The organism is Mesorhizobium sp. 131-2-1, assembly GCF_016756535.1.
In the GTDB taxonomy this organism is placed as follows: domain Bacteria; phylum Pseudomonadota; class Alphaproteobacteria; order Rhizobiales; family Rhizobiaceae; genus Mesorhizobium.
In genome coordinates, this window is the sequence record NZ_AP023247.1 from 6,244,466 (window position 1) to 6,301,882 (window position 57,417).

Sequence of the window (57,417 nt, forward strand, 5' to 3'; positions counted from 1 at the left end):
CCGTGGTGGGGCGCAAACACGACCGTCGTCTTCGTGAGCTCAATATCGTCGAAGATCTCCTCCATGAACTTGGTGTGGAGATCTCCGATCCACATGAATGTGGCGCCATCTTCGATTGAATAACGGGCGACCAGCGACATATTGTTGAAGGCCAGCCCGTCCGCCGCGTCCTTCAGGGCAGCCTTGTAAGCTTCATTAGAAACATTCGGCCACAGGATACTGATCCCAGCCGCGCCGCGCTCATCACTGCTCTGGTTCATCCATTTGCGCTTGCACCCTTTATAGACATGGTAGGCCGAGCTTGAGTCTCTCAGCTTGCAGTAGTGCTCAAAAGACGTGGTAGGACTGTCCTTGGTAGCGCTGTTGGCCACGCAATAGAAGTTGACGATACCGAGCTTCTCATCCAGGTACTCCAGGCCGAGGATGTGGTCCTGATCGGGGTGGGTCGAAATGAATCGCGTGATGCCTTTTTCGGCAGACGCTTCCTTGAGTTCTTCGACGATCGCCTCCTTCTGGTCGTCATTCAGGCAGCAATCGATAATCGTGAAATTATCGCTGTTGTGGCGGATGTAGAATGTGTCTCCGTTGCCGACAGACAACGATTTGACCAACGGCATGGCTCAGCCTTTATGATGCTCGACGCGCTTGGTGATGAAAAAATTTTGTTTGAGATAGGACACCAGGAATAGCGCGACCAATGCCAAGAGCCCGCCATTGACGGCCGTTCCGGCTGATACTGCGGTGCCAAAGGACTGCAGGTTATAGGCCGCAAAGACCACCACCAAGAGCGCAAAGATGGTGCGGTACATATTGCTGGTTTCGAGCAGCACTAGAATTTTCTCGTCTTTGGCGCTGGCGTCGATGAAAGCCGGGTAATCCCGCTTCGGAAGCAGGCGGACAAACCGCAATATCGGGTCAACGAGGATTGACACCACCCGGCTGACAATCATGCCCAGGAAATAGTAGACCACAAGGTCGGCGACCACAGACAGGCTTTCAAAGTGGTAGATGCCGAGGATTGAGAGAAGGGCGCTCAGAATGGCGCCTGGCACTAAGTTGTTGAAAAGATTGTAGGACGAGATCTTGGCTAAGATATCGGTCATGCGCCCCCGCGTAGCGAATATAATGAGTCTCTGTATAAACTGCAACACACCTTTTTCTATCTTTTGCTGTATTCCTTTTGGCGCTAGGTTGTAGTAATGTGTTACACAAATACTTGCTGGCGGCCAACGCGTGACAATCACTGCTCCAAATAGACTCCGTAAGCGGAAAGCAAAAAGCAAAGTCGCATAAGTTTAACTCTGAAACTTATGTTTATCCTATCTTATCCGAGACTTAGATTCTCATAATATCCATTATGTTAAATAGTAAGGGCTCATCTGGTTACGGGAGGATGCCGGTAATTGTCACGCAAGGAGTCTGCATGAGCTCTGCAGAGGCCATGCAAATTCGCCGGCCGGGGTCAGCGACGCGATGGTCCCAGCGCTAATGAACGGAAAAGGGCTGTTCAATCAGATGCGGAGCCAACCCAGGTTCAGGCACGTAGGTCGGAGACGGAGTGCCCAAATTGGCGGCGTTAACACGCCATTCGTCGCGTCTGGGGATCTTGGTGAGCCCAACAGGGAATACGGTGACTTTGTCGTCCTGGATTCGCAGTCTGAGGAAGTGCCTGTGGCTGTCACGCCGCATCGAACTGAACGCGTCATTGTGGTTCATGTTCAGCCAGCGGGAGGTCACATACAGATAAACGCCAAATAGGGTGCCGGCGATCAAACCGCCAACCACGGTCATCTCGGCGCCATAAAGCCAGAACGACAAGCGTGGCCATGCTCCCAGATCGGCAAAGCGGCCGTTAAACCAGGATACGATGTCTGCAGTCAGTAGTACGCCAAGGCAATGCGCCAGCGCATTGACAGCTGAAACCAGCCAAATCTTCACCCCGCCACCTTCCTGCTTTCTCGTGTAGCCCCAGAACCCGGCAAAAAACAAAGCCGGCGCGATGTAGTAGATGTCTACGGGGAGGAAAGATCCGGCCAAGGCCACCAGCCAGTAAAGGCTTCCGAGCACCATGGCGAACGCAGGATTGTAAGCCGCAAAGCCGAAATTGCCAGCCAACATGGAAAGGCTTTCGGCTTTCGACGGGTAGACGGCTTCCCTACCCTGCCCGTCGGACCCTAGGGCCAGTTTCTTGATCTGGTTGTTCAGCCAAGTGTAGCCATCTGCCTTTCGATCCAGATCGACAGATGCTTCTACCTGATGGGTGGGATGCAGAAAGGCCCCTCCTCCACCGGAGGTGACAAATTGGGTGTTTCCGTCATCAGCAACATATCGGCTGTAGTGGTGCGTATCTCCGGACAGGACCAGGGAAACCGTAAGGCCCTTTTTTTGATTTAACGCTATCCATCCGATATAGCTCATGACGCTCAGGGCCCTATTTCCGGCCTGTCCGGTGTAGAGCCAGCCAGGCTCCGGCCCGCAGAGAATGATCTTGGCGTTGGGCGGCATCGCCTTAGCGATCTCTATAAAGTACTCCTTCTGCGGTTGGTCGACATCGTCGTCCAGCTGGGCGTCGATCGCCCACAGCCACCAATTATCCGTAAGCTGAACGGCGAAATAGCTCCGCCGCTGGTGCGTGCGCCATCCACCAAGGTGCATGTGGTCTTTTCGACAGAAAAGCGAAAGAAAGATGACGAGGCCATCGTACCAATCATGATTACCAGGCAGAGCAAAAACCGGCGGTCCTTTGATAAGACGCTGGTTAGGATCCGGGAACGCCCACTCATACGGGTCGCGTAGTTGCTTTTGGTACGTTTCGGGCGCTGCGCGGGGGTATACCTCGTCTCCCCCCATGAAAAGCATCTGTCCGCGCTTCAGCGAGTGGCCGTCAACCGAAAGCGTTTCCTGCGCGAGAAGCGAGGCAATCGCGTAGGTGGCGTCGAATCCGTCGCCCAGGTCGGCCACAAAATCGATCCAGACAGCGCCTTGGTCATCCGGATCCAAGGTCCACAGTTGCTCGTTATCCTTTCCCGGGAGGAACTGTTGGGCACGAGCTACCAGGTCTTCAGGCGGCACTGTGTCAAGGGCGGCGACGATCAACCGCCGATCAGCATACTGACCAAAAAGGTCTGAGAGTATGACCCGCCACATCAGGCGTAACAGCAGGGCTGGGTGGAACCAGCCAGTCATCTTGGGGTACTTAGAGAGGCCTCTAAGATCGGGTGGGACCGTCGGCATGCTCAGGCTCCGTGGAATCGTAGATAATCGACAGGTTCTAGGACATGCGCAGATAGCGGAAGCCTGGATTTATTAGGCCGCTCACTTGACGCCTGGATCCAACTCCAGAGTGTTGGCTCCATTAGGATCACCAGCTGCGGAAGCGTGAGGCCTCCGAGGGAAGGGCTTGTGAAAATCGTGTGGCGCGTAGGTTGCCGTAACGGTGTTCCCAGTGGTGCTTTTAAGCTCGCCGTTGGCAGGGAGGGACGATGGACCAAGGCCGACAGCCACCCCAATAACCACCATGCCAATCAATGCATTGCCCAGCGATTTGCGCATATTCCCCCCAAAGAAAACCCCGCATTATTGTGACGCCATTTTACAGGCTTCTACAAGACCATTCAGGCACTTGTCCCAGAAAGAAACGAATGGACTCTCATATTCGCACTGACGCACGAAACGGCCTCGCCAATTTGGGCATTTGCAGTATCCGATCCGCCGAGACCAGCAATGCACCGCGTCTCTAGCTTGGCGCGGATGACTTGCCTGGCATAAGGACCACGATGGCGGCCTCCTCTTCTTGCCAGAATTTGGGGCTCGCTACCCTGATATAGACTGCTGTTCAGGGGGCCTGCCAGGCAAAGGTCGTCACTCGGAACGACAGTTTCGAGCTGCCGCCCGAAAGCTTCAAAAGGTGTCGGACCTCCGACGCACGTATGCATTTTCACCCATGGGCCGAGGCGTCCTGATATCTAGAAGACCGTTGTAGGGGTCGATCTAACGGCCACAGCGTTCGACCATCTCATCTGCGATCGCCAGGAGACTATAGGCTTCGACCTTGCGGCTGACGGGTATAAGAAAGCTCGGCCGGCTTGGTCAGGTTCTCGGCCTCGACGGTACACCGCACTGCGCCGCTGACGTCCCCATCGTCGGGAAACAGCACGTCGACCTCGAAGAACTTCTCGCCGCGCTGATGACGGAACAGATCGCATGTCAGAGCGCCACGCTTGGTCGGTTTCCTTTTCGGCCACCGATCGTAGTAAAACCCCTCAGGATCATGCTTCTCTGGCATCGGCGGCATTCGGATAGTAGGCATATCGATGTATGTTCGCGTAGCAAGACCCGTGGGTTGAATAAGCGACCTACGCAGGCTGTCATGCTGCTTTGCCATTCTCATGATGTCCGACATAGGCCCAATGCCACGTGCGAGATCTGCGAGCGCGCCTTTGCCGTGGAGATTGTCGAACGTGGACTGCACGCTGCGCATTGCCGCCAATTGGGGACCAAGACCGCCCATCAGTCCGCGCGACGCCTTATCCAGTTCGGAGATCCTCAGACCGCCGCCGGGCACTCTCAGTGTAGCGATATCAACGCCTTTCGAAGCAGCAGGCGGCCGCTTCACGATTCGTCGAACCGTTGGCGCAACAGGCGGCGCGGGCAGCTTAGGAATCGGGGGGAGCGCGGATTGCCCGTTGACGTCATTCTGATTCTCGTCATCGTCCGAATCATGTGCGTCACGACTCAAATCGATGTTGCCGATAGCCTCAAACGACACGCGCACCTTTGACGCCGGCCGAGTGCCGCCGTTAGCAACGCCAAATGTTAGCGATATCTCGGCCTCGGGCTCTGTGCGGTTCTTGTGCAGCGACTCAAAGGTTGAGCTGCGCATTCCGCCAACTCAGGACAGCGATTCCGCTAAATACGGGACAGGCGTTCCGGTAATGTCGGGACAGCCTGGGGTCGCTGGTTCTCGATAGCCTCGTTGAGTTCAGGATTGATTGATTTCGGTGTTTTCGGCGCCGGTCAAGAGGGGTGGAGTGCACCCCCAGACTGAGACAAGGAAAATAGCGGACAGTTTCCCCGCAAGGAGAGGAAACTGGGGCATGGCCGGACGGCAAAGAGTTATTGATGATGACCAAAAGCTGGAGCTTCTCCGGCGCATGGAAGCGGGCGAAACCGTCAGCAAGTTGGCAGATGAGGTTGGTATCAGTCGCCAACGACTTTACGAGTGGCGTGATCATCTCAGGCTTCATGGTAATCTGAAGTCACGTCGGCGCGGCCGGCCGGCCAGATCGACAGCAGGAGTTGACGGGACCGCACAGCTGCAGAGTGCAGTGGATGTGCCGGCACCTCAGGAAAAGGCACTGACCAAGGCCAGGCGCCGGATCAGGGAACTGGAGCAGAAGGTCGGGCAGCAGCAGCTCGATCTCGATTTTTTTCGCGAAGCCTTGCGGCACTTCGAGGAAGATCAGCGTCGGAGCAGCGCTCCTGGCGAAACGGCATCTTCAAAGTCATTGAAAAGATGATGACCGGCCTGTCGCAAGGCGAATTCAACATCGACAGAATGTGCTGGCTCGCTGGTGTCAGCCGCGCGAGCTATTACCGTCACTGGCTGGATTCAGCCCCTCGTCGAGCCGAGACGGGTTTGCGCGATCTCATTCAGAAGCTGGCTCTCGGCAACACACACTACGGGTACCGCCGGATTGGAGCCCTGCTTCGGCGTGAGGGGTGGCAAGTTAATCACAAATGCGTTCTGCGGATCATGCGTGAAGACAATCTGTTGTGCCTGCGCGCTAGCCCCTTTGTTCCTGTGACGACCAACTCCAGGCATGGTTGGCAAGTCGTGCAGAACCTCGCGAGGGGAATGATCCTCAATGGCGTAAACCAGCTATGGGTTGCCGATATCACCTTCCTGCATCTGGCTGAGGAGTTTGCCTTCCTTGCCGTTGTCCTTGACGCGTTCAGCCGCAAGGTTGTCGGATGGGCGCTGGATACGCATCTTAGAGCAAGCCTTGCCATCGAAGCTCTCGAGATGGCCATCGCTGATCGCCAGCCCGTACCCGGGAGCCTCATTCATCATTCCGACCGCGGAGTTCAATACGCGTGCGGGGCCTACTCCGAACTTCTGCATCTACACGGTATCCAGGCGAGCATGAGTCGTGTCGGCAATCCTTACGACAATGCGAAGGCGGAGAGCTTCATGAAAACCCTGAAACAGGAAGAGGTGCAAGGTCTCGCCTATAAGGATGCAGATGATGCCCGCAAGCACATCGGCGCTTTCATAGAGACCGTTTACAATACGGAGCGCCTGCATTCGGCGCTCGACTACCTCAGTCCGGAGGAATACGAACAGAAGCATTCACGCGGGCGACAGATGGAAAAGGCTGCATAGCTTAACACGGGAAACTGTCCGCTATTTTCCTTGTCTCAGTCTGGGGGTGCACTCCATTGCTGTCCCCGACATTACTGGAATGCCTGTCCGGGAATTACCGGAACGCGCAGCATCAGCTTCAAATGCTGGATGAAACCAGGGGAGTGAGCGATTGCCGATCCGTCCAACTTGGCGTCGATGGTTCAGCGACTTCCAGCAGAGCGTCGAGGCCCTGGCTCTGCAGGACGTCGATTTGCTCGATGACGACAAAGCTGAACTGAAGTCCACGGCTTTGGCACTTTTCGGCCGTCTTCAGTCAGAGCTCGATTCCGCCCTGGTGCTTATCGATGCCAGGCGAGAACTGGCCTTCAGGAACGCCTGCCGGTCAGTCATCGATTGTGCCCTACACCTGTATGCCGCCGAAACTGACGCCCAATATCTCACCCGATTGAAAGAGGACGACGAGCAGAGCAGGCGTTCTCGCGCCAAACGGCATCTGGCTGTCAATGAAGGCCGACTGCCCAAGGAGCAGGCCAGTATTCTCAATGGATTCATCAAGCGAATGCACGGCCCCAAGCAGCGCTTGCTAGTGTCTGAGATCGACTCACCGGTGCCAAGACTCAGCCACGTCTACCGCGAAATATCAGCCGATGCATTGCATGTGAGCTGGACGTCGCTGCACCGCCACGTTTTTAAGAATAAGGACGGTGACGTCCAGCTGGCGCTGGAGCCCAAGGTGAGCAGGGACGAGCTTGAAGAGGCAGCGTCCGCGCTCGCACTTTCGGTGCTTTTCGCAATGCGCTCGCTCTTGATCATCTTGCCAGAGATCGCAGTTACGTATAATCTTCATGGCATGTTCGCGAAGTACAAGAAAATAGACAAACGCGGATTGAAAATAGTCGCATAATATGTATTATGGAACTTTCTTTCACTATAGATATCAAATTCTTAATTTCTTATAATATCCATTATGTTAAATCGAAGCGCGTAAGAGATTACATGTACACGCTACCGCGCTAGACGACCAACACCACGAATACGGCCGTACCCAATGTTCGACGGGTACAGCCCCACCCGTCGGACCAGGTCACCTTTAGCATCCGTGAACACCTCTCGTTCGAGGGGTCAGAACAAGAACTGCTCGAAATCATACGCTAAGGTCGAACAGCTCTTGTTCTGGCCCCTTCAAGGCCTGATCGCGTCCTGCGCACAGGATAACGGTTCCTTAGGCCATTCTCCCGAATCTTGAGCTCTCATCCGCCGTGATGCGCCCTTCACTGCGCGATCCGACGGCATCGCGCCGATGGTTTGAAAGGAGGCGCGCCAGCGCGGGATAGGACGGACTGGAACGAGAACGCATGGGGCTTCGGTGTGTCGCTACCACGCACGCACACCATGAACTCCTCGTCGTGTCGGGTCCGCGACAGTGGCCTATTTAGCAAATCTCTTGTTCAGCATGGGTTAAATAGCTGAAATTAATCGCGAATTTCCTTACTCGGCTCGGTCGACTAAATTGGCACGAGTTTTGAGGGTCTTTCATCAGGCACTGCGGAAAGCTGCCTGCCGGCATTCATATCGCGAGTAAACTGAGCAAACTATTTCTGCAGTGAAGGCCTAACTGCTGACCCCTAGAGGAGCGTCGACAATGCCAGACAACTTCATCTATGCTGACGATTGGGCTTCGGTTTATGGACAAATTACTAACATCCGGGGCAAGATAGCTGAGGCAGAAGAGACGGCCGCCTTTCTTGAGCGACATTGCAGTGGAGGAAGTGCGCTCGAACTCGGCATCGGCGACGGCCGCGTGGCAGTTCCATTGAGCGCGCAGGGGGTCAGGGTTGAAGGCATCGACAATTCCGACAGCATGCTGAAGCTGCTTGCCAGCCGCACAGATGTTGTCAAGGCTTGGCGAGGGGACATTGCCAACTTCACATCAACTGACCGCTACGATACGGTGTATTGTATATACAACACGTTCATACTGCTCTTCACGCGCGAAGCGCAAATAGCTTGCCTCCGATCTGCTGCATCGGCCTTAAAGGAAGGTGGGTCTTTGATCATCGAGAATGATGTACCGGCCTTGGATGGTTTCGTTAACGGGCAGAAAACAACGACGTTGCTCGTCGATCACGAGAACACAATTCTCCGTACAGATGTCCATGATGCTTTGAAACAGAACTTAGTGTCATCGTTCCTCTGGTTTTCTGGAACATCGGCACGGCGTTTACCACATCGGGTTCGATACGTGCACCATCAGGAACTCGATACGATGGCCGACTGCGTGGGGTTAAAGCTGGTAGAGCGTCTGGCAGATTGGACAGGAGGTGCCTTCACCCAAGCGTCCACACGTAGTATCTCCGTCTATCGCCGAGCCGGCTTTTAGTGCAGCGACCAACTTTCAATTACTCATGGGTTCGTTCGGCTCGGTAGTCGCGTCGAGTTTGATGTCGATGAGGCGCGATGGGCGCAAAGATGTTGCCCGGCGGCGAAATGCTTGTCCACGCCTCGATGATCAAAGCTTCAACTCCGCGATTCGAAGCCTCTCAGCGCTGCAGAGCACAGACGATAATCGCCTAGGTGATTCAAAGGGCGAGGATTTATTTCAACAGCCCCCGCATGTTGCCGTCCCCTTGGCGGGCGGAATAAACCATGTGGATGGGGCACCGTTCTCGATGGCGGCGAGCGGGTAAGACCTGTTACCTTTCGCAATGACCACGTTGCATCCCGCGCCCATCGCTATCCTTGCTGCCATCAACTTTGTCACCATGCCGCCCGAACCATGGCGCGCGGGGGAAAAGCTGGCCATGGCTTCTATCTCCGGGGTAACGCGCCCCACCTGTGGGACCATACGAGCCAACGGGTTGTCGTGTGGATCTTCCGTAAAGAGGCCATCAACGTCGGAAAGCAGAATGAGAACATCGGCGTCAGCAATTTGCGCGACCCGTGCGGCCAACCGATCATTGTCGCCCAAACAGGTCTCCGGCGTAGCGGTCGCGTCGTTCTCGTTGATAACGGGCACGGCGCCAACTTTGAGGAGTTGTTGAAAGGCTGACCGCGCATTGCGGCGACAGTGCTGGTCGTCTACATCTGCGCTTGTCAATAGCACCTGCCCCAGGCCAAACCCATGGCGTTTCAAACTCTGTTCATAAGCGAGCATCAGTCGAATCTGACCAATCGAGGCCGCCGCTTGCCTCTCCTCAATTCGCAAGGATCTGCCCAACTGCTTGAGGTGACGTGATCCAACCGCAACAGCACCGGAGGTGACGATGATCACCTGCTGGCCGCGTTTTAAAAACCGGACGACATCCTCTATCAACGTTTCAAGCCAAGGAACGCGTACCTCGCAGGTCTCTAAATCGGCAACCACTGCGGAGCCAATCTTCACTATCAGCCGGCGAGCCGAAAGCAATTGGACCGCCCTCGTCGCAAGACATTTCTCTCTAATCTCTTCTTGCATTCAACAGCATTCGGTTCCGCGAGCGGTCAGCAACAAAGTTCGACATTTCGTCAACTTGCGTCTCTCTCGCTCTGAATTGCATCAATCTTCGGACGCTGATCACCTACCAATCTAGCGCCCGCCCTGCCTTTGGTGCGGAAAGTTGAGGACCGCTGATGATTTCTTATTCGCTATGGGTCGGAAATGGTGCGATCGACCAATCGATTAAATCGACGGCCCGCTCGAGTATCGCTTCGGTTAGAGCACGGCTTGGTGAGGCTGCGATAACATGTCCGATCCAGTCCCGGTGATCGCCTTTCCTGACGATCGGCGTATTGGGTCCAACATAGAATTCCACCTCGGCGACGCCTGGTACAACAGTCGCTTGATGGTCGCCGTTGATCCAGTCAAGGTTGCCATCGCGATCGGGGACCAGGATTCGCGCAGCTGCGACCTGCGAATGCCTCCTGCGCAAATCCCATTTGTCGCCGATGACAAGTCTGATGTGCTCGGTGATGAGATCGAGCCCGTAAGTTAGCTGAACCAGTTGAGGACCGGGGGCGCCACCAAGACGCGGGTTCACTTCAATGACGACTGGGCCACGCTTCGTCCACCGGAATTCTATGCAGGTTGGCCCCCAACCAAGGCCGAGCGCGCGCAAACAGCTGAGCGAAATATCGACGATACGCTCTTGCTCTTCATCAGTCAGTGGGGCCGGTAGGGTGAATTCACGGAACACGAAATACGGTTCGGGGCCGAACTCACCGGCGTAAATCGCGACGACTTCATCTCCCATTATCTCGGCGCAATAGTATGGACCTTGTGCGAATTCTTCGACTAGTATCCGCGGCGAAGATTGCCAAATGTGCTTCCCGCCCAAAAGATAGGTCGTGTGTTCGGCCAACTCATCGACCTTACGGCACAATCGGACGCCGCTGCTACCCACGCCTACGGCTGGCTTAAGAATCACCGGCAGCCCAATTTCAGCTGCAGAGCTTTCTATGTCCGCCGCATTCGTTGCCAAGCGATAAGACGGTACTGGAATGCCCGCCTCCGCGAGAATCTGACGTTGAGTGAATTTCTCGCAACATCGTTCAATCGCCGTAGGGTTTGGTCCCGGTAGATCGAAATACCGGCACAGCTTGCCAACTGTTGCATAGACCGACTCCTTGGCACACGTAACTCCAGCAATGTCGTTGGTCGCACGCAGCCGGGAACATTCGCCGATCAAAGCATCGAGGTCGCCTGTATCGACACGGATGGCCTCAGACTCTTCCGCCGCCACATAGTCGTACTGAGCTGGATCAGCCGACAGGGTAATCGGATGTAGGCCAAGACGCTTGGCCGCCTGGATGTACAACAGGCCAGTTCTCGATCCTTCAACCAGGACAAGCACTCTTTTTGCCATTGACTGGTGATCCTGGGTTGCCTCAGTCCGAAGCGTAAATCCATGTCAGCCATTCTGACGCGCCTTATCTCCAGAGCTTGCCGTGAACATATCATCGCCGGGGACTTGCGGCCGTTAAGAGTGCGTGAATTTATTGTAAAGGGCGGTTAATATGGCGAGCTGGAATATGGGTGAAGCGTTGGCCATGAAGGCTAAGATAATCCTTGGGGCCACTCTTTGCCGACATGGCTTGCGCAGGAACTCTTTCTAGATCGCCTCGGTCTCGCGCCGGGCCAGAGACAGCACCTTGCAATCGATCTCCTCGCACAGCCCCGAGACATGGGCTCTGGGAGATGCCGCCTATCCCCATGCCCTTGACCCAGGTCAACCAAACGTATCATCCCTACACTTAGGCTTCCCTGGCTGACGGGTCAGCGCCTTCTCTATGCGGCGCGGTTCGAGGAAGCCCTGGGAAGTTGCCTTCATCCCTGAGTCTCAGGGATGCGCACCTCGACCGTGCGGTCCACGTCTCCCAGTCTTTTGCGAGCCCGAATCAAAAGTAGTTACTCCCGGCGCTCGGCAATTTGAAACTCACGCTGTTGACTGGCCAGCGAGATCGGAGTCTTGCGCACGCCATCGCGGAGGTTCTTGTAGGCAAGAATGTCATTCCGGCACCAATGCGCTCCAGGGGACTCCACCGTAAGAATCTCTTCTGCGATAGGGGCAAAGTCGGCCCGGAAGTGAACTGCGCTTTTGACTGCCACGACCGACTGTTCCCTCGGCTCTACGCCAACCACCCTCAGCAGGTCTTGATCGAGACACTGGTAGCGGACACTTGCCACGACGACCTGTACGCTGGACCCAGGGTCAAGGATGAGCAAGCGTGCCATGCGCCCGAGATCTACCTGCGCACCGCCGAGGCACGGGCCTTTTGCCGTGAACACTCCGTCGGAAAGTGCTTCGACACGAACTTTAGCGAAGTATGGTTCCGAATCGTAACCGTAGCGTCCACCAAGTCGCACGTGGATTTCAGCACCCAGACCCGCGGTGTGGGCTGCTTCAGCCGTCTGTGGATCCCAAAGCAAGCCAAGCACACTATTTCGAAGGCCGCCCTCTACCATGCCCTTTAAAAGCCCGATGGTATCCGACGTTCCTCCACAGCCGGGGTTGTCCTGCACATCGGCAAGGACAATCAGTGAACCTTTGCGCCCGTTGCGAGCAGCATGTTCGACAGCTTCCTTTACATCCAAAAGCGACATCTGGAGTCGTCCTTCAGCCTCCAGTATGTCGTTCAGTTGCATATCTGCCGCCGCAGCGACCGCTGCCTCGTCGGTCCCATAGGCGACAACTGCGGGTCCGCATTCGCGAATATCAGCCAACGGAAAGCCCAGCGCGACGTCCACGTTCAGAACTGATCCTTTGACTCGTTCTGGCAGCCGATCATAGAGAGACATGCATGGCTCTAGATCAGTACACTGGGCAGGCAGCGGGATCAGGAATGGAGTCTTCCGAAACGCTTTGATGAACGGGCTTCCGTGGCGAATGCGCTGCTCCAGTAAGCTGAAAGCGCGTCTCCCAGTGTCAGCCATGTCTATGTGCGGGTAAGTGCGGAAAATAGTAATACCGTCGGATAACTCGACCATGGCCTCGGTGACATTGGCATGAAAGTCCAAGCTTATCACGATTGGCATATCTTGGCCGACGATTTCTCGCACGCGCCTCAGCAACTCCCCTTCCCCGTCCTGGTAAGCTTCGACGACCATCGCGCCATGTAGGTCAAGATAGATGGCGTCGAGAGCACCTGCGCTAGCGATCCCATCACAAATCATCTCTGCAATCCGTTCAAATGCGTCATCTGAGACGAAGCTGGTCGGTTCCGCAGCGGCCCAGACCAGAGGTATTAACTCATATGCATCCTTCGCAGAGCTGATGAACCCCCCGATGGGAATTTCAATCGGAGGAAAGACATCGAGAATGGCCGCACCGAACGTCATCGCGGGCCAGCCGTCGGCCCGAACGAAGTCGTCAAAGGAGGCGCCGAACGGAGCAAACGTGTTGGTTTCGTGTTGAAAACCAGCGATAGCCACACGTGGGCGGCCCGATTTAGAGCTGGCGAAGGCTGTCGGCGTTGAATGTACCATATCTTGACCTCTGAACTTCATTTGAAGGGTTCCAAAATTACTCACATAAGCCAAGGGGCCGACGACGAAACGTCTTCCAATGACGGCCGTTCGCCCGTGATCATCTGCGCAAGAAGCTCGCCGCAGCCAATGGACATTGTCCATCCGAGCTGCCCGTGCCCCGCGTTAACACAAAGATTGTCGAATCTCCGGACGCGGCCCAGATAAGGAGGACCTGCCGCTGTGGTGGGGCGTAGACCAGCCCAGAATTCTGGCGTTTCCAAATCCACCGCATTCCCGAAAAACCGTCGCACATAATCGGCTAGCCGTGAGGAGCGTGCTTTGGGAATAGAACGATCGTGTGCCGCAAATTCTGCGATCGCTGTCACACGTAGCTTTCCGCCATAGGCGGCTACGGCCAACAATTCGGTCTCATCAACGAAGGGCAGTGTGGGAACTCCAGTCGCATCGGTGATCCTCCATGTGCCGGAATAGCCCTTCACTGGGTAAATATTGGGACGAAAGCCGAGAGGACGGGTTATGTCCGGCGTTTCGACACCTGTAGCTAGGACCACTGCCGCACACGGTATCTCCCCATTGTTGGTTATGAGGGCCTCCACGGTGCCTTTTGTACAGCGGAAGCCTGTCACACGCGTGTTGAAACAAAAGCTTACCTTGTGCGCCTGGCTCAAGTAGGCAGCAGTGCGCTGGGTAAACAGCTGGCAATCACCCACTGAGTCCATTGCACTGAATAGCCCTCCGACTAGCCGGTCGGACATGCCTGACAATCCGGGTTCGCGCGAGATCAGCGTATGACGATCAAGGACCTCGGCTGAGCCTCCGGCGCTTTGCCCGATCGATGCCACATAAGCTTCGAATTGCGACTTGTCCTGAAATAGATAGAGGCCGCCTTGGTGCCGGGTCTCTTTGGGAAGACCCATCTCGGCCTCGGCTGCGGCGACGAGATTACGGCTAAAGCGGCTCAAACGTTGCAGCTTGTCCGTGTTCCTGTGATGAGCGGACGGGAGACAGTTGAGCAGGAATTCGACTCCCCAGCGCCAGAGCGCTGGATCCATTAGGCAGGTTACCTGGACCGCTGAGTCACGCCCTATGATCGCCCTTAGTATTGAGCCAATTGCTTCCGGTCCTGCCCAAGCCTTCGCATGACCGACAGCGATGATACCGGCGTTCGCTCTGCTGCACATTTCGGCCGAACCGGATAACGCATCAATGACCGCCACATTTTTGCCGCGCCTTGCTAAGGCATATGCGGTCATTATCCCGGCGACACCTGCCCCGACCACGACGATGGGCCGGCAGTCACCGCGAATTGCATTACTCATGAAACGACCTTCGAGGACATCGATGTTAAAGTCATTCGCGCAGCCGCCCAAGCCCACAAACTCCGGGCACCCCGACTAAGAAGCACTGACTCGTCGAGTGCCTTCTGTCGGGAGCCGGTATCTCGATTTGCCAGAACCGCTTTGCCAAAATCGAATTGTGCCTTTGCGGCCCCCGAAGGGCACAATCAATTGTCGCGGATGGACATATCCTGAACTAGAACCCCATGAACGCGGGTGGCGATCCACAATATCAATGCATCATCCTCGCTTACGGACACTAGTGCATGGCCCATCGCAGAATCATAATAACTGCTGTCTCCGGGTAGAAGACGAACAGGTGCGTAGTGTTCTGTGTACAGCATTACCTCACCTGACATCACATAGAAGAATTCCTCACCAAAATGCCCTTTGATTTCAGCGAAGTCATCGATACTACGCGCCCTTATATATGTCAGAAGTGGCGTGAACTCTTTCGTCGCGAGACCAGCGCATAGCATCTCGTATTCATAATGTGGTGTAGACTGAACGATCCCCTCACCCGCTCGTGTAATCACCATGCGGCTCGTTGCGCTGGTCTTGGGCGTGCTACCAAAAAGCTCAGTTACATCTACATCGAGCCCGACCGCCAAGCGCAGGATTGTCTCGTATGTTGGCGAAACCTGACCATTTTCTATTTTTGATACTGCAGATGGGGACAGTCCTGATTTCTGCCCCAGATCATTCAGGGTTAGCCTGAACTTCTTGCGCAGCTTATGGACAGTGACGCCTATCTTTGGGTATTTAGCGTGGTTTGCATGCTCTAGTAGCGCCATCTCTATTTCGCTTCCATTGCGTCTTTCGTCAGCCTTTCAAGAACAGCCGAGGAAATGGATATATGAGTTTTGCTGCGAATGCGCCATCGACGCATTCCTGGGTAGCTTTCCATTCCGGCGTCTCGGAGCATTTCGACGAACCGACCACTTCGATCGGGAAATGCGCCTGGCGCGGACGAAGAGGTCGGGTCGATTCCTATGATGATCTGTCCAGTATGAGGCGTCTGGGCGCCGGGATGAGCGGACCAGTCCACCTCCGAGGAGAATTTGCCCCCCGTCAATCCGGCGACCATCAATTCGACCATGAGAGAAATCGCCGAACCTTTGTGTCCACCGAAAGGCACAAGCGCTCCACCATTAAGAATCTTGTTTGGGTCGGTCGTCGGCTCGCCGTAGCTGTCCACTCCCACGCCAGGCGGCAACGAACGACCTTCGCGAGCCGAAAGCTGAACGTCACCATTGGCAACCGAGGTCGTAGCAAAGTCAAAGACCAACGGAGCTGATCCTCTGACGGGCGCGGCAAAAGCGATGGGGTTAGTCCCGAGAAGTGGTTTCTTCGCGCCCGCCGGGATTGAACAACCGAAGCTATTCACCATGGAGATCGCTATCAGCCCCTCCTGCGCGAAGGGCGTTACATCAGGCCAGAGCGCGGCGAGGTGATGCGATCCGTGTATGGAGAGCAGAGCGATGCCGTTTTCGCGGATTCGCTGAACGAAAATGTCCCGCGCCGCATGCAAGGCGGCCTGCGCGAAACCATTCTTCGCATCGACGAAAATATGACTGGCTGCTTTTGAGCGAATCTCGGGCATTGCCGCTCCATCAACCCAACCCGAACGCAGAGATGAAATGTAACCGTCCACCCGGAATAGGCCATGGCTAAGCGAACCAGCCGCCTCCGCGCCGGCGCAATTAGCTGCAAGAATGGCGGCGGTGCTGGAAGAGCAACCGTTGATTTCAAATATCCGCGTCAGAAGGCCTTCTAACACCTCCAAAGAAACATCAACGGGGCCAGGGTGAACGTTCAATTTTTTGTCTCTTATTCCAGATTTTCGGGATCACCGGGCAATATAAGAAGGATGGTCGCGCATCGCTTGGCGTGCGGTAGTGTCAACGTTCAGATTGGGCACTCCAATCCCTGGAGCGACCGTCAGTGTCGAGTTGAGAAGAAGCTTTGTATAGGGATGTCGTGGCTCTTTGAAGATACGCTCGGACATATCCATTTCGACGATTCGGCCAAGGTACATGACCGCAACGCGTGTCGTCATATGTTGTATCACGCCCATATTATGGCTGATGACAATATACGTCAGATTGAACTCTTCCCGCAGCTCCAGGAGTAGATTGAGCACCTGGGCCTGAACCGATACGTCGAGCGCCGAGGTCGGCTCGTCGCATATGAGCAGCTTGGGACGTGTTATCAGGGCCCGGGCAATGGCAACGCGCTGCCGCTGGCCCCCTGACATTTGGCTAGGATAGGCATCGAGGAAGCGCAACGGCAATCCGACAATGTCGAGGATCTTTCGCGCGCTTTCCTGCCGCTGCGCCGACGTGCCTTCGCCACGTAAATAGAGCGGATAGGCCACGATCTTGCCCACCGTCTGGCGCGGGTTCAAGGAGGAATAGGGATCCTGGAAAATAAAGCCGACACGCTCTGCAATCTGCTGCCGTGTCAGGCTTGCGGCCGGCCGGCCATCCAGCAGAACTTCCCCTTCTGTAGGGGTGAGCAGACGCAGCATTATTTTCGCGAGCGTGCTTTTTCCTGATCCGGACTCTCCGACAATCCCGAGAACGTCGCCTTTCTCCACGCGGATCGATACCTTGTCTACGGCACGTATCGGCTCGCTTTGGCCGAAGATACCTCTCCGCCCGCTGTATTCTTGCGAGACGTTGCGCAACTCAAGAACGGGGTGGTCACTCATGCTACAACCTTGAGCCGGATTTTGCTTTCACCGACCTTTATGCACCTGGCCTCGTGGTGCTCACCGATCTTCTCCAGCCGAATTGGTTTTCTGCAAGCGTCTGAGGCCAGGGGACACCGATCAAAGAAATGACAGCCCTCCATCCGATTCAGAAGCGACGGTACCGTGCCGGGTATCGAAGGCAACGGCTTCATTCGCGGATGCCTAGGATCGGGGACGGAACCGAGGAGCGCACGGGTATAGGGGTGGGACGGATTGCTGAACAGCTTCTCGGCGGGCGCCGCTTCGACCACCTGGCCCGCATACATGACGATCACTCGGTCGGCAATGCGCGAGACAAGCCCCAAGTCGTGAGTGACCATGATCATCCCCATCCCAAACGACTTTTGCAGATCGATGAGCAGCCGCAACAATTCAGCTTGAATCGTTACATCCAGCGCCGTGGTCGGTTCATCCGCCACAATCAGCTCGGGTCCGCACATAAGCGCCATGGCGATAACGACACGCTGGCGCATGCCGCCCGAAAGCTCGTGCGGGTAATTGTTCAACCGCTGCACGGCGTTGGCAATTCCGACCCGTTCGAGCAGATAGATCGCCCGCTCCTCGGCCTCTCTGCGGGACGCCTTGCGATGGGCACGATAGACGTCCGACAACTGGCGTCTGATCGTGTGCAGCGGATTCAGCGCCGTCATCGGCTCCTGAAAAATCATCGACAGACGGTTGCCTCGGAGGACACGAAGTTCGGACTTTGAGATCCTTTGCAGGTCGACCCCGTCGAAGGTCATCTCTCGCGCTGTCCGCTTCGCCACCTTCGGCAAAAGCCCTAGAAGAGACAGCGCTGTGATCGACTTTCCACAGCCCGATTCACCGACGATGCATAGAGTTTCGCCCTTGGACACGCAGAAACTCACATCCTGCACGGCGGCAAGGGTTCCGTTCACCGTAGCAATGTCAATGTTTAGATTTTCAACGTTGAGCAGCATTGGCCTTCCTCAATTCCGTCCTTCTGGCGACAGTACATCGCGCAGCCCGTCGCCTAGAAGGTTCGTGCCAAGGACCAAGACGAACAGAAATACCCCGGGAATGGTAATGAGCCAGGGTTCAAAGAGGATTTGAGCTTTGCCTTCGGAAATCATCAGCCCCCACGACGGAAGGGGCGCGGGCACGCCGAGACCCAAGAACGAGAGCGCGGCCTCGAGGATCATCGCCTGTGCCATCTCGAGCGTAGCCACAATAACCAGATTGTTGAGGAGGTTCGGAAGGATCTCGTGACCGATAATCTGCAGCATGGAAGCGCCCTGCAATTCCGCCGCGGTTACGAATTCGGAAGACCGCAACTGGATCGTCGTAGCCCTGGTTACCAGCGCGAACCGGTCCCAAAGTAGGAGGCCGAGCGTCAGCATAACCACTGTCAACGAGGAACCGACGAGCGCCACGACAGCCAATGACACCAGAATAACTGGCATCGCCAGGCGTGCAGTGATGATGAACATCGCGACACTATCAACCTTACCGCCGAAATAGCCGGCGCAAACACCGATAGCGGTTCCGATGAAACCGGAAACGACAGCGGTACCAACCCCAATCACAAGCGAGATTTGAGCCCCATAGATGATACGCGATAGATAGTCGCGGCCCAGCTGATCCGTGCCAAGTGGATGCTCCCAGCCGCCTCTTGGGAGCCACATCGGGGGTGTAAACCGGGTTGTAAGCGACTGCAGATAGGGGTCGTAAGGCGCCAGCAGCGGCGCAAACACAGCCATGACGATGACGACAAATAAAACCAAGAGCCCAAGCATCAGGCCGCCGTGCCTGAGCCAGCGCACCAGGCTGCTCCTTTTTGCAATCGATTCCGCGCTTCCCCCGGAATATGCTGATGCTGCGGTCATTTGCGGCGCATCCTTGGATCAAGCATGGCATTAAGCATATCGGCGAGTAGGGTCATCACGACATAGAAGAGCGAAAAACAGAGAACGAGCGCCTGGACAGTCGGCAGGTCGGCTCGTGATATGCTTTCCCAGGCGAGGGAACCGGCTCCGTGAATGGCGAATACGTTTTCGACGACGACAGAGCCCGCGAGCATGAAACCGAACTGCGCTGACGCCAGACTAATAACGGGCAACGCCGCATTGCGCAGGGCGTAGTCGAAAAGAACTCGCGTTTCGGAGAGGCCCATGGCACGCGCAGTACGGATATAGTCTGCTTCCAGAGCCGATATCATGCCTGAACGGGTCAAGCGCATGATCGCCGGCGTGGCGAAATAACCAAGGACAACGGTCGGCATGATGAAGCTCTGCCACGACGCGGTTCCCGACGCAGGCAGGACACCCAGCTTAACCGAAAACAGGATGATCAGAAGCAGGGCAAACCAGAAGCTGGGCATAGCCTGGCCAACAACGGCAAAGAGCAAAGCCAGCCGGTCCACGAGACTGTTTGGCCAACGGCCCGCGACCACGCCCAGAGGTACAGCGATGAGCAGGGCTAGGATCAGCGCGAAACACCCCAGCCGCGCTGTCATGGCGAAACGATCGAGGAGAAGTGTCGCGACCGGCTGACCAAAATAGAGGCTTGTCCCGAAATCTCCACGAAGAACGCCGGAGAGCCAGTGCAGATACTGAACAACTATTGGTCGATCGAAACCATAGAGGTGCCGAAGGCGATCGGCGTCGGCCGCGGTCGAAGCCTGGCCGGCCAAAGCGGCTGCCGGATCACCTGCCGCGAAGATCAGGGAATAGGCAATAAAAGATACGAACAGCGTGAGCAGACAGGCCATGACTATCCGGCGAATTGCGAAGTGCAACATCGAGCGCTCCTGGCAAAAAATCACGCCGTCCAGCCGCTCAGGGCGGCTGGACGGCAGGAGATCAGTTCCATTTCGCGTCGTAGAATGGAATGAACTCGTCGGGATTGATGTGAAGATCAAGATCTTTCGACATCGCGGTGTTCATACTCCATACCCAGAGCGGAACCCAGTAGGCCCGATCCGCGATCAGATTCAGCGCCTTCGAATAGAGCCCTTTCCGGCGATCCCTGTCCATGATCTTGGAGGCTTCAACGATTGGCGCGACGATCTCCGGATCATTCACAACATCGTCGCCAGTGCCTCCGAAGAAGGCACCGACGCTCAAGGCGACGTCGCCCACGCCATAAGAGCCCCAGTCGCTGTAATACATGTCCTGCTTGTGGCTGCGCCACTGCTCTACGCCCGCAGCATATTGAAGGTTGTTGAGCGCCAGGTTGATTCCCACCGCAGCTAGATTGGCCTTGACCGCTTCTGCCACAGCCACGCCTTCGGAAGATATGACCATGCTCAGGTTGAGGCCCTTTTCCAATCCGGCTTCCTTGAGCAGCTGCTTTGCCTTTTCCGGATTGTACTCATAGGTGGTGACGTCGGTCTCGCAGCCGAACTGTACCGGATTGCACGCCGAGTTGATGATTGGAGAACTTTCTCCCTTAAACGCGTCGCGTATCTCCTTGCGGTTGATAGCGTAGTTGACCGCCTTGCGGACACGAACATCGGCGAGCGGAGAGTTGGGCACGTGCGGGTCCATGCTGATTTCGTCGAAACGCATGATTGGCGAACTTTCCACTTGCAGGCCTGGTTGGCTTGCTAGACGCTGGATGTCATCTTTCGGTACACGCCAAATCCAGTCGATGTTACCACCCAGCAATTCTGCATATTGTGTATTACTTTCTGGCAGGACGCGGAAGTTGATCCTCCCGATCTTCGGATCTTCCTTTTGTCCGCCCTTGTAATAGTCCGCGAAACGCTCAAGTTTGACGCCAACGCCAGGCGTCAGTTCAATCAGTTTGTACGGTCCGGTTCCGATTGGCTTGACCGCCATGCCCGCCGCACCGACCTTCTCGTAGTAAGCCTTCGAGTAGATCGGTACGTTGCCTGCGAGCATCTCCAGCGCCAACGGATAAGGCGCCTTCATTGTGAGGCGAACGGTGTCATTGTCCAGCTTTTCAGCCTTGTCGATCCAATTTACAGCGATGGCATATTTGGCGCCAAAGTCAGGGCGGGAAACCAGGTTGAGGGTGAAGACGACGTCGTCAGCAGTTAGGGCATCCCCGTTGTGGAATTTGACGCCCTTTCGAATCTTGAAGTCGATCTGCGAGTCGGAATTGAACTTGTACGACTCAGCCAGTTCCGGAACAAACTTACCGCTCTTGAAGTCCTTGGAGACGAGGCCATCGTAAAGAATGCGGCCGACAGAGAGTGCTTCACGGCTGGTCGCGGTATAGTAGTCCAGCGTCTCAATCTCGTTGGTAAAGGCGACGTTTAGCGTGTCGTCCGCCTTGCCCGCGAAAACCGGCTGGCTGAGCGTCATGAGGGCAAGGAGGCCCATGGCGGCTTTGTATTTCATCGCAATGATTTCCATAGCATTTCCCCTGTTACTGACTAGTAATTGATGGCTTCTACATCCGGCCTTTACTCTATGTTGTTATGCCTCGGTCTTTCATTCTCCCCAGATAGTTTCGTAAATCCTCAGCAGATTCTCGCCGTAAATGTTTCGAATCCCTTCGGTGGTAAAGCCACGCCGCAGCAGAGCTTCTGTCAGCGTCAGCATGGTTTCAGGTGTCTCGATGCCTGCCGGATAGAAATGCGGCGGTTCGGGATAGGCTTCGGGACTCCAGATATTGTCGGCGAGACATTTCCGGTATTCTTTCAATGAAGTGGCATCATCCATATACGGGAACTGGCCGCTGTAATAATCGATGCCGAGCGTGACGTGCTGCGTGCCGACAAGGTCGCACATGTGAACAATGTGATCGATGAACTGATCGATAGTCGGACGCTTGTCGCTAGAAACGAACCCAGGGAAGCCCACCACTCCAACGGTGCCGCCGTTCTCAGCGATCGCCTTGATTAGCTCGTCAGAAATGTTGCGGGGCGAGGGATGGACCGATTTGGCATTGGCATGCGAAATAATCACTGGCGCCGAGGAATGTTCGATTGCGTCCATCGTCGTTCGAACGCCGGTATGCGAGCAATCGACGATTATGCGCGCTTGATTCATTCGCTCGACTACTTGGAGGCCAAAGCGACTCAGGCCACCGTCCGTATGCTCTTCGCAGCCATCGCCGATCCGGTTTTTGACGTTGTACGCCAGTTGCATCACGCCGACGCCCAAAGCCTTAAAGGCATCGATGAGATCGAGGTTGTCCTCAATCGGCTCAGGCCCCTGGAAGTGCAGGATAATGCCCGCCTTGCCCAGCACCTTCGCCTTGCGGATATCGGCAGCAGTCCGGACCAGCATCAGGTCGTCGCGCTCTCGAAGTAGCTTATGCCACGATCCGACCGTCCGCAGCGTCGCGCCAGCGCCGTTCCAATACCCGACGGTGGGTGCGATCGCGGTCAGACCGCCCGCCCTGTAGGCAGAAATCGTGCTCGTATCGTCCAACAGTGGGCATACTGCATCGATGATGATTGCAGCCTCATGCAATTGTTTCGTGGTGAAATCCATCCAGTTCCTCCCTCTTCTATGTGGCCGTCTGATCGAAGGCCGATAGTGCCGAAAACGGGACCAACCGGCGCCGATGCCCTGCCCGCGCTTTCCCCAGCGTAATTTTCCTGTAAGAAATTTTTATCACTTTGGCAACAAAAATGTCATATTGTTGATATCTTTGAGGTTGGATGCAAAAAAAACCGCCAACCTTGCGGGAGGACGGTTACAAGTGAACCTGCCACGCGCGTGGAGTCGTCGCGACGGCTGGTGATAGGTTCGATTTCCAATCAGTGTAAGCGTGCCGCCCTCGATGACGGTGAGCGCGCTATCCGCGCTGATCTGCGAAGGCATCCCTGGCGCAGGTGAGCACAACGCGATCTGCCTCTACCCGCGCGATGCGAATGGTCGCGGAATTGGTCGAGAAAACGAAGTAGGTGAAGCTGTAGCGCGACCGGCCGTTAACTGATGTATCGCTTAGGGATTTTCGATTGAAGGCTTCCTGTGGCGTTTGCGGACCGGATCGCTATCAGGATTTCCCCGCCTATCTAACAGCTTGTTCGGGGATCACTCGTAAGCCACGCATGATCGACCCACAGTGCCACTTTGTTGAGGACACGCGCGGTATTGCCCACGGGCGGCCCGGAACGGCAGCGTGGGGTGGTTCTTGGAGAAAAGGAAGGACGTACCCGATCGGTTGAACCCGCCGCTCGACATCTGCCACCCGCTGGTCTTCTTCGACGGGCCTGCAGGCTCAGATTGTAGGCCTGCGTAAATCGGTGCACGGCACGATCACAGCGGTAGAAGGGCACCCCCATCATGCACGACGCTTAGAAGAAATGCCACGCTCGCCGGATACGCCGATACGTTCCGCACGTCTCGCGTATCCCCTACCGTCTGTCAATTGCCCCCTAGCTTGGCTTTTCCTCCAACGACGACGCAGCCATGCGACAATGAAAGGTCAAGGACTCCCCCGCTCGCTGATGCCTGCAAAGCCCTCAAGTCCGTCCTACCCAGGATCCTCGCCCAATATGGGTGGAGCTTGCAATGCATCGAAACGCAAACTTGGTCCTCATCGATGGCGATTCTCGGCGAAAAGAACCTTGATACGAAATCAAATTCCTTGAGTGCTCCGTCACGATCAGCTAGAGCCGTTAGAGCAACACCGCGGCAATCAATCTGAGCTATGCTGCGAAAATTCGGCACATAATTAACAACGACATTTTCGTTGTCGACGATAACAACATAGTCATCATATGCCTTACGAATCTCCTTAACCTGTATATTCATGCATCGTTGGACAACTTCGTATTCCGACGGATCCGCAGGGGCCGTGGCAATGACCGGAAGCGCGACTTGTACAACATCGCCTTTCCGCCAAGCCTCGAGATGCCCGCTCCGGGAGTGATAGGAGATTCGATTAGAACGACCATAACCGGCGCAAAACAGCCAATACGTCGCTGCCAATGTTCCATGTCCACACAGGTCCAGTTCGGAATTCTGCGTGAACCAGCGAATTTCGAAATGGTCTGTCTCCTCTAAGGCGCGAAGAAACACTGTCACAGGCTGGCGAAAATGTTGCGCCAGCAGCAGGCACTCGGTCATCGCTGGATATCTATCAAATAGCACGACTGCCGCCGGATTGCCAGCGAACCGGTCGTCCGCAAACGCATAGACCACCTCTGACGACGGATCGCCGCCCGAACGGCTCGCGTCAAACATCTCCTCGCCTGAGGCTCGTGGTAGAATAAACCCTCTTTTGGCGGTCATGTCTCAACTCCTGGGGTCCTCGATTCAGGACAGGTCACGTTCACAGCCCCCATTAATCGGGGGCTAGATTTCCGTGCTCTTCGCTTGGATAGGCCTGCCGCGCTTCGGCTCTGGCCTCTAGATGCAAGAACCCAAATGGTTCCGTCCGCATGATGGGAACCAGCTTGGATTCCATGTCTATTGCGTCAACCAACCTCGCGCAGGTGCCAGCTACTGGGAACTCCCGCAGAACATCCCTCATCTCGCGGACGTCACGCGTGGTATCGTGTGCAAGAAACGAATGCTCGGGCAGGCCCTTGATGTCGCGAATGTAAACGGGCGTCGACACGTTAATCGGGCCGCCTCCGAAGTCGGCGAGCCCTTGCAAGTTGACCGTCTTGCTGTAGGGCACATCCGCCAAGAGCTCGCACCGGTGCACATGAGTAAAGCTTGACGTGCCTAGGCCGACAATCAATCCAGCTGAACGGCTTATCTCACCAAAAATCGAATCGTCACCGAACGGATCGTATTTCCACCAATCGGCTTCGCATAATTCCTGCGCTCTCGGGCCTGTCACGACCATCGAATAGGCGGGATGTTTGGTGCGCCCAGCAGGAAGCTCCCGCAATACAAGATCTGCCAAAACTCCTGCTTCAGACTTGGTCTCAGTCCAATGAAAACGCTGTGTGGTACAGTAACTCAACGTGAAAGCAGGCAGCATAACGGTAGAGGACGAAGCGATTCGCTCAATCCAATCAAGAAGAATTTTCGTTACCTCCTTGGCGGCTACATTCCTTAAAGCTACTAGAGATGAGTGCAGTACAATCGTGCTGGGAGCTCGCTTTTCAATGTATTCGATAATTTGCGCCAACTCGTCCCTAAAGTCGACCCCCTGCCCGCTCTTCCCTGAGGAGTTCGCAAGAGATTCGCAGCGATCCATCGGTTGAATTCGCCGTGCCCACTCCCCGAGCGACTGATCTTGCTCTTGATAGACGTCCTCGCCAAACATGAGGCCAGCTTCAGCCAACTTGAGTTGGATATCGAGGAAGTTCAATGAATCTATGTCACACTCCCGAGCGGTTAAGCTGGCAAATACCCATCTTCCCTTGGTGGCGTGTACCGCTTCCAGCAAGAGATCTAACGGTGACCCCGCCGGATGTTCCGTCTGAGGTTTGGCGTGGTTCATGTTCGCCCTGAGCGCCTCCTTGGCAATTCTCTCAAGGGCGCGTTGGTCGAGTTTTCCATTGGCAGTAAAAGGAAGCCCGACAAGAGGCACAACGAGCCGCGGAACACGATCATTTGGGAGCATATCCGATAGTCGCCGATGAACTTTCACCACATCGGCGTCCGCGGGCGTCACCATGCAGACCAGATCCTGGCCCTTGTCGCCGTCTTTTTCCACCACGACCACCGCTGAATCCATGCATAGACCTGTCTTATCGATGGCGCTGGTAATCTCCCCTTTCTCCAGTCGGGTTCCTCGATACTTGATCTGATCATCGTTTCGTCCAAGAAAGCGCAATCCGTGTTCTTCGGAAGCCACGACATAGTCCCCAGTACGGTACAGCACTTGTTCCCCGTTAGCCGTCAAAGATGGCACGAAGCGAAGTTTCGACTGTGGTTCGTCCGCCACGTAGCGTTGGGACGTCTGCACACCGCCCACCCAGAGCTCGCCCTCGACTTCAAAACCAACCTCGCAGTTGTTTTGGTCAAGAACATAGAAATCAACGTTGCAAGCTGGTTTTCCGATGAACATCGGGAGGTCGACATCGCAACGGCTGCAATAGTGGTGACTAACGGCAACACAGCACTCGGTTGGGCCGTAGCTGTTTACCAGCGTAGCGTTTGGAAGAATCGAGTAAAATCGCCGCCGGACCGAATCCGGTAAGGATTCACCGTTGCAAACCACATATTTGAGATCCGTGAACCGCTCCGCTACATGGGGCAGACGCTCAAGAGTTCCAAGGAAGCGTCGCAGCAGTGTTGGAACCATTTGAAGGACGTTCGTTCCGCTGTGAATTAGGAACTCAATCGTTTGAATGATCTGCGCTTGCGGTTGCGTAGTAGGCAAGATAATTGTCCCGCCGGTCGCAAACGGTACGAAGAATTCTGGGATTGAGACGTCGAATGCTGGTCGCGTAAGTTGCGAGATGCTGGTGCCCTCCGAGAAATCGATCATCTCGATATACCAGTCGACCAGATTCAGGAGAGCTGCCTGGGAGACCGGTACCCCCTTGGGGATCCCCGTGCTCCCGGAGGTGTGCATGATGTATGCTATGTTTGAGAAGGCTGAGTAGATACCTTGGCGTGTCGAAAGGCGCTCAACGCGCATCGAACCCCTCGGATCCCGACACACCATGGCATTGGCGTTGGTGTTTCGGATTATATGGGCTAACCGCTCGTCTGAATCCGATGGATCAACGGGCACGAAGGCAGCGCCCAGCATTTGGGTTGCAAGAATGACGGTGACAAGATCAACTGATCGAGGAAGTTTGACAATCACCGCGTCACCGGGACGGACGCCGACAGTCTCGAGCCGACAGATAAGGCTGGACGCAGACATGCCCAAATCCCGATAGCTTACTTCGCCGCTCTCGTTCGTACGAACAGCCGTGTTGGACGCGAATTTATCCAGAGTTTCGGCAATAACAGCGGCTATATTGTCGTGTCCAAAACGTAACGGCCGGCGCGGACCGGACAGGGTCGGCATCAGAGTCTGCATCGTAGGCATCCCCATTGCAGTTTTCCGTCAACCGCCCGCGCTTACATGGGACGCCTCGCGGTGAAGAGGCCCAGTCGCAGTTGGCAGACCACGTGAGCGCGGCCAATCTGATTTTGTCTAGCGTCGCGACTTAGGAGCTTCAACAATCGTGCCAACTACGCCGAGAGAGCGTTCAAGGAAATTATCTTCAAGGTATTCAATGGCTTTGGACTCTGCAGCAGGACATCAGGTCTAGCACTACCTGTCGCGATCTCCATAAACCGGACAATAGTAGTCGGGTTTCCGACGCGGTCGGTTGTCTGTCGCGTACAACGAGCAGAATGGGATCGACGGCAAAGAGGAGAAGGCTTCGTTCGTGCGCTCAACGAAACCGGCAGTCCTGGGCGTGTTCCGGCGCCCTCGCTCCGCTGCCTGATCGTGCTTTCGCAACGCAGCCGACCACCATTCCAGACAGATCACGAGCTGGGATCGCCCATCATGAGCTTACCCTCGACAATGGTCGAACCGTCCTGTTCGCGCATTTCCAGGCAAATGCTCTACGACAGTACCGGGCTGTCATTTCCCGCCCGCTACGTCCCACGGGACGAAACGCGGAAACAAGGGGTTTCTACGGACCGCGCCGCCCTGCCACTGATAGAGCGGCATGCAACGGCGCCGATAGCGACCCGTTACCCTGTGTGACTTTGATGTTGGTAATCTCCATAGGACTTGCCAACAGAGGCTTTGCTCGGAGAGGTGACATCGCCAACGCTAAACCCAGACTGCGGCAGCTACCCTTGCGAAGTTCCGCCCCATGATCTTCTTCACGTCTGAGTCACTGTACTGCCGAAGCAAAAGGCCCTCAGCGATGTCAGGGAGCTGCTCCGGGAGGATGAACCGCCATGACGAATAGTCCCATTGAACGGCTTCTGACTCCGGCCAGACATTGGGAAATTCCTTGACCAGGTTTGGCATCTCGTCAGGATCCAGGACGGCGTCCAAGCCAAGGCCAACATGGTCGACGCCCACTAGGTTCGCCACGTAGTCGATGTGGTTGACGATCGTCTCGGGCGTACAATCCTGATCCGCGGCCATGTATTTGCTGACGCCGTTGATACCCACCACCCCGCCGATCCGGGCGCAGGCCTTGATCTGGTCGTCGCGGAGATTGCGCTCGTGGTCCCAGAGCGCCCGCGGATTGGAGTGTGTGAAAATGACAGGCGTCTTGGAAATCTCCATGATTTCCATCGAAGAGCGGTAGCCAGTGTGCGTACAGTCGACCAGCATGCCGACACGATTCATCTCAGCAATGGCATCGCGACCAAGTGGCGTCAGCGGGACGTCCTCATCTGTACAACCACCACCAAACGCGTTGTTCTTGTTATAGGCCAGGTTCATTTGGCGTACGCCGAGACGGTGATAAGCGCCGATCATTTCGATGTTCTGGTCGAGAGCGTTGGCACCTTCCAGATCGAGTGCAACGGCTAGCTTGCCCTCTCGTTTGGCCCGTTCCACGTCGGCAAACCGGTCGACGATCACATAGTTGTCGCTATGAAGCTCGAGCCATCTACGGTAGTGCGCCGCACAGCGAAGCGATTCCTGCCAAGACAGGGCGTCCCATCCCACATTAAGACCAATGAACGTTGCCCCACCATCGCGCCAGCGCGAGAGGAAACTCAAATCCAAAGTGGGACGGCAAGCGACGCCGGCGTGGGTGTCCCAAACGATCGAGTCAGCAAGCAGCTTTCGTGCCGCTTGAGCTGTTTCCCGTTCACTGTTGAAAGTATTGGCCACGATTTCGCCCCAACTTGCTCGAAATTTGGATGCGCTTAACCTGCCGCGCTCGAAAGGTTTCGAGCGCGGTAGGAGGCGTCGTATTGCTTTGATCAGGCTTCGAACCAGCAACGCGCGAAGTTTTTAGCCTCGCCGTGGAAGTGATTTCCTACGAAACCCTGGACATTTTTCGCCAAGCCGTTGATGGAGGTCGAAAACATCAAGGTTATGTGGCCTGCGTCCTCCTGCACCATTTTGGCGGCATCATGATATAGGGACTTGCGCTTGTCGGTATCTAATTCCGACCTGGCTTGGGCCAAAAGCTTGTCAAACTCCGGTCGGTACCAGTTCCCATCATTCCAGGGCGAGTCGCTAGCGAAAGGCTGCGTGAACGCCTGGTCTTCCGTGGCCAAACTGCCGAAATAGGAGGCGCAGAACGGCTTTTTCATCCAAACGTCGCTCCAATAACCGTCGGCCGGCACACGTTTAGGATTGATAGTAATGCCAGCTTTGGCCGCCGATTGCTGGAAGATTTCTGCGGCGTTGACGGCTCCGGGGAACACGGACTCGGACACGTAGAGATCGATCGCCCCGCTGTGGCCAGACTTCTTGTAGTGGAAGCTGGCTTTATCCGGATCGTACGTGTGCTGAGGCAGTTCGGAATAGAGCGGATAGATCGAATTGATCGGATTGTCGTTGCCTATGGTGCCGTATCCCGCCTGCGTGGTTTTTAAGATCAAACTTCGATCAACCGCATATTTGAGCGCTAACCGCAAGTCGGGATTGTCGAATGGCGCTTTGTTCGTCTGCATCACGAAATAGTTGAACGTGGTTGTATCCGCTACGTCGATCTTGACCGACGGGGAGCTCTTTAGCCGCCCGACAATGTTCGGTGTGAGTTCCGAGGCAAAGTGTGTTGAGCCCGCCAGGAGTGAGGATACGCGGGCCATATCATCATTGATCACCAGAATCTCAAGCTCATCGAACAGTGGCTGCTCTGGCCTGAAATACTTCGGATTCCGCCTAAAGTTATAGCGGACGCCTGGTTGCGCCGAGGCAAGGATAAACGGTCCCGTTCCAATTCCCTTGGCGGGGTCTTGTCCTTCGGGTTGAGCAATCAGCGCCGCATTGGTCATCAGGTACGGAAAGTTGACGTCCGGAGCAGCCAGGGTAACCGTCAATTGGTGAGGGTCGTTCACCTTGATATCCGTGATCGCTTTCATCAGGGCAGCGGCGCCCGATTTCGTGTCGGGGCCGCGGTGGCGGTTCAGCGAGTACACCATGTCCTTGGCGGTGAATTCTTTTCCGTTGTGAAAGGTGACGTCTTTTCTCAGGGTAAATGTCCAGGTCTTTCCGCCGTCGCTCGGCTCCCAGCTCTCAGCCAACTCGCTGGCCAATTTTCCATCCGTAGTGCGCTCCAGCAGCCGATTGCCAAGCTGATAGGAGACAAACAGCGGGACCGAGGAAGGCATATTCGTAGGGTCAACCGTATCGGTGGTCGATCCACCCTTGACCCCGGCGACAAATTTACCGCCGCGTCGCGGTGTTTGAGCAAATGCCGTTGTCGGCAGAACAATGCGGCCAACAGCTCCGGCTATGCCGAGACCTACAGATCCACGGAGCAAAGCTCGTCGATCAAGCTTGAACAACGGCTTCTTGCTCGACTCTTCAAAATCCATCGTTAGCTCCCATTGGCTTTGGCGGCCGTCAACGGCGGTTCCCTTGTGGGTTTCTCGTCCGGGCGATCGTCGCTTCAACGTCGCAACTCTAGCTTCCGAATTACCGGCGTCCCAATACAACTTGGGCACCGATTATTGTTGATTTTGTTATGAATGGGGGGGATAAAAGTGGCAGTCGGTATCGCATTGTATGGAACACTTGGATGGCATCTCCGTCCCTTGAAATGAGGGAGCTTCGTGCCTTTGTGGCTGTTGCGGAGGAGCTAAGCTTTGTGGGTGCTGCGAAGCGGCTTAATGTTGCCCAGCCGGCCTTGAGCAGGACAATCAGCATGCTGGAAGCCAAGCTCGGCGTGCAGCTTCTAGACCGGACGACCCGATCAACACATGTCACCCTGGCCGGCAAAGTCTTTCTGGCGGAAGCGCACTATACGCTGGCTCAAATGAAAAGGGCGGTTCAGCTCACCCAAGAGGCAGAGATCGGCCTCACGGGCGAATTGCGAGTTGGCTACATGGATTTTGCGATCCACGGCCCAATGGTACCTCTCCTGGCTGAATTCAAGCGGACTCATCCGCTTGTGAAAGTCAGCTTGAAACGTCATCGATCAGACGCACAGTCGACCGATCTTAACGCCAATCGTATCGATGTTGGCTTTGCCGTGAGGCACCGCTTTCAGGGCAACGTAGAAGTAAGGCCGTTCACGCAAGAGGCGTTGGTCGCCGTTATCAGCCGACACCACCGCCTCGCGGAACAGGAACGCGTTTCATTGAGTGAACTTGCTGACGAGCCGTTCGTTATGGGGGATCGCGAGGGCTGGGAACTTTACCTGCCGACCGTGGAGGCTTTCTGTGCAACTGCCGGGTTCGTGCCGAGGATCGCCCTTGAGGCGCAGGATGGCGCTGCCATCTTCAGTATGGTGGCAGCAGGCCTTGGCATTACGGTTTATCCATCATGCGTCAGGAATGCTGAACTACCAAACCTGGTGATTAAAGAATTTGTCGAGGCTTCGCCACTTGTGGAAACATTTGTTCTAACCAGACAGGCAGGCTACTCGTTGGTAACCGGCAAGATGGTGACCTACCTCCAGCATCTGCTATCGGTGAGGTAGTGCCAGGGGTCGCGATCCAGTCACCCCCCGCGTTACGAGACCCTGTTACCACGATGTCTCTAGGCTCTCGGTGATGCTGTAGAGATATTGGGACCGACAGGCCGCCGCTACCATTTGCTCGGCTAGTCGTGTGTTGAAAACGACCGTTTTCCGGACACTCGGCCAAGGTGACGTGAAATTGGCAAGACGGCAGCCAATTCTGTTCGGAAATTATGTGCGGAATTCTATTGTGCGGAAAACGGTCATGTGAGACTATCCGTACATGCTCATCGGATACGCCCGCGTCTCGACTGTCGACCAGAACTTGGATCTGCAACGCGACGCCCTGACCCGCGCCGGCTGCACCAAGATTTTCGAGGAAAAGAAGTCGGGCCGTGCCGGCACCAAGCGACCGGAGTTCGAGGCGGCCCTCGCCTTCCTCCGCCCCGACGACATCCTGGTCGTGTGGAAACTCGACCGGCTCGGCCGGTCTCTCGTCGAGATGATGCGCACGATCGACACGCTGCGGCGCCAGGAAGTTGCTTTCCAGAGCCTCACCGAGCACTTCGACAGTGAGACCGCGCACGGACGCTTTGCGTTGCAGATGCATGGCGCCATGGCAGAGTATTTTCTCGACCTCAACCGCGAGCGGACAATCGAGGGGCTTAAGGCCGCCCTCGCCCGAGGCCGGAAAGGCGGGCGCCGGAAAAAGCTCACCGAGGCCGACCTTGAAGCTGCCAGTGCCTTGCTGAAGGCGGGCACGATCCCGGTGGCAGACATCGCCAAGCGGATGGGCGTGGCCCGCACCACGTTCTACGCCTATTTCCCGGCCGCCCGCAGCCAGGGGAAGGCGGCCTGATGCCGATCCGCAAGCACCGCCGCTGGTTCTACCCGATCGATTGGCCGGAGCTGTCCCAATGGGTGCGGTTCAAGCGCGCCAAAGGCCGTTGCGAAGACTGCGGCCGGCCTCACGGCAAGACAGTCGCGCACCTAGGCGACGGCCGCTGGTGGGACGATGAAGCTGTTGTTTGGCGGTCTGGCGCGGGGAAGGCCTTGCCTGACCTCCCTCCCCTCTTTGAGTGCTCGGAGCCGATCCTGCATACGAAGGTGGCGCTGGCGGCGGCGCATCTTGACCACGACCTGTCAAATAACGCGCCGAAGAACCTGCGGGCGTTCTGCCAGAGGTGCCACATGCTGCACGACAAGCCCGAGCACCTCCGGCAGCGTGATCTTACCTACAAGAAGCGCAGGGCTGTAGGCGACCTGTTCGGCGGCCGCTACGAATAGGTAACAGCGGCCTAGCCGCCTTTACCGGTCAGGATATAGGCGGCGTTTGAGCCGTTGAGCAGAGGTCATTTCCGCTTCTTCGTCAGCCTCGTCGTCATCGCCGGAGGCTGCCTCTCGCGACAGCATGATCAGTGCGAAGCCCTGCCGCTGCAGAAGGACTTGCTCGAAGAGGGGCGCGGCTTGACGACCCCTCTCCACATGAAGCCACACGCCGGCGTCGGTTTCGTCGATCTCACTGGGCACGCCGATCTCATGCTTGCGCCGCAGCAGCAGCGAGTGCGCCGGAACCATGGCCCCGGTTGGGACTGATAGTTGGGGAAATTTGAGCGAGTCGCGATAGTCGCGCAGCACCTTGCCGTTTTGCGTCACCACAATGGCCACAGGTTCCTCGCGGAACTTGACGTAAGCGCGGCCGGCCGCCTCCTTGCTGACGTCGTACTTCTTGGCGATGGCCGACAGTTGGCGGATGTCGGGATCGTTGCCCACGGCAACATCGACCCGGAATTTTGGGGGCGGCATAAGGAGCTGCGAGGCAAAGCGATTGGCCTCGACTTCCATTTTCAGCCGCCGATCCGACTCCCCGCCCTTCAGCGCCCGCATGTCCTGGAGCTTGCAAAGAAACCGTCCTTCGGCCGACGGCACATGCGACGGCATCAGGAAGTGCCCAAGCTCGTGGGCTATGGTGAAGCGCCGCCGCTCCCTAGGGCTCGCTTCGTTGAAGAGAATTGTTCCGTTGAACTTGTCGGCCGAGGTGAGAAGCCCGCCTTCGTAGCCGTCAGTGGTCAGGGGGACGATCTCGAGAATATCGAGGCGCAGGCACAATTCCTCAATGGGCACCGGAATCGCCAGCTGCGGCTCGTGCTTGAGGATCTCCAGAACCAGGCGTTCGGGGCTGGCCGCATCGGCCAGATCGATGCGGCTGATGTTCATCACTTGGAGCGGCTCGCCTTGAGACGCTCGGCCAGCAAGGCAATGGTTTCCCGGTCGGCCGGCGAAAGCTCACTGAGATTGCGGTAGAGCGCCACGAGTTCGGGTTCCTCCTGGCCCGCGGCCGGATTTTCGCCAACCAGATCCGCGACGCCGATCTTGTAATAGTCAGCAAGGCCTTTAAGCAGGACAAGGGATGGGTTTTTGCTGGCGCCGCGTTCAAGGTCCCAGATATGCGCCTTGGAGGCCCCGACTGCGTCGGCGACCTCCTGCAGCGATTTCCCGCTGCGCACACGCAGCTGCTTCAGCTTGACGGCCAGTTCTACCATTCAGTCCTTCTCCGGAATCATTTTTGGCGCGCACGCTTTCGCGGCGCGCCGTCTGATTAGGCACTACAACATCATACCATGGGCATTGACGCAACCCGCGTCGTAAGATATAGTTGTACGCACTTGTAGCAAACGAACCTTAATGGAGACTTTTATGGGCAAAAATCAGCATGTCGTACCTCGCGACGGTCAGTGGGCGGTGCTCGGCGCCGGCAACAGCCGCGCCACTTCCCTTCATCCGACCCAGGCCGACGCGATTGCCTCGGCAAGGGACATCGCCATCAACCAGCAAAGCGAGGTGGTGATCCATCGGCCGAACGGACAGATCCGTGACTCGAACTCTTACGGCAACGATCCCTTCCCGCCGCGCGGTTAGCGGCTTCAACAAAAGGATACTCCAAAATGCAGACCCAGCAGGCAGCCCCTACGAGGTCCCGAAGAAGGACACCATCAGCTACGCCGAGGTGATGACGCTTGCCTACCCCGATTATCCGCAGCACCCCGAGATCACCTACTCGGTAACTTACACGCGCGGCGATGGCCACAAGCCGGAAGGCATCCTGGCTCCGGGTGGCAGCGTGAAGGTCAAGGAAGGGATGGTCTTCAGTGTTAATCGAACTGGCCAGTCATAACGACGATATCCGTCGCCTGCTCGAAAAGGGCTATGCCCTGAGGGTGGACACATTGCACCTCGTGGTCCGGGACATTCCTTACCTCGACCACGAGGGCGCGCTTCAGACCGGGTCCATTGTCGCCAAACTCGTCCCTGTCGACGAGCATCACTTCGTGCAGGATGACCATCAGGTCTATTTTGCCGGATCGGCCCCATACAGCCTCGAAGGACAGCCCGTCGCCAACCTTGCCGGCGGTGCAACGACCATTCCCTTGTCGCATGACGACGTCGTCGTCGAGCGGTCGTTCTCCAACAAGCCGCCGGCCGGCTTTGCGAACTTCTTCGACAAGATCGAGCACTATGTCGCCCTGATTTCCGGGCCGGCGATAGAGCGGTTTCCGCAGGCCACCCCCCTCACCTTTCGCGTCGATCCCGACATCGTGCCGGAGTCCGTGTTCAAGGTTCATGACTCCCTGACCAGCCGCGCCGAGATCGCCGATCTCGCCAGCGTCTTCGTCGACGACGTCATCGCCATCAGCGGGCTTGGTGGCACCGGCTCCTATGTTCTGGATTTCATGGTCAAGTCCAGGGCCAGGGAGATCCGCGGCTTTGACGGTGACCTGTTTTACCCGCACAACGCGTTCCGGTCGCCAGGTGCCCTGGATCTCGATGACTGGCAAAAGTCGAAGGCCTCGGTCGCCGAAAAGCGCTACACGAACTTTCGGAATGGACTGTCCATGCGGCAGGTCTATATCGATGCTTCTTCCACGGCCGAGCTTGAAGGGGTGACGTTTGCGTTCGTTTGCGTCGACAAAGGCTCTGCCCGCGCCGCCATCTTCGACCTTTTGACGGGGATGGGAATACCTTTCATCGACGTCGGCAGGGCCTCAATCGCAAACAGGGTCCGTTGGCTGGCACACTGCGCGCGACCTATTTCAGCGCCGAGGATGCTGAAAAGGTTCGGGCCATGAACTTGGCCGAAACGGTGGATGACCCTGACAACGCTTACCGGCAGAACGTCCAGATCGCGGAGCTGAACGCCATCAATGCAGCCCTTGCCGTTATGATGTACAAGCAGCGGCGGGGCTTTTACGTCGACGACAGTTCGGCGTACCATTTGCTCATGGATACGAGCACTCTCCGGATCATGTCGGAGCGCGACATATGACGGACTTGGCGCTCCGGCACGTCCAGTACGTGCCAAAACAGCTCGAGCCAGGCATTCTCTACGTGTCGAAGGAGTTTGCAGTGGCCGCCCATCTTTGTGCATGCGGCTGCGGTAACAAAGTCTCGGTCCCGCTGGGCCCGGCCGAATGGACGTTGTCCGAGCGCGGCGGCCTTGCAACACTGCGCCCCTCGATCGGCAACTGGCAGCTGCCTTGCAAGTCCCACTACCTGATCACCGACAGCCGGATCGACTGGGCGCCGCGTTGGAGCGAGGCACAAATAGCTGCCGGCCGCCGATCGGAAGAGAAACGGCGCGAGGCTTACTTCAAGACACGTCAGCCGAAGCGTGGTCTGGTCGGACGCCTGTGGAACGCGTTCCTCAAACTGCTTGGATGGCGCGAATGACGACGCCTTCGTCCGAAGTTGCGCTGTCGCCCTGGAAAGACGGGCTGGTCCCGATGGTCCATTGCCCCGAATGCCACGCCCTTTATAGGGACGTGCATCGTCCGTGTCCGGTCTGCCAGCATCAGATGCAGCCGGACGCGTTTCCCGAGTTGCACGGCTGCGTCGTCGCTCCGCGATATACTTTGCCGGGAGCGGCCCCCTATACAATCTTCGTGCTGCTCGGCTTGATGCGGAACGAATGGGAGCGGCCGCTAACCGATTCGGCCGGGATATCTGGGCGCGTTTCCCAGCGCCTGGTCATCGTAATCCTGTTCTGGACGGCCTTTGAAGTGTTGATGGAGCGGTTCTTCGAGGCCGCATTCGCGGATGATCCCGAGAGCAAGGAACTTCGCCGGACGCCCAACATTGGGCAAAGGCTGGACCGGGTCTACCGCGACCGTTGGGGCAAGACCTTCTGGGACGATCTGGCCGACACAGGATACCCGGAGGTGGCCCGCCACCTTCAGACCGTTCAGCATCGGCGCAACGCGTTCATTCACGGAAACGCCGAGGCGATCGACGATGCGCTCGTCGCCTCGACAATCGCCAGCTTGCTGGACGTCCAACTGGCCTGGATCGCTCTGTTCAATAAGCGCTGCACCGGCAGGCAGAACAAGATTCCGGTATGGGCGTTCGAGCCGAAGCCGTGATCCGGCGGGCTGAAGGTTGGCCCGACCGCCAAATTTCAAGCCGCCCCCTGCTTGGCGAGATGATCTGAAATTGCCTTACGGACCGCTTTGGAAAACAGCGCTCGGCGCTGCGGATTCGCGACGAGCGCGTCCCGCAGCGATTTTGGCAGCTCAAGCTGCACACCGGCCTGGTTGATTCCGCGATTGCAAATGTTGTTCTTGTGTTCGCCAGGCAGCCGGTGGCCCGAGGTGATGGCTTTGAAGCCAGCTGCCTCCAGTGCCGCCGCGATCGCGTCGCGCAACTCCTTGCCTAGGCCTCCGAGCCAGATCGTTTCCGGGTCGTCGCCGTCGGCACGGCCATGCATGCCGATTACAATCCGGGCCCTGCTGACCAGGTCGGCGCATCGATTTTGGTCGAAATACTCGGACGGTATATGCAGTTCGGAATGCGGTCGTTTCGGCTTGAGCCCCTCAAACAGGTAGAGCGAGAAATCATCTCCCGCGACGGCGGTGGCCAATTCAGACGTGCCATGCTCAATCCAGCCGCCATGCGGCGCGACAATTGCCACGGCCGAAGCTCGATCCAGAACCAGGAAATCGTAGTCAACGCCCTGCGTCTTCTCGGCTGCCAAGTCAGCGAAAGCCATGTACTCGCCTTTTCTGGTCTTCCGCAGAATGCTTGGAGATTGATTCATCGCTAGCTCCCTGTCCGGTTCCTAGATCCTCCCGATCGCAACGAACACGGCCAATGGCCGATGCGGCACCGGCAAGCGACCTCTCCGGGGGATAACTGGTAAGTTCACTCTTTGTTCTATCCGGTCGCCGTCCAATCCTGTATGTCATCAGTGTGCTATGCAGCCTCCGGTTTTGCGCCAAGCTGTACGGACAATGAAAGCCTACCCGTGACAGACCGTGAAATCCACCTCTACCTCGATGACAGCGGCAGCCGCGAGCCAGACCGAGAGCCTAAAGAGAAGCGCCGGGACGAAATGGACTATTTCGCCCTCGGCGGCATCCTCATCAACGAGGAAGACGTCGATGAGCTCTATGCCCGCCACAAGGCCTTCTGCCAGAAGCACGGCATCACCTACCCGCTCCCCTCCTGGGCCATCCGCGGCGGCCGTGGCGACTTCGGCTGGCTAAAGAAGCCGGAGTCCGCTTTTGAATTCCTGGGCGATCTGCAGGGGATGCTTCTCGCGCTGCCCGTGATCGGCATCGCCGCGGTGATCGACCGACCGGGCTACGTTGCCCGTTACCGGGACCGGTATCAGGATCAGCTCTGGTTCATGTGCAAGACCGCCTACTGCATCCTGATCGAGCGCGCCGCCAAATATGCCCGCAGCCAGGACCGCAAGCTGCGCGTGTTCTTCGAGAGGGCTGGCAAAGCCGAGGACCGCGACCTGATAGCCTACACGCGGATCCTGAAGACGCAGGGGATGCCGTTCGATGGCGTCAACTCCGCCAGCTACGGGTCATTAACCGCTGAGGAGTTCAAAGACATCGTGCGCGGGGAGCCGCGCGGCAGAACCAAAGCCACGCCGATGTTGCAGATCGCCGATCTCTACCTCTATCCGATGGCCAAGGGCGGCTATGACCCGTCCTACCGGCCCTACAGGGCCCTGATGGACCACAAGCGTCTCATCGACGCGCACCTGCCGCCCGAGGACCTGGCATCCTGCGGCATCAAATACAGCTGTTTTGAACGGATAAAAAACAAAGACCCGGACTAGCCGGGCCTTCGTTTTGAAATGGTCGGCTGGCGCCTTGGCGCCCTCTTCTTTGGGTGCAGCGCGGTTCCCCGGCCCCTGAATCCAAGGACATAGGCCGGATGAACCTTGAAACACCCTCCCCCTGAATCCAGAATCGTCCCCGATGCCCTTGCGTCATCACGGGAAACCACCATATCTGGATGCAGTTCACCACAGGGAAGCCCGAGATGGCCCAGCCAGAAACCGCCAAAGCAGACGTCGATAAGCTACGCACCAATGAGAAGAAGTGGACCAAGGCACTCATGGCCACAGGCTGGAGCGCTTTCCCGAACATCATCATCGAGAAGCAGCAGGCCCTCGGGCTCGATGCGCTCGATATGAACATCATCATCCACCTGGTCCAGTACTGGTGGCTGCCCGATAACCTCCCCCACCCCTCGGTCGAAACCATCGCCAAGTCCATTGGGGTGACGCCCCGCACCATTCAGAAGCGCATTGCCGCCCTCGAGGCTCTTAAACTTCTTGGCCGGGAAGAACGGCGCAACACGCCCAATGGCAGCATGACGAACCGCTATCACTTCGACGGCTTGATCGAGGCTGCCAGGCCGTTTGCGCTCGAAAAGGCCGCCGAGATCAAGAAGGCAGCGCAGGAACGGTCGGACCGGCTGAAGCGCAAGAAGCCGCAGCTGGTCGTGGACAACGATGCGTAAGCAGATCGTGGCGTAGCTCAGAGGATAGAGCGCCTCGCTTTCGACCTGGGTGGTGCGTGACACCGCTATCTAGGGGCGAGGAGGTCGCAGGTTCAAGTCCTGCCGTCACGCCCATCGTTTCCCATACCGCGCCTAGGCCTTGCCTAGGCGGCGGGAAAGGTCGCCAGATTCCCCGCGTAAGTGCGCATCTGCAGGCGCCGATCTTGGTATTTGCCACGGTAGTTGAACAGCGCCAGGAGCTGCATTTCAAGGAGCCATTGCGAGGCATCCCAGGCGTGGAAAATGTCCATGTCGTAATTGAAGGGCGACGAATGCGTGACGCCGTTGCGAAATTCGGTCAGCAATGAGAATCCGTCGGCGACCGGCTGCCCCTTCTTGGGTTTTAAGCGCTTGCGAAGGAGGTCAGATTGATCAGCCGGGTCTCCTTCGATCTTGAGCAGACGGGTACAGGCCCTGATGCGTTCGGCAAGACTTACATTGCGCAACATCCAAACGCTCCACCCTCCGCGTGTCCCGAGGACATAGGCCGCGAGCGTTTCCAGGCCGGCCGCCGACATGATGACCGCCGTCTCCACCGAATCGTAACGGGCCAGGTTTGCGATCTTGTAGTAGGCCAAAGCTCGCCCGACGCCGCGCTTAGCCTCCGGGGTCTGAAAAATGGTCATGTAGCTGGTAAACACTGCCGGCAAGTCGTCTGCCATTGCCCAATGAAACCAGTTTTTCGGTGCCTCCAGCCTGTCGGCCCGGGAGAATCCCAGACATCTGAACCCGTTTCGGGCAGCGTTGCGGACCTCGCCATATCCGACCCGTGTGCCCTTAATGAAACCAAGGAAGGAGCAAACTTGGCTAAGGAATTCATAGAGCTTGGCGGCCTTCAGGGGTTTGCCATCCAAGGATCGAATCAGCGCCCGATGTGAAATGGTGCGCAGCAGCGGCAAGCGGACACCCCCTCCGCCCAAGGCGAGGAAGTGGTCGAATGGCTGCACGGCCACTGCCAAATTGCCGAATTGCAACTCGATTTCGATCTTTTTTGGATGAATTGACGGACCGGATAGAATGACAGCCTCCGCCAATCCCTTGGATTTCCCCGCAAGATCCAGAGGTGAGAACCGCGATGTCGCTGAGAATTCTTCGTGCCCGACAAAGTGATACTTATGGGAAAGCATCAGGAACTCATGTCCTGCGCCCGGCGCCACCCATCGACTTGTTTGAGACTGCGCTTAATCGGGCCATCCCAGAGCTCCTGAACCGCCGCGTTGGCGTGCCCGGCAATAGTTACGACGTTGCGAAAGTGCGCGTCCCGGATCACATAGAGTTGGGCATCCTGCAGATGCCAGGCCGCAGCGCGCGCCTGGAAGAGGGCTTCTGGATGCGGATGGAGGACATGGTCGACGGCATCGTGCCGCAGATGCTGCCCTTCCTTAAGGAAAAACCCTTCGCCTTTATCGGGTTTTGCTATGGCGGCGTCCAGGCCTTCGAGGTTGCCCAGCGGGTGCGCCGCGATCACGGGCTAGAGCCGGAACACTTCTTCGTGGCCGGTGGTCGCTCGCCACAGATTTATCGACTCGACCGTGCCGGCCTCGGCATGCAACCGGCTTCGGACCTTTTTGAACCGTCGTTTCAATGGGCTTCAATCGGAGTTGCAACGCGGGTGGGAGTGAAGCCAAACCGACGAGATAATGCTTGCCTGCGTTGCCACCCTTACCCTGAACAACGCGCACCTCCAGAGCGTGCCCTCGCCAGTTGCCACGCTGGCAGGCCTTCCAAACTGCCTGCCGCGAGATTCCTGCCGACTTGGCGAGCAGGTTGAGTGGGACGAATTCTTTCCTCGACATCGTGCGCTAGCCCCTAGCGGCGGAACGGAAACCACCGGGTAGCAGCTCGAGTTATCCCTGGCGTGACAACCAAACCTTGGATCCCCCACGCAGCCTCAGGAAGCCGTACGGATGTCAGCCATTGGCCGCAGTTCGTTTCGCGAGGGTGTAGAAGGGTGACCGGTGACAGTGGAAGGAAAGCTGGGCCTTGGCCAACAGGGCTGCGGTCTTGGTCTACCAATCCGGGGGTCTTGGGTTGACCAATCCGCTGCCGACCGTAAGCGGGTTTACCAACAAGGGCGGCTGGATTCCATGCAAATCCAACCACTTAATGCCGGTCCAGAATTAACGGTCATTGAGGCCATTGGTAAAACTGGTCTTAGGATCAGAAACTCCTACCCTCGGCCTGAAAACGCTCTTGTTTTCAGTCGCATAGGCCACACACACGCAAGCCATAATTCCGGACTGGTAAACCCCACGAAATGCCAAATAATTCCGGACATCATACCAGTCTGCCCTTTTACGCGACTTTCGGAGCACAAAACGCGAACCTTGAGGACGCGTCGTGTGGTTTCGACGTCAATAACCCTGCCCATTCCGCGGCTCCGTTGAGCATGGCAATGGATGGAACCGGGCCGGAAGCAGGTGCTCCGGTTCTGGAGCAAACTAGCCTGAAAGGTGCCATTCTGCCGGCGACCCCAACCCGGTCATGGTCAATGGAGCGAGCCAGGAACTCGGCACTGGTACCGACTGGCTCTGCGCCTGCGCGTGCGGGATCGTTGGTGAGTTAAGCTCTCAATGCATCTTCCCGCTGAATGCTGAATGCATCTTGCAGCACCTGAAGTTTGGATTTGAAGCGGTCATAGTCTGGTATTGCCTCGCTGGCCTCCCCATCAAGACCAAATTCGACGGATAGAGCGAGCATCTGGTCGCGAATTCCTTTGGCATCAAGTGATTGGTCGAGCCCATCTCCAATCCGTTCAAAGAGAAAAAGACCCTGTTCGCGAGTGGCGCTTTCAGGGTGGTCCTGGAGGAAGATTTTGCGCTGCTGTTCGACCAATGCTTTGACACGATGACGCAATCGTTCCTCTTCCGCCGCGCGGCGCTTACGGTTCAGTCCTTTGAAGAGCGCCTTCATTCGATCTAGAAAGACGACGATGCTAGCTTCGAGTGCTTGATCCGCTTTCGAGGTCTCGCACAAGGCGACAATAGCGCGAGCGAGACCAATCTTATCGATATGGCTAGCATGAGACTCGGCCGCCACCGTCAGTGCGTCATAGATGCCGACCTGCGTGTTCAGGTGAGGTACGACTTCGGCGGGGGTCAACGTGATCGCCCCACCCTCGCGGAATTCAGCGACCTCTCTAAAATAGATATTTGCGGCAGCTACGGCGAGTTCGATAGGTAGAAGATCCTCCGGTTCTGTCATGGCATAACTTGGATCCTGGACGATCCCGAAATCAGCGAACTGCATCACGTAGTCGGGATTGAGGAGACGGCGGACTTTCTTATCATTCCTGCGTAGTTTCTCGGCGGCCTCATTGCCGCTTTTGTCGGAGTCGAGCAGAATGATTACTGCTGGCGCGTCGCTGTCGCGACCCCGGATCAGATAGAGCATGTATGGGACATGGCTGGCTGAGCCGCACGGCACCAAAACGGTCCGGTTGAGGTCAAGCAACTCGCTCTCGCTCGCTGCGCCGCGGCGCTGGATCGCTCGTGAAAGGCCTGCGAGCAGGACCTGGTCAGCGGTCCATCGACCAGAAGATTGCAGGCGCCGATAAAAGCCGTTTCGCCGACGTAAGAACCGAAGGCCGAGCGGAGAGGCTCGTAGTGATTCTGCGAGGCGTCTTTAATTACGCGTGTACCATCTGAACCCTTGCCCTTCTGAAGCACGCGAATGCGCTCGGCACGATTCTTGTCGAGCAGAAAGGGCGAGTGGGTCACATAGACAACTTGAACCGGCCGCGCATCTCCGTCAGGCTCTGCAAAGCCGCGAAAGATTTTGAGCAGATCTTGCTGGGCCTCGGCCGAGAGGTAGGCATCGGGTTCGTCCATAAGCAGGATTTCAGGTCGATCAGGATCGGGCTCGTGCGTTTGCGACTGGATGAAATACGAGAGGAAGTATTTGAGTCCTGCGCTGCGCTTCGTCGAACGTATATTGAGTTCCGGTCCGATCGCGGATTGTAAAGACGAGATCGGACTCGAGTGCAGTAACACGAAGTTGGAAGTCGCGATCTTGGACCCAATATTTTGGAAAATTGAGCCGTTTTTCCAATTGCTGATTGATGCTCTCGACCAACGCCGTGACGTGTCCATTCTCTCCCGCATCGATAAACTGCCCCAGCTCGACCAGACGCTCAGGCTCAACATTGGCAAGGTGCAGCAATAGCTTACGCGCAAGCGTGTAGGATTTTCTGAGCTCACCCTGTGTGGCAGGGCTTTCATCCATCTCGGAAATAATTGGGCTGAGCTTAGGCGCGAGGCCTGGCAAGTCCTTCGCAAATCGCGTTTGGTCGGTAGAATAGATACCACGAAGGATGTCGGCGACCTGTAGTGAGAGCCTCCGGTTTTGCCGGTCACGCAAAACGCCACTTTGTCCAGAGATAAGTTCAGAAGTCGGTAGCGCGCCAGGTAGCGCGACGTTTGATTGGATCGTGAAGACTCGCGGCAGCACGGACTTGCCGAAGTCGCGTGCCGCAGCACCGAGGAGCTCCTCACGATGAAAGATGCCCGTTGACGTCGAGAAGTATAGCTCGAGCTTGTCAGGACCTTGGCGGAACATCAGGAAAGACTGGAAACTCTCAGGCGCGCCTGCTATCTCGGAACGGATCTTGCCGACTTCGTCCTCTGTCACGTCACTCCAAGCGATACCAAGATGAGGCCAAAAGTCGTTGCCTCTCTCGACATTGAAAAAGTCGCAATATCGGCACAGATCCTGGTGCTTGAAATCCTCTCCGCTAATAGCCTTGCTGATCGCGCCTAATAAGTGACTTTTTCCAGATTCGTTGGCGCCGACAATAGTAGTGATGCGAGCGTCGATCGGAACTTCTATGTAGGGGTACCACGACTCTCCGATCATTTCCCACGGGCGAGGTTCAGCGTCGCGATGCGCCTTGCGGTGATGATCGTAGTTGAAGGATTTATAAAAACGCGCGTAGACTTTGTTGATTTTCACGAAAACGCCTCCCGATCCCCTGCCAACATCTTGTCGCGTTAGTGTCTATTCAAATCAAGTGATTATTCTTTGAGGTCATTGGGTTCTTGGAGGAGTGACCGCATTCGCGCAAGAAGACCGCCCTTAAAGTTGAATTTTGGGGACAGAGCTGCGGCCGTCGTAGCTGCGGCTTATCGATCGTTGAACAGATGAGCAGAAGATGCCTAGCGGTGCTCCGCGAAAGCGGCTTAATGCTGCGACTTACGTGTTAGTGATGACCGGCCAAGGCAGACCAAAAGAGGACATCCGGGTGACGAGGCATCTCCCTCGGTTGTCGATTTGCTCAAGGCAGTCCACTATCCGACGTTCCAAAGACAGGATGCAGACGGCGGCTTGCGGCATAGAACGACCATACTGGCGGTCTTGGCTCTGGGGTGCATTGCACCGTAGCAGCCTAGGGCCAGAAGCGGAAAGACTGCAATTCGCCCGAGTGAGTGGTATACAGACATGAGCGCTCAACTAGCGGCTCGAATTTCTGCCTGGGAGCGTCTAATGTAGCAGGTGACATTGGAGACGACATGACAAAGATCAAAGGCAAGAATGATGGCCCCGGGGGCCGGAACGAACATTACGACATCGGCAATCGAAAAGATGTTCCTCGAAGAAGCGTCGTGGCCGAAATTAAGCGTGGCGAACACGAAGGCGCACACGTCGTGAAAATTAACGGCCGGGAATATGCGCGGGACAATCCTGATAATTCGAAGAAGGATAATGTTAATCGAGGAAAGTGACCACATTACGCCTTCGGGCCGGCAGAAGACCGTCGGCTTGCGGGCAACCGATCTGCCAAAGCAGGAGCGCAGGTTAGCGACCCAGCCCAATCAAGAGCGCCCCACTAACGCTCTCACCAACCTTTCACGTCGCTCATGGCAAGCCTCGATTCCATGTCGGAACGTTTTGCGGTAAAAGGGCCTCGCGTCTGCACGACGCGATTTGCGGTTCTAGGGGAAATGAAGATCTACAGCGCAGCGCAACTTTCTGTTTTGACTCGGCTGTTCTCCGCAACCGTTTTCCGCGAAATGGCGAAGAATGGCCGATCCGGCTTGTTCCGTCGGCTGCTCGAGCAGACCGATTTGCGCGAGCACGCGGGCACGCGCGCGACTGTCGGCGACATCTTCGACTTCGCGTTCGAGATTCTGAAGGTCGCAGGACACCGCGACGAGTACATCTATCGCGCGGCGATTAGCCATAAAGTGCTGTTGGGCACGCACTCGCTGCGCACTGCCTCGATGCTCAACGAATTCCGGGCTGGCAACTGCAAGGCGGACCTCGTCATCCTGAATGGCACGGCAACCGTCTATGAGATCAAGTCCGAGCGGGATACGCTCGCGCGACTCGCCAACCAGATCGACAATTACAAGCGCGTCTTCGCCAAGGTGAACGTGATCGCGAGCGAACGCCATGTCGAAGGCGTGCTGGCCACGGTTCCGGACGATGTCGGCGTAATGTGCCTGTCGAAGCGCTATCAGATTACAACCGTGCGCGACGCGATCGACTGCCCGGCGCGTATCTGTCCGGTCACCGTCTTTGAATCGCTGCGCACGGGCGAGGCTACGGCGATCCTCAAAGCGATGGGCGTGACCGTGCCGCAGGTCCCGAACACGCTGCGGCACGCCGTGATGCGCGATCTCTTCGCCGCCCTCGACCCGGCTACCCTGCACGTCGAGATGGTGCGGACACTTAAGCGGACGCGTGATCTGGCACCGCTTGGCGAACTCATCGACCATCTGCCGGCGTCCTTGCAAGCGGCCGCCCTGTCGGTGTCGGTGCGGCGCGTCGACCATCCGCGATTGGTCGACGCCGTCGCGACGCCGCTGCCTGCGGCCATGACCTGGAACTGACAAGCGCATGTATCACCCATATTTTCGCGGCAAGCAGTTCGAACTTCTGACCATTCGGGAAACCGCCAAACTGATGGCGGAGCAGAATTTTGTGCCAGTCATCGAGCCCGTGAAGGAGTCGCTGGGCGGCCTTGAAAAGGCGTTGAAGGCGATTTGCGATGCAGAGGGCAAGGCGATCGTCATCGTAAACCCGTACCATGGCGACCATCAGGAGAACGGAACCGGCATTTCGCAGCTTCTGCAGCAGGGCCTGTTCGGGGGCGCGATCTCGGCGGGCATTCTCCTACGCGGCAACATAAACCTCGCCGATGCGGTCACATGTCACCAAGCCCATCTCGGCCATAATCCGATCTTTGTCCACGCCGGATTCACCGAGCAGAAGGGTCTTGCCGGCTACTTGCACGACGCGCTGGCGCAGACACGGCATGTCTTCATCGAGGACCATGCCAATACGCTTTACCGCAAGCACTTCGAGGGCAGCACCCGCATCCTTATTCGCGACGGGTTCAAGCCGCGCAAGAACGCCGAGTTCGCCAAGATCCCTGTCGAGGAATTCTCCGAACTCCATCTCACCTTCCAGAGTGATCTTGGAATGAACGGCTTCGGCGATTTCCTGATGGTCGGCGACGTCTATTCCGAAGGGGGCGGCCCCGCCTACGCCGTCGCGATACACCTGACCTTCATCGACCCCGATGCCGACGAGGTCATGTATATCTATCACTTCGTCTCGACCACGAACGACACGCCAGCGGACCCGGCAGGCAAGTTCGGCCAGGCACTGCAGAAGCTCATGGTCAAGCTCAACTCCGGAACGTCAAAGCTTCTGGAAACAAGCGCGATCAAGGAGTTTCGCGAGCTCCACGCTAAGGGGCATTTTCCGGGCCTCGGCTATGTCAAAAAGCTCTCGATGAAGCACCATATCGAGACGCTCGCTGACTATCTTGGCTGATCCCCATGGCACAGCGGTTCTGCTGCCCGGAGTGCTTTGACGATCGCGGTCTGCGCGATCAGCTTTTCCCGTCGCTCGACCCGGGTCGTGGCACCTGTGATTTCTGTGGGACCGCTGACACCCAGCTCCTCGAACCAGGCAAGCTAGCCAATTATTTCGAGCTGCTGGCCAACGTCTACGAGCCGAGTGACGACGGGAAATCGCTGGTCGAATGGATGAAGGACGATTGGCAGCTCTTCAGCAATTCGCGCATGGACATCGCACACGCCAAGGAATTGCTCGGCGAGATCCTCAATGATGGTGAGATCGTGCGGCGTGGCTTCGCCCCGTCGGCGAGCTATATCAGCGAAGGCCTAGCGCAGTGGGATAAGCTACGCGACGAGATGATGTATGCTAATCGCTGGTTTCTCGACGTCGCCATCGATTTGGACCGTCTCCGCCAGCTGCTCGACATGCTGTTGGCGCCGCCCTTGCCCCGGCAATGGTATCGCGCGCGAATTCGCACAGAGGATGAGGTGTTCCCGATTGAAAAGATGGGCGCACCGCCGAAGCGACGATCGTCACATGGCCGGGCCAATCCGGCCGGCATCCCCTATCTCTATCTGGGGTCGCTTCCCGGTACAGCTGCGGCTGAGATTAGGCCCCATACCGGCGAGGTTGCTTGCGTTGCGGATTTCATCATTCCCGAGATCAAGGCCGTGGACCTGCGCAATCCGCGCAAGCTCGTGTCACCGTTCATCCTGACCGACGCGAGCGAGATCGGCCAGTTGCGCGCCGACTTGCCGTTCCTTGAACGCCTGGGTGAGGAATTGACGCGGCCAGTGCAGCCGGCCGGCGCGGCGATCGACTATATTCCGAGCCAGTATCTATGCGAGTTCATCAAAAAGAGCGGCTTCGATGGCGTGGTCTATCGCAGCTCGGTCAGTGATGGCATCAATCTCGCCCTATTCACTCCCACCCAGGCTATTGGGGGAACGGTGGCGCTTTACAACGTGTCCAAGGTATCGGTCGAAGTGGCCGCCGCCTAATATTGGAAGTCCCGCGAACGGTAGCTTCCAGAACCTGCGGGCTGATCGTGTCCGCGATTAAGCGCGTTGTGGCCGCCCCAAGCATCGCGCGGAGTGCGAGCCCGTAGTGGCAGATGCTGTGTGGACAATGAACTCAGGGACGTGCAGAAACGGACATAACAGACCTCACATATGTGTTCGCATCAATTCCACCCGCTTGCCTCGCCCCCTCTGCGAATCTTCAGGGAAATCATATCTTTGTCCGTGATGTGCGTCATGGCTGCGTTGTTCCCCGATGCCCTCGCGGACTTGTGCATAAGATCGTTGCAACGTGCATAATGGTGGCGGATCACTTCAAACACATCGTGTTCCCGACTGCCGTTCAAGTTTAGCGGGCGGAAGTAGCGGTATAGACCTGCCGCTTTTTGGGTCGGGACCACCCAGCCAAAGCGCTCTTTGAACTTGGAGCCGTACGGGCGCTTGTGCACGAGTTCGTTTCGGATCGAGGTTACTTCCTGCATCCATCCTGCCACCGCGAAATTTCCGGGTTTTTGAGGATGCGCGGCGATGTCACCACCCGCAAACAACAGCTCCAACAAGGCATCTTTCGGCAAAGTTGCTTGCCGGAGTTGCCCGACGAGCCGCGCCATTGAGTCGATCTTTGCATGGTCGAGGCCAATGCGGTGGGCGATAAGCGCACCCAGGTAGTCTCGCGCCGCTCCAAGATGCAAGAAGAACGAGTGGACATGGGCATACAGTGTTTGGGACAACGTATTTGCGGATCTTTGCCCGTCGACGCGCCCGGCGCCATATGGTTCACAAGTTGCTCATGGTAGTGTTCTGCAATTTGCTCCACACTGATATCCATGCTCCGCAAACTCAGGCTGACGTAACTTGCCAGCGCTTCCACCGGGTGTTGATCGTCTAGGGCTTTAGCAATTTCTTCTTCGGCAGGATGCTTGGCAGATTCGAAAAGCTCTTTGGTGCGCGGGCGCGAGATATTTCCCGCAATGTTGCTCCAGAGCTCTGCCGGACCTTCGGAATGGTTGGCTTTCTCAGGAACAATCGGCGCCCAAGCGGAATGGTATACGCCATCCATCCAACCCAATCGTTGGAATGCAATTGCGCGGAATTTGTTCTGTGTCGTGAGCAATTGAAGCTGGGCCATTGTCAGAGGACCCGTGGCACACGGCTTATCGTTGACGAAGACGGGTTCAATCCTCCAACCGCCTTCGCCGAGGTTGGCGGCGCGGAAACCGCCTGTGAAATGCAAATAGAAGCCTGTGCCATCCGATTGGCGTGGAAGTTCAATAATCTCTGTCACAGCCTGCCCCATATGATATCTGGAATTAGGGTCGTGACGACGAACTGCACCCAGTGCCCTAAAGCTTACAGTATCAGCCGCCTTGTTCGCCAACGCTTTGGGCGGTCCGCCCATCTCTACATATCACCATGCCGGTTTGAGGTTGAAAATAGCTCTTGAAACGTCTTCCTGGATCATCGCTTTGTCCGCATCCCCTTATGCCAAGCGCGTTGAGTGCCGGGTTAACGCTTAAAAGATGCAAATGAAAACCGACACAGAGACTGTCGACAAGGGGCGATTCGGAGCCACCGATAGAAGGGCCGCGGGGAAGTGATTTCGCGGATTCGCTGCTGGGGATGAGACCTACATATGAAACGGACCGACCATTCTGTACGAGGTGATCGCGCCCTTAGCGCCGGCGATGACGACAAGCTTGGTTTCCGCGAGGTCGCGAAACGAATTGCGGTATCACTTGTCGATCGAGCCTCGGAGGACGGACTGGTTGTGGGATTGGAGGGGGCTTGGGGCTCCGGCAAAACCAGCTTGCTCTATCTGGTCGGTGAAGAACTCGAGAATCTGCCACTCTCGCGACGGCCGACTGTTATTCATTTCCGGCCCTGGCTAATCGGCAATCGGGATGCCTTGATCAGCAGCCTGTTTACTGAGTTGTCCAACCAGCTGGATCAGGCTGCGCTGGCCGCTGGCGATGCAACAAAAATATCGATCAGAAAGGCCAAGGAGGCCGGCGAAGCCCTTCAAGCGTTCTTGTCGGGGTTAAGCAAGGCTGGCGGTTTGGTTGAGTTTGTAGGCGATATCACGGGTGTCGGGCCACTCAAATACGCCGGCACAGGCATTAAGGTCGTGGGAGATGCTGTCGCCGGCAAGAAAGCGCCCCCGCAATTAGCGTCTCTCAAAGACAAGCTGGCTAAATCCCTGCGGGACCTCGGCCATCGCTTCGTGGTGACGATCGATGATATAGATAGATTGGAACCAGCCGAAATCCTTGAAACACTCCGCCTGGTTAAGTCGGTGATCGATCTCCCGAATATGATCTATCTGCTTTGTTATGACAGCGAGGTGCTTGCCCACAGCGTCCAAGAAGCCGCCAGCGTCCAGGACGGGGGGGCATTTCTGGAGAAGATTGTTCAGCTGACGGTGATGGTACCTAAGCCGGAAGCGTTTCAGTTGCGCCAGTGGTTTGCCGAGGAACTTCAGCAGATCGCCTCCGTCAAAGACGATGACGAACGCGAGCGCCTCCGTCAGGTGATAGATTATGAAGGTGGCCGCCGACTGCGCACCCCTCGATCTGTGGTCAGGACTCTGGATGCAATCCGCTTCTTTTGGCCTCCCTTGCGTGACATCCATGCCGATCTCGCCGATCTCGTCTGGCTACAACTGATAAAAGACGGAAATCCGTCCCTTTATCGCTGGATTGAAGCCTATTGTGGATCGGCCGCTGCGATGTCTCTTGGCACAGCGCGCATCGAAGACGCCGAGAAAAACCTTCAATCAGCCTCGCTGGAAACGGCGGCTGGGAAGTCTGCGTTCGACGATCACATGTATCGGCATGTGTTTGCTTCGCAGCTGCCGGGCCTCACACCCAGTTTTGCAAAGGACGATTCTCCATTCCAACTTTTCGAAAAAGTTGATGACCGGAAGAGAGACATCGCGATTCGAAAGCGCCGTTTGGCGAGTCCTGATCACTACAGGCTCTATTTCGCCATGGCGAGCCCGTCACACGCCCTTACACAAGCCGACTTCGATGCGATGTGGCAAGCGTTGGCATCCGGTCCGCAGGAGGCCTCTGCGTTGCTGCTGGCGCTGCATGCTCAAAAGGCTGCGGGATTGCTCAGCAAATGCGATCTGATCGTCGAGCGGATCAAGGGCGGGGCTTATGAAACTTTGGATGTCCCGCAGTCTCGCAACCTACTCTTGGCCCTCGGCGACAGCATGGACGAAGCTTTCCGGCTGCGCCCTTTTGATGGATTTGCTTTTAATTCTCTGTGGGACAGGACTCTTCCCCTCATCCGTCTCGCTTCCACTCGTCTCAAGCCAGCTGTGCGCGATCGTACAACTAACGAGATGTTTGAATCCAGCAGAGCGATTGGCTGGCTCACATTCGTCTTCAGACGCGAGGTTTTCGCACACGGGCGGTATGGCGATCAGGATCGCCCCGCGGGGGACTGGCTGCTAGTTAGCGAGCGGCAAATGGATGCCGCAATGCGCATTATGCTTAAGCGGTACAAAGCCATGTCCGTGGATGAAATCCTGCAATCCCATAGCCCATTGAGCCTGCTTTACGCTTGGCTTCAGGCTGGTGATGAAAATGGACCGCGCAAAAGACTGGCCACGCATGTCAAATCGAATGAAGGGTTCTTACAGGTCCTCAAAGGGCTTACATCTCAGATCAACAGCAGTGATCGAGGAACGTTCGACGTGCTGAAAAAACGTGACATTGAGTCTTTTTTGGACTTCGAAGAGGTCACAAGTCGGCTGACGATCCTTGTGTCAAAACCAAAATTCAAAAAAAGCGCTACTGAGATGCTGGAGCTCATCGAAGACGGCGATCGCTACTGAGCTACGCTATTTAAAACACGTCGACGAGTGCTCCCTGCGGGCCGATCTGAACCCGCACACGGCCGTCCTTCCGGGTGGTCAGCACTCGTCTGCGTTTACCGTTCAAATCGATGCCACGACATCGCTCGCGGTACCAACGCTGCGTCTCCTGGGTGGCGTATTCCTTTCCACAATCGGAGATGACGACAAAATAGGGGAGCAGGCCCGTCTCGCGAAACAGGCGATCGCTGCAGCCGTTGCGCCTGCCATGGTGGGAAGCGACCAGGATATCGACGTCGCGCATAGCTGCCCGAAAGCTCTGGCGCTCCAGCAGCCTCTCCCATCCCGCCATTTCCATGTCCCCGGGGAAACAAATGCGGACGCCGTGACTTTCGACGATGGAGACGAGGCTCAGGTTGTTTTCGTCTTCGAAGTCGGAAGGGTAGTTGTTCCAGAAGCATCGAATCTTGAAATCGCCGTAATCGACATCGCCGCCACCCGGTCCAGTATAAGTCGCCATCATATCCGCCAGGGCGTCAATGCCCCGACCAATCCCGCCGATTTTCTTCAAACGGCGAAGATTATGTGCAGATACCGAAGGATTTTTGGTCAGAGTGCGGATGTCGACCGCCCTCACCAGATTGTGCAGGTCGCTCGCATGATCCTCGTCAAAATTCGATATGATCAGCTTGTCGATATAGCGGATGCCCTTGCTGGGGAGGTAAGTGGACGGGCGCCAATTCGTTGTCGAATTATGGCCCGCATCGATTAGGACGTGCCGGCCCGTATCGGTGACAATATGCGAACACTGACCGTGCTCGACGTCGAAAATCCTGAGATCCATTCAAGCCGCCGCTGTCGGAGCGTTAGGTTGCGCCCGACGCAGCCTAATCGTGTCACAAGCGGCGAGCAGCGCGGTGGCGTACTGCACCCCGGCCTCCCAGACCCATTGCCTGGTCACGACAAAGACCCAGACGACAATTGCGGCCGCATTGACGGCCATGGCCGAAAGCACAGCCGGCCCGAGCGGCACGATTGTGCCGATCGCCGCGCGCCAGTCGTGCTTCTGCAGCAGATCGAGAAACCCCGGATTGTTGTAGAGGATCGCACCGGCCGATGCGGCCAGGGTCAGGCCGCAGATGATGATGGCAACCGATTTCAGGCCACGCAGGTTGCGGCGGAAGCCGTATTGCGCATTTTCCCGATGAACCATCGGAAAGTCTTTGCCCCGCGCCATCTCCTTGAGCCAGACAACCGCCGAGTCATAGACCGCGTCAGCCCCCGACGGATCGACGGCCTCCTGTTCGGCCGTCGGAAATGCAGGCAAGTCCGGCACCGCCGAACCCAGGAAGCTATGGTAGCGCTGGCGCGTGTGCCGATCGAGATGGCTGTCGCGGTGGCGCAGGATGATGGTCGTCGGCCACCCTCCCCATGCCTTTCGCAGGCCCGGCTCGATGCGACGCCCTTTGGTGCGGGCATAGGACCCAAGCGCGTAGAGGAGGCCGCACGAGGTGGCCACGGTCAGCAGCGTCGCGCCGATGCTGGACAGAAGCAGCCAGGGGAACCAGGCAAAGACCGCCAGCAAGGGCGGAAAGATCGTCAGCAAGCCCGGAAACAGCCGAGCCTGCCGGCCATAGCCGTCGAACATCTGGGCGATATCGGTGGTCAAGGGGATCGCCATGGCCTATTCCTCATACTCTTCGGGATAGGTAGCCGGCGTGGCGGGGCTCCACCCCTCCCGGGACGGCGCATTCCACGCTGTCCGGAAGCTCACCCCTTCCGTCATATGCAGATTGGCGCCTCGATGGATCATAGCGCGCATCACCACCTTGCGCGGATGGTCTTCGTCTTCCTTGGCGGAGCTGATGACCGCGGTGAAATGACCCTGTTGAGGCTTGCTGTCCAACGGCTCTCCAAGTATCGAATTCAGCAGTTCTGTCGTTAGGTTGCGACGGCCGCCATGGTGCGGCACCTGGAAGCGATCGATGCCGGGAAGCTGCAGGCCCGCAGAGGGCGCATAGGCGATAACCTCCGCCAGCCCGTCTCGCCCGGTGTCGGCGGTCAGAAGGATCTTCTTACCGCACAGGTTTGCATACTGCACGACGCTCATCTCATTCTCGTTGCTGGTATCCTCGGCAGGGAACGCCTCAGCGCCCCACGCCGCCCGGATGTAGGCCACCGCACTTTTGGCTTTTTCCACCAGCGTGGTCAGGAACCCGTCGAAGGCCGACGCTTCGGTCTTAGCTTCTGGCGTCTTGTCGGAGGTGACCACCAGGTTCAGGAACCGGTTACGAGTCGGCGCCATCACGCGGAACGCACCGATCGCGGCCCCCTGGAACGCCTCGCGGATCTCGATCCCCTTTCGCTCTGCGATTTCTTCGAGCGCTGCCAGGTTCGCGTACGCCGAGCGCAGCTTGGAGCGCAGCCGGTCTACGTCATTGTACGTCTCGAACCTGTCGATGATCTCCGCAGCATAGATCCAGGGCCGGTTCATCCATAGCACGCCGACATCGAAGTGCTCGAGGATCTCCACGAGGCCGCGGGCGTGGTCACCGTCATTGTGGGTAGCGACGACGTGGTGGATGAACTTCGGGTTTCCGTAGTGGGCAACGATGTGGTCACGCAACGACTTGCCGGTGTCGACGTAGCCGCCGTCAACGACATGGATATATGTCACGCCGTCCTTCTCGTAACGCAGCGCGATTGCGTCTCCGCTCTTCTTGGTTTCAACGCCAAGAAAATCGATCTCAAAATAGTCTGCCATTTTTGGGTTTTCCCCCGTTAAAAATTTCGATAATACAAATTTCGACTTCGTTGTCGAAGTCTTGGCGTCAGATGTGAACGCCAATGCTTGCTTGCAAGAGAGGAAGCGTAGAAAATTTACGAAAGAGAAACCACGTTTGGCAGGTCCTCGCATCAGTCGTGAAACAGGGTGATTTTCCCTCGATTTCGTCGACCAGTTGCGCTCGAAGCCGGCGTCCGTCGCAGTCGATGGTCGTAAAGCGACGTCTGCACCGCGGTTCTGCCCATCGCGCAGCCGTCGTTGTTCGACAGACGATCACCGATCGACTGTTTAACGACGGCGCAACGGCACGCTCGCAGCTGCAGTAGAAGCTTCACGTCATCGAGTGTCTTTATGGTCGGAACGCGACAACGCTCGGCTCACGAGATCTGGTCCCCAACGACATCGTCCTCGCCTTCCCTGTTAGCCAAACCAGCAGGGATACCGCCGGCCAGCAGCTTTTCCTTCGACAGCAGGCCGGCGTCCTCAAGCGCCTCGAAATCCGGCAACTGGCGCAACGTGTCGAGCCCGAACTGCGACAGGAAATTCTTGGTCGTCACATAGGTGTAGGGCGCGCCCGGCTGCGGGCTGCGCGGCCCCGAGGCGATCAGATCCTGCGCGCGCAGCACGCCGATCAGATCGCGCGAGACTTCCTTGCCAAAGAAGGAAGACAGCTCGCCACGCGTGATCGGCTGGAAATAGGCGATGCACATGAGGACAAGAGCCTCCGACTGCGACAGTTGTTTTGTCTCCTGCCCCGCGGCCGTCCCGAATGCGGCGTGGATGATGTCGCCAAAGGCCTTTTTCGTGCGGTGCTGCCAGCCGCCGGCGACCGACACCAGCTCGTAGGGGCGACCAGCGAGCTCGGCGCGGATGTCGTCGATGATCAGCTCGAGATTGCAGCCTTTGCCGACGACGCGCGTCAGCACTTCGCGCGACACCGGCTCATTTGCCGCAAAGATCACCGCTTCGACGCGGCCCATCCACTCGCGCCAGCGCAGCTCCGGCGGCAGGTGATCGAGCTCGGTATCAAGCAGCGCCGGCTGATCGTTCGGCTTGCGGCGGGCAGAGGCTTCGCTCATCGCTAGAGCCCAAACAGCCGGAAGCTGGTGCGGCCGGAGAGCTCGCGAACGGCGTCGAGTTTCTGCAGCCGCTCGAACAGGCGTCGCGCCGCAAAACGCGACAGGTTTTTCGTCGTCACCGAGCCGGAGACGGCGTCTTCATTCAGGAGTAAAAAGATCACGTCGCCGGCGCCCTTGGCGCGCAGTTTTGGCGCCACCGCCAGCAGTTTTTCAGCGCAGCGCGACAACTCGGCCCCCAACCGACAAGCCTCGGCCGCTCCCTGAAGCAGCGCGACGCAGACCGCGCGCTCAAAACCCTTTTGCCCCGGTCGGATACGCGTGCCGCCGCCGGCCTCGGCGCGGAAGACCGGGCCAAAAGCCCGGGCTATCAACAGCGGCAACGGCCGCGGCCAGCGCAAGCCCCGCGCCAGCACCAGGTCGGCGAGCCACCAGGCAAACAGCTCGGCATCGGGCCGCATGGCGACCACGTGAGTGGCGATCGCCGCCGCGGCGAACGGCGCCGGGCGTTGGGAGCCCGTCAGTTCCTCGATCTGCGCGCAGAGGTCGGTGAGAGCCTCATTGTCCCAGGCGAGCCCGAGCATCTCGGCCACTTTTGCCAGCCGATCGGCGCTGACCGCCGGCGGCTGCAGCACCAACTGGCGCCACGCGCCAAAAATGGCGCCGGCGGGGCCGCGATCGGCGCCGGCCGGGCAAAGCTGCCAGGCGTCGCGCAAGCCAGCCTCGTCCTCGGCGCGGCCGGCCAGCCGCATCGAGGCGGCGGCACAGTTGAGCGCCAGCCGCTGGCGCCAGGCGCCGGCCCAAGCAGGTTGCGCGCGGGCAAGCGTGTCCAGCGAAGCCAGTGCGGCTCCCGCCTGGAAGGCGGCGGCGGCGTCACTGGGCGCGTCCCGGCCGAGCGCCCAGGCCGGAACGGTGGGCGGCGTGAGGACGGAGGTAGCGATGGCTGGATCGAGGCGAATCATGCTTTCGAGGATAAAGCGGCGGTGCGCTTTCTGCCATCAATTTCGCATCAAAACGCACGGGCTGTCGAAGCAACAAAACGAATGATAATGTTGCATTATCAGTTGCTTAACTCTACTCTTCCACTCGCAACAAGTTAGCTGGATAACATCACTCTTCGGGCACACCCGGACGACGGTTCGGTGCAGCCACTCACGTCAATCCGGACAGTCCCGTCTTCTCGTCGCGACTATCCCGGTACCCGGAGTTGGTCACGGCGACCTGCTTCCGAGCCACCTT

At 57.2% G+C, this 57,417-nt stretch carries 55 protein-coding genes and 1 tRNA gene (1 of these 56 running past the window's edge); 22 read left to right on the forward strand and 34 right to left on the reverse strand.

Annotation, left to right across the window (positions count from 1 at the left end):
- The 4 genes from JG743_RS30070 to JG743_RS30085 all read right to left on the reverse strand — a co-directional run.
- Positions 1-617, reverse strand: partial view of an MBL fold metallo-hydrolase gene (locus JG743_RS30070; protein WP_202295947.1) — the 5' portion only. It extends 289 nt beyond the left edge of the window; 617 of the gene's 906 nt are visible here — the first part of the coding sequence; it begins with the start codon at positions 615-617; the stop codon falls past the left edge of the window.
- Positions 618-620: 3 nt separating this feature from the next.
- The gene (locus JG743_RS30075) at positions 621-1,103 is read right to left on the reverse strand and encodes a hypothetical protein (protein WP_202295950.1); all 483 of its coding nucleotides are present in this window, start codon (positions 1,101-1,103) and stop codon (positions 621-623) included.
- 382 nt (positions 1,104-1,485) lie between these two features.
- On the reverse strand, positions 1,486-3,186 hold the full coding sequence (locus JG743_RS30080) for a metallophosphoesterase (protein ID WP_244672980.1): 1,701 nt from the start codon (positions 3,184-3,186) through the stop codon (positions 1,486-1,488).
- Positions 3,187-4,036: 850 nt separating this feature from the next.
- Positions 4,037-4,882, reverse strand: coding sequence for a hypothetical protein (locus JG743_RS30085; protein ID WP_202295955.1), 846 nt, complete (start codon positions 4,880-4,882; stop codon positions 4,037-4,039).
- Between the two features lie 214 nt (positions 4,883-5,096).
- Between JG743_RS30085 and JG743_RS30090 the strand changes: the two genes are divergently transcribed.
- The 4 genes from JG743_RS30090 (at position 5,097) to JG743_RS30105 (ending at position 8,747) form a co-directional block, all read left to right on the forward strand.
- Positions 5,097-5,519: a helix-turn-helix domain-containing protein gene (locus tag JG743_RS30090; RefSeq protein ID WP_202295958.1), complete on the forward strand. Its 423-nt coding sequence runs from the start codon at positions 5,097-5,099 to the stop codon at positions 5,517-5,519.
- Positions 5,519-6,385: an IS3 family transposase gene (locus tag JG743_RS30095; protein WP_202295961.1), complete on the forward strand. Its 867-nt coding sequence runs from the start codon at positions 5,519-5,521 to the stop codon at positions 6,383-6,385. The genes JG743_RS30090 and JG743_RS30095 overlap by 1 nt, the downstream gene beginning before the upstream one ends.
- Before the next feature lie 151 nt (positions 6,386-6,536).
- The gene (locus tag JG743_RS30100) at positions 6,537-7,271 is read left to right on the forward strand and encodes a hypothetical protein (protein ID WP_202295964.1); all 735 of its coding nucleotides are present in this window, start codon (positions 6,537-6,539) and stop codon (positions 7,269-7,271) included.
- Between the two features lie 738 nt (positions 7,272-8,009).
- Entirely contained in the window at positions 8,010-8,747 is a 738-nt protein-coding gene (locus JG743_RS30105; RefSeq protein WP_202295967.1) for a class I SAM-dependent DNA methyltransferase, read from the forward strand.
- Between the two features lie 219 nt (positions 8,748-8,966).
- On the opposite strand, the gene proB is transcribed toward JG743_RS30105, so the two are convergent.
- From proB to JG743_RS30185, 16 genes are all read right to left on the reverse strand, one after another.
- Positions 8,967-9,821 (reverse strand): glutamate 5-kinase, encoded by an 855-nt coding sequence (gene proB / locus JG743_RS30110; RefSeq protein WP_202295970.1) that lies wholly within the window; start codon positions 9,819-9,821, stop codon positions 8,967-8,969.
- Between the two features lie 163 nt (positions 9,822-9,984).
- Entirely contained in the window at positions 9,985-11,208 is a 1,224-nt protein-coding gene (locus JG743_RS30115; RefSeq protein ID WP_202295973.1) for an ATP-grasp domain-containing protein, read from the reverse strand.
- 542 nt (positions 11,209-11,750) lie between these two features.
- Positions 11,751-13,472 (reverse strand): M81 family metallopeptidase, encoded by a 1,722-nt coding sequence (locus JG743_RS30120; protein ID WP_202295976.1) that lies wholly within the window; start codon positions 13,470-13,472, stop codon positions 11,751-11,753.
- Complete coding sequence (locus JG743_RS30125; RefSeq protein ID WP_202295979.1) at positions 13,370-14,701, reverse strand: FAD-dependent oxidoreductase; 1,332 nt, start codon at positions 14,699-14,701, stop codon at positions 13,370-13,372. The genes JG743_RS30120 and JG743_RS30125 overlap by 103 nt, the downstream gene beginning before the upstream one ends.
- A 134-nt stretch (positions 14,702-14,835) precedes the next feature.
- Positions 14,836-15,462, reverse strand: coding sequence for a helix-turn-helix domain-containing protein (locus JG743_RS30130; protein WP_202295982.1), 627 nt, complete (start codon positions 15,460-15,462; stop codon positions 14,836-14,838).
- A gap of 2 nt (positions 15,463-15,464) precedes the next feature.
- A complete protein-coding gene (locus JG743_RS30135) occupies positions 15,465-16,487 on the reverse strand; it encodes an Ldh family oxidoreductase (protein WP_202295985.1) in 1,023 nt (340 codons plus the stop codon).
- Positions 16,488-16,517: 30 nt separating this feature from the next.
- On the reverse strand, positions 16,518-17,381 hold the full coding sequence (locus JG743_RS30140; protein WP_202295988.1) for an ATP-binding cassette domain-containing protein: 864 nt from the start codon (positions 17,379-17,381) through the stop codon (positions 16,518-16,520).
- Entirely contained in the window at positions 17,378-18,364 is a 987-nt protein-coding gene (locus JG743_RS30145; protein WP_202295991.1) for an ABC transporter ATP-binding protein, read from the reverse strand. The genes JG743_RS30140 and JG743_RS30145 overlap by 4 nt, the downstream gene beginning before the upstream one ends.
- 9 nt (positions 18,365-18,373) lie before the next feature.
- The gene (locus JG743_RS30150) at positions 18,374-19,270 is read right to left on the reverse strand and encodes an ABC transporter permease (protein WP_202295994.1); all 897 of its coding nucleotides are present in this window, start codon (positions 19,268-19,270) and stop codon (positions 18,374-18,376) included.
- The gene (locus JG743_RS30155; protein WP_202295997.1) at positions 19,267-20,184 is read right to left on the reverse strand and encodes an ABC transporter permease; all 918 of its coding nucleotides are present in this window, start codon (positions 20,182-20,184) and stop codon (positions 19,267-19,269) included. Before JG743_RS30155 ends, JG743_RS30150 begins: the two co-directional genes overlap by 4 nt.
- 61 nt (positions 20,185-20,245) lie before the next feature.
- Complete coding sequence (locus JG743_RS30160) at positions 20,246-21,766, reverse strand: ABC transporter substrate-binding protein (protein ID WP_202295999.1); 1,521 nt, start codon at positions 21,764-21,766, stop codon at positions 20,246-20,248.
- Between the two features lie 78 nt (positions 21,767-21,844).
- Positions 21,845-22,852 carry a dipeptidase gene (locus JG743_RS30165; RefSeq protein ID WP_202296002.1) on the reverse strand — a complete coding sequence of 336 codons (1,008 nt, stop codon included), beginning with the start codon at positions 22,850-22,852 and terminating at the stop codon, positions 21,845-21,847.
- An 879-nt stretch (positions 22,853-23,731) separates the two neighbouring features.
- A complete protein-coding gene (locus JG743_RS30170; protein WP_202296005.1) occupies positions 23,732-24,601 on the reverse strand; it encodes a PhzF family phenazine biosynthesis protein in 870 nt (289 codons plus the stop codon).
- 52 nt (positions 24,602-24,653) lie between these two features.
- Positions 24,654-27,302, reverse strand: coding sequence for an AMP-binding protein (locus JG743_RS30175; RefSeq protein ID WP_202296008.1), 2,649 nt, complete (start codon positions 27,300-27,302; stop codon positions 24,654-24,656).
- 750 nt (positions 27,303-28,052) lie between these two features.
- A complete protein-coding gene (locus JG743_RS30180) occupies positions 28,053-29,075 on the reverse strand; it encodes a dipeptidase (RefSeq protein WP_202296011.1) in 1,023 nt (340 codons plus the stop codon).
- Between the two features lie 92 nt (positions 29,076-29,167).
- A complete protein-coding gene (locus tag JG743_RS30185) occupies positions 29,168-30,733 on the reverse strand; it encodes an ABC transporter substrate-binding protein (protein WP_202296014.1) in 1,566 nt (521 codons plus the stop codon).
- A 224-nt stretch (positions 30,734-30,957) separates the two neighbouring features.
- On the opposite strand from JG743_RS30185, the gene JG743_RS30190 reads away from it, so the two are divergent.
- From JG743_RS30190 to JG743_RS30200, 3 genes are all read left to right on the forward strand, one after another.
- The gene (locus JG743_RS30190; RefSeq protein WP_244673236.1) at positions 30,958-31,839 is read left to right on the forward strand and encodes a LysR family transcriptional regulator; all 882 of its coding nucleotides are present in this window, start codon (positions 30,958-30,960) and stop codon (positions 31,837-31,839) included.
- Positions 31,840-32,101: 262 nt separating this feature from the next.
- Positions 32,102-32,677, forward strand: a complete 576-nt coding sequence (locus tag JG743_RS30195; protein WP_202296020.1) for a recombinase family protein — start codon at positions 32,102-32,104, stop codon at positions 32,675-32,677.
- Positions 32,677-33,105 (forward strand): hypothetical protein, encoded by a 429-nt coding sequence (locus tag JG743_RS30200; protein ID WP_202296023.1) that lies wholly within the window; start codon positions 32,677-32,679, stop codon positions 33,103-33,105. The genes JG743_RS30195 and JG743_RS30200 overlap by 1 nt, the downstream gene beginning before the upstream one ends.
- Before the next feature lie 21 nt (positions 33,106-33,126).
- Here JG743_RS30200 and JG743_RS30205 read toward each other — a convergent pair whose 3' ends face one another.
- The gene (locus JG743_RS30205; protein WP_202379379.1) at positions 33,127-34,035 is read right to left on the reverse strand and encodes an ImmA/IrrE family metallo-endopeptidase; all 909 of its coding nucleotides are present in this window, start codon (positions 34,033-34,035) and stop codon (positions 33,127-33,129) included.
- Entirely contained in the window at positions 34,035-34,361 is a 327-nt protein-coding gene (locus JG743_RS30210; RefSeq protein ID WP_202296029.1) for a helix-turn-helix domain-containing protein, read from the reverse strand. The genes JG743_RS30205 and JG743_RS30210 overlap by 1 nt, the downstream gene beginning before the upstream one ends.
- 154 nt (positions 34,362-34,515) lie before the next feature.
- On the opposite strand from JG743_RS30210, the gene JG743_RS30215 reads away from it, so the two are divergent.
- From JG743_RS30215 to JG743_RS30235, 6 genes are read left to right on the forward strand one after another with little or no spacing between them, the layout of a single operon-like run.
- Positions 34,516-34,737 (forward strand): DUF2188 domain-containing protein, encoded by a 222-nt coding sequence (locus JG743_RS30215; RefSeq protein WP_120018641.1) that lies wholly within the window; start codon positions 34,516-34,518, stop codon positions 34,735-34,737.
- Entirely contained in the window at positions 34,691-34,993 is a 303-nt protein-coding gene (locus JG743_RS30220) for a multiubiquitin domain-containing protein (protein WP_244672981.1), read from the forward strand. The genes JG743_RS30215 and JG743_RS30220 overlap by 47 nt, the downstream gene beginning before the upstream one ends.
- Positions 34,968-35,945: a DUF6791 domain-containing protein gene (locus JG743_RS30225; protein WP_244672982.1), complete on the forward strand. Its 978-nt coding sequence runs from the start codon at positions 34,968-34,970 to the stop codon at positions 35,943-35,945. Before JG743_RS30220 ends, JG743_RS30225 begins: the two co-directional genes overlap by 26 nt.
- Positions 35,942-36,142, forward strand: a complete 201-nt coding sequence (locus tag JG743_RS34360) for a hypothetical protein (protein WP_244672983.1) — start codon at positions 35,942-35,944, stop codon at positions 36,140-36,142. Before JG743_RS30225 ends, JG743_RS34360 begins: the two co-directional genes overlap by 4 nt.
- Entirely contained in the window at positions 36,139-36,546 is a 408-nt protein-coding gene (locus JG743_RS30230; protein WP_202296031.1) for a DUF6527 family protein, read from the forward strand. Before JG743_RS34360 ends, JG743_RS30230 begins: the two co-directional genes overlap by 4 nt.
- Positions 36,543-37,235 carry a hypothetical protein gene (locus JG743_RS30235; protein ID WP_210388514.1) on the forward strand — a complete coding sequence of 231 codons (693 nt, stop codon included), beginning with the start codon at positions 36,543-36,545 and terminating at the stop codon, positions 37,233-37,235. The genes JG743_RS30230 and JG743_RS30235 overlap by 4 nt, the downstream gene beginning before the upstream one ends.
- A 35-nt stretch (positions 37,236-37,270) precedes the next feature.
- Here JG743_RS30235 and JG743_RS30240 read toward each other — a convergent pair whose 3' ends face one another.
- Positions 37,271-37,861: a poly-gamma-glutamate hydrolase family protein gene (locus tag JG743_RS30240; RefSeq protein ID WP_202296037.1), complete on the reverse strand. Its 591-nt coding sequence runs from the start codon at positions 37,859-37,861 to the stop codon at positions 37,271-37,273.
- Positions 37,862-38,116: 255 nt separating this feature from the next.
- Here JG743_RS30240 and JG743_RS30245 point away from each other — a divergent pair, with 255 nt between their 5' ends.
- From JG743_RS30245 to JG743_RS30255, 3 genes are all read left to right on the forward strand, one after another.
- Entirely contained in the window at positions 38,117-38,944 is an 828-nt protein-coding gene (locus tag JG743_RS30245; RefSeq protein ID WP_244672984.1) for a DUF3800 domain-containing protein, read from the forward strand.
- Positions 38,945-39,150: 206 nt separating this feature from the next.
- Positions 39,151-39,633, forward strand: a complete 483-nt coding sequence (locus tag JG743_RS30250) for a helix-turn-helix domain-containing protein (protein WP_202296040.1) — start codon at positions 39,151-39,153, stop codon at positions 39,631-39,633.
- 6 nt (positions 39,634-39,639) lie between these two features.
- Positions 39,640-39,747, forward strand: a tRNA-OTHER gene (locus tag JG743_RS30255).
- Between the two features lie 29 nt (positions 39,748-39,776).
- Here the strand turns inward: JG743_RS30255 and JG743_RS30260 are convergent.
- A complete protein-coding gene (locus JG743_RS30260; RefSeq protein WP_202303186.1) occupies positions 39,777-40,799 on the reverse strand; it encodes a hypothetical protein in 1,023 nt (340 codons plus the stop codon).
- A gap of 164 nt (positions 40,800-40,963) precedes the next feature.
- On the opposite strand from JG743_RS30260, the gene JG743_RS34365 reads away from it, so the two are divergent.
- A complete protein-coding gene (locus JG743_RS34365; protein ID WP_244673237.1) occupies positions 40,964-41,443 on the forward strand; it encodes a thioesterase II family protein in 480 nt (159 codons plus the stop codon).
- 791 nt (positions 41,444-42,234) lie between these two features.
- Here JG743_RS34365 and JG743_RS30270 read toward each other — a convergent pair.
- From JG743_RS30270 to JG743_RS34370, 3 genes are read right to left on the reverse strand one after another with little or no spacing between them, the layout of a single operon-like run.
- Entirely contained in the window at positions 42,235-43,065 is an 831-nt protein-coding gene (locus JG743_RS30270; RefSeq protein ID WP_202296043.1) for a hypothetical protein, read from the reverse strand.
- On the reverse strand, positions 43,053-43,502 hold the full coding sequence (locus tag JG743_RS30275; protein ID WP_244672985.1) for an ATP-dependent nuclease: 450 nt from the start codon (positions 43,500-43,502) through the stop codon (positions 43,053-43,055). The genes JG743_RS30270 and JG743_RS30275 overlap by 13 nt, the downstream gene beginning before the upstream one ends.
- Positions 43,503-43,521: 19 nt before the next feature.
- The gene (locus JG743_RS34370; protein ID WP_244672986.1) at positions 43,522-44,622 is read right to left on the reverse strand and encodes an ATP-binding protein; all 1,101 of its coding nucleotides are present in this window, start codon (positions 44,620-44,622) and stop codon (positions 43,522-43,524) included.
- Positions 44,623-45,179: 557 nt separating this feature from the next.
- On the opposite strand from JG743_RS34370, the gene JG743_RS30280 reads away from it, so the two are divergent.
- From JG743_RS30280 to JG743_RS30295, 4 genes are all read left to right on the forward strand, one after another.
- Positions 45,180-45,392 carry a DUF3892 domain-containing protein gene (locus tag JG743_RS30280; RefSeq protein ID WP_109671962.1) on the forward strand — a complete coding sequence of 71 codons (213 nt, stop codon included), beginning with the start codon at positions 45,180-45,182 and terminating at the stop codon, positions 45,390-45,392.
- Between the two features lie 219 nt (positions 45,393-45,611).
- Positions 45,612-46,502, forward strand: a complete 891-nt coding sequence (locus JG743_RS30285) for a sce7726 family protein (RefSeq protein ID WP_202296047.1) — start codon at positions 45,612-45,614, stop codon at positions 46,500-46,502.
- Positions 46,503-46,509: 7 nt separating this feature from the next.
- Positions 46,510-47,451, forward strand: a complete 942-nt coding sequence (locus JG743_RS30290) for a sce7725 family protein (RefSeq protein ID WP_202296049.1) — start codon at positions 46,510-46,512, stop codon at positions 47,449-47,451.
- A gap of 5 nt (positions 47,452-47,456) precedes the next feature.
- Entirely contained in the window at positions 47,457-48,479 is a 1,023-nt protein-coding gene (locus tag JG743_RS30295; RefSeq protein ID WP_202296051.1) for an RES family NAD+ phosphorylase, read from the forward strand.
- 182 nt (positions 48,480-48,661) lie between these two features.
- Here the strand turns inward: JG743_RS30295 and JG743_RS30300 are convergent, their stop codons facing one another.
- Positions 48,662-48,979 carry a hypothetical protein gene (locus tag JG743_RS30300; protein WP_202296053.1) on the reverse strand — a complete coding sequence of 106 codons (318 nt, stop codon included), beginning with the start codon at positions 48,977-48,979 and terminating at the stop codon, positions 48,662-48,664.
- Entirely contained in the window at positions 48,967-49,896 is a 930-nt protein-coding gene (locus tag JG743_RS30305; protein ID WP_202296055.1) for a hypothetical protein, read from the reverse strand. Before JG743_RS30305 ends, JG743_RS30300 begins: the two co-directional genes overlap by 13 nt.
- A 234-nt stretch (positions 49,897-50,130) precedes the next feature.
- On the opposite strand from JG743_RS30305, the gene JG743_RS30310 reads away from it, so the two are divergent.
- On the forward strand, positions 50,131-52,338 hold the full coding sequence (locus JG743_RS30310) for a KAP family P-loop NTPase fold protein (RefSeq protein ID WP_202296057.1): 2,208 nt from the start codon (positions 50,131-50,133) through the stop codon (positions 52,336-52,338).
- A gap of 10 nt (positions 52,339-52,348) precedes the next feature.
- Here JG743_RS30310 and JG743_RS30315 read toward each other — a convergent pair whose 3' ends face one another.
- The 5 genes from JG743_RS30315 to JG743_RS30335 all read right to left on the reverse strand — a co-directional run bounded on the left by JG743_RS30315 (position 52,349) and on the right by JG743_RS30335 (position 57,140).
- A complete protein-coding gene (locus JG743_RS30315; RefSeq protein ID WP_202296058.1) occupies positions 52,349-53,161 on the reverse strand; it encodes a ComEC/Rec2 family competence protein in 813 nt (270 codons plus the stop codon).
- A complete protein-coding gene (locus JG743_RS30320; RefSeq protein ID WP_202296060.1) occupies positions 53,162-53,998 on the reverse strand; it encodes a hypothetical protein in 837 nt (278 codons plus the stop codon).
- A 3-nt stretch (positions 53,999-54,001) separates the two neighbouring features.
- The gene (locus JG743_RS30325; RefSeq protein WP_202296062.1) at positions 54,002-55,081 is read right to left on the reverse strand and encodes an MBL fold metallo-hydrolase; all 1,080 of its coding nucleotides are present in this window, start codon (positions 55,079-55,081) and stop codon (positions 54,002-54,004) included.
- A 398-nt stretch (positions 55,082-55,479) separates the two neighbouring features.
- Complete coding sequence (gene scpB / locus JG743_RS30330) at positions 55,480-56,181, reverse strand: SMC-Scp complex subunit ScpB (RefSeq protein ID WP_202296064.1); 702 nt, start codon at positions 56,179-56,181, stop codon at positions 55,480-55,482.
- A 2-nt stretch (positions 56,182-56,183) separates the two neighbouring features.
- Positions 56,184-57,140 carry a DUF1403 family protein gene (locus tag JG743_RS30335; RefSeq protein WP_202296066.1) on the reverse strand — a complete coding sequence of 319 codons (957 nt, stop codon included), beginning with the start codon at positions 57,138-57,140 and terminating at the stop codon, positions 56,184-56,186.
- Positions 57,141-57,417 lie beyond the last annotated feature (277 nt).

Coding starts and splice junctions, on each gene's coding strand:
- JG743_RS30075 (WP_202295950.1), bottom strand. CDS start 1,103: ATGACCGATATCTTAGCCAAGATCTCGTCCTACAATCTTTTCAACAAC.
- JG743_RS30080 (WP_244672980.1), bottom strand. CDS start 3,186: ATGACTGGCTGGTTCCACCCAGCCCTGCTGTTACGCCTGATGTGGCGG.
- JG743_RS30085 (WP_202295955.1), bottom strand. CDS start 4,882: ATGCGCAGCTCAACCTTTGAGTCGCTGCACAAGAACCGCACAGAGCCC.
- JG743_RS30090 (WP_202295958.1), top strand. CDS start 5,097: ATGGCCGGACGGCAAAGAGTTATTGATGATGACCAAAAGCTGGAGCTT.
- JG743_RS30095 (WP_202295961.1), top strand. CDS start 5,519: ATGACCGGCCTGTCGCAAGGCGAATTCAACATCGACAGAATGTGCTGG.
- JG743_RS30105 (WP_202295967.1), top strand. CDS start 8,010: ATGCCAGACAACTTCATCTATGCTGACGATTGGGCTTCGGTTTATGGA.
- proB (WP_202295970.1), bottom strand. CDS start 9,821: ATGCAAGAAGAGATTAGAGAGAAATGTCTTGCGACGAGGGCGGTCCAA.
- JG743_RS30115 (WP_202295973.1), bottom strand. CDS start 11,208: ATGGCAAAAAGAGTGCTTGTCCTGGTTGAAGGATCGAGAACTGGCCTG.
- JG743_RS30120 (WP_202295976.1), bottom strand. CDS start 13,472: ATGGACAATGTCCATTGGCTGCGGCGAGCTTCTTGCGCAGATGATCAC.
- JG743_RS30130 (WP_202295982.1), bottom strand. CDS start 15,462: ATGGCGCTACTAGAGCATGCAAACCACGCTAAATACCCAAAGATAGGC.
- JG743_RS30140 (WP_202295988.1), bottom strand. CDS start 17,381: ATGAGTGACCACCCCGTTCTTGAGTTGCGCAACGTCTCGCAAGAATAC.
- JG743_RS30145 (WP_202295991.1), bottom strand. CDS start 18,364: ATGCTGCTCAACGTTGAAAATCTAAACATTGACATTGCTACGGTGAAC.
- JG743_RS30150 (WP_202295994.1), bottom strand. CDS start 19,270: ATGACCGCAGCATCAGCATATTCCGGGGGAAGCGCGGAATCGATTGCA.
- JG743_RS30155 (WP_202295997.1), bottom strand. CDS start 20,184: ATGTTGCACTTCGCAATTCGCCGGATAGTCATGGCCTGTCTGCTCACG.
- JG743_RS30160 (WP_202295999.1), bottom strand. CDS start 21,766: ATGGAAATCATTGCGATGAAATACAAAGCCGCCATGGGCCTCCTTGCC.
- JG743_RS30165 (WP_202296002.1), bottom strand. CDS start 22,852: ATGGATTTCACCACGAAACAATTGCATGAGGCTGCAATCATCATCGAT.
- JG743_RS30170 (WP_202296005.1), bottom strand. CDS start 24,601: ATGACCGCCAAAAGAGGGTTTATTCTACCACGAGCCTCAGGCGAGGAG.
- JG743_RS30175 (WP_202296008.1), bottom strand. CDS start 27,302: ATGCAGACTCTGATGCCGACCCTGTCCGGTCCGCGCCGGCCGTTACGT.
- JG743_RS30185 (WP_202296014.1), bottom strand. CDS start 30,733: ATGGATTTTGAAGAGTCGAGCAAGAAGCCGTTGTTCAAGCTTGATCGA.
- JG743_RS30190 (WP_244673236.1), top strand. CDS start 30,958: ATGAGGGAGCTTCGTGCCTTTGTGGCTGTTGCGGAGGAGCTAAGCTTT.
- JG743_RS30195 (WP_202296020.1), top strand. CDS start 32,102: ATGCTCATCGGATACGCCCGCGTCTCGACTGTCGACCAGAACTTGGAT.
- JG743_RS30200 (WP_202296023.1), top strand. CDS start 32,677: ATGCCGATCCGCAAGCACCGCCGCTGGTTCTACCCGATCGATTGGCCG.
- JG743_RS30205 (WP_202379379.1), bottom strand. CDS start 34,035: ATGAACATCAGCCGCATCGATCTGGCCGATGCGGCCAGCCCCGAACGC.
- JG743_RS30210 (WP_202296029.1), bottom strand. CDS start 34,361: ATGGTAGAACTGGCCGTCAAGCTGAAGCAGCTGCGTGTGCGCAGCGGG.
- JG743_RS30215 (WP_120018641.1), top strand. CDS start 34,516: ATGGGCAAAAATCAGCATGTCGTACCTCGCGACGGTCAGTGGGCGGTG.
- JG743_RS34360 (WP_244672983.1), top strand. CDS start 35,942: ATGAACTTGGCCGAAACGGTGGATGACCCTGACAACGCTTACCGGCAG.
- JG743_RS30230 (WP_202296031.1), top strand. CDS start 36,139: ATGACGGACTTGGCGCTCCGGCACGTCCAGTACGTGCCAAAACAGCTC.
- JG743_RS30235 (WP_210388514.1), top strand. CDS start 36,543: ATGACGACGCCTTCGTCCGAAGTTGCGCTGTCGCCCTGGAAAGACGGG.
- JG743_RS30240 (WP_202296037.1), bottom strand. CDS start 37,861: ATGGCTTTCGCTGACTTGGCAGCCGAGAAGACGCAGGGCGTTGACTAC.
- JG743_RS30250 (WP_202296040.1), top strand. CDS start 39,151: ATGGCCCAGCCAGAAACCGCCAAAGCAGACGTCGATAAGCTACGCACC.
- JG743_RS30260 (WP_202303186.1), bottom strand. CDS start 40,799: ATGCTTTCCCATAAGTATCACTTTGTCGGGCACGAAGAATTCTCAGCG.
- JG743_RS34365 (WP_244673237.1), top strand. CDS start 40,964: ATGCCAGGCCGCAGCGCGCGCCTGGAAGAGGGCTTCTGGATGCGGATG.
- JG743_RS30270 (WP_202296043.1), bottom strand. CDS start 43,065: ATGCTCTATCTGATCCGGGGTCGCGACAGCGACGCGCCAGCAGTAATC.
- JG743_RS30275 (WP_244672985.1), bottom strand. CDS start 43,502: ATGGACGAACCCGATGCCTACCTCTCGGCCGAGGCCCAGCAAGATCTG.
- JG743_RS30280 (WP_109671962.1), top strand. CDS start 45,180: ATGACAAAGATCAAAGGCAAGAATGATGGCCCCGGGGGCCGGAACGAA.
- JG743_RS30285 (WP_202296047.1), top strand. CDS start 45,612: ATGAAGATCTACAGCGCAGCGCAACTTTCTGTTTTGACTCGGCTGTTC.
- JG743_RS30290 (WP_202296049.1), top strand. CDS start 46,510: ATGTATCACCCATATTTTCGCGGCAAGCAGTTCGAACTTCTGACCATT.
- JG743_RS30295 (WP_202296051.1), top strand. CDS start 47,457: ATGGCACAGCGGTTCTGCTGCCCGGAGTGCTTTGACGATCGCGGTCTG.
- JG743_RS30300 (WP_202296053.1), bottom strand. CDS start 48,979: ATGCAGGAAGTAACCTCGATCCGAAACGAACTCGTGCACAAGCGCCCG.
- JG743_RS30305 (WP_202296055.1), bottom strand. CDS start 49,896: ATGGGCGGACCGCCCAAAGCGTTGGCGAACAAGGCGGCTGATACTGTA.
- JG743_RS30310 (WP_202296057.1), top strand. CDS start 50,131: ATGAAACGGACCGACCATTCTGTACGAGGTGATCGCGCCCTTAGCGCC.
- JG743_RS30315 (WP_202296058.1), bottom strand. CDS start 53,161: ATGGATCTCAGGATTTTCGACGTCGAGCACGGTCAGTGTTCGCATATT.
- JG743_RS30320 (WP_202296060.1), bottom strand. CDS start 53,998: ATGGCGATCCCCTTGACCACCGATATCGCCCAGATGTTCGACGGCTAT.
- JG743_RS30325 (WP_202296062.1), bottom strand. CDS start 55,081: ATGGCAGACTATTTTGAGATCGATTTTCTTGGCGTTGAAACCAAGAAG.
- scpB (WP_202296064.1), bottom strand. CDS start 56,181: ATGAGCGAAGCCTCTGCCCGCCGCAAGCCGAACGATCAGCCGGCGCTG.
- JG743_RS30335 (WP_202296066.1), bottom strand. CDS start 57,140: ATGATTCGCCTCGATCCAGCCATCGCTACCTCCGTCCTCACGCCGCCC.